Source organism: Haloferax sp. Atlit-12N, from assembly GCF_003383095.1.
Lineage (GTDB): Archaea > Halobacteriota > Halobacteria > Halobacteriales > Haloferacaceae > Haloferax.
Genome location: NZ_PSYW01000002.1, coordinates 653192 through 710862, shown reverse-complemented (window position 1 = coordinate 710862; position 57671 = coordinate 653192). Strand labels below are relative to the sequence as shown.

Genomic DNA, 57671 nt, shown 5'->3' with positions numbered 1-57671 from the left:
CGAGTTCTCGACCTCCTGTTCCGGGTCAAAGACCAGACGGACACCGCGCTCGTCGTCATCAGCCACGACCCCACGCTGTCCGACCAGTTCGAGGAGACGCACGTGCTGATAGACGGCTCGCTCCGCCGAAAATCGGACGAGCGCATCCCGCAATGAGCCGCCTCGGATAACATGCGCTATGCGACAGCGCTCCTTTCGAGGTGGTCGCGCCGCGAGTGGCTGAGCATCGCGGTCGTCGCCGTCACGACGGCGTTCCTCCTCGGAGCCGCGTTGCTGTTGCTCACCGCGGCCACCTACACCGGAACGCTCAGTTCCGACCTGTCGAGTTCGGCGACGGTGTCGTACGAGCAGTCGTACGACGACGCCGTCGCGACTGCGTCCGCTGACGAGGTCGTAATCGCGGTCACCACCGTTACGCTCCCCGACGGCGAGACCCGCCGCGTGGTCGGGATACCACCGGACGCGCCGCGGACGATTTCGGGCGCGTCGGTCGCGTGGCAAGCGGCGGCACTGCCGAGGGCACCGACAGACGGCGTCTCGGGGCCGGTATCGACGGTACAGCAGGTCGAGTTCGTCGGCCCTGACAACGCGGTTTCGACGACCGTCTCGCCGCACCGCGTCGACGAGACGCTGTTCCCCGACTCGTGGTACGTCGCGGACACCGACACCGCCCAGCGGCTGGGAACGAGCGGCGCGCTCGTGTTCGACACCGGGGAATCCGGACGCCCGGCGTCGGCGACGAGCGTCCCGCTCATCGCGGCGCTTCCGTTTCTGGCGGGCGGCATCACGCAGGTCGTCCGGACGCTCTCGGTCGCCGCGTTCGCCGGCGGGCTCCTGATTCTCGTCGTCGTGTACAACGTGACGAAGATGTCGATTCGGGACCGGACCCGCCTCATCGGCGTCGCCCGTGCGACCGGGGCGTCGCCGTGGCGCATCCTCGCGATTCTCCTCGGCCGCGTGCTGTCGCTCACGTTCGTCGGCGTCGCGTTGGGCTACGCGCTCGGCGTGGTCGTGACCAACGGCGCCGTCAACGCCGCGACGTACGCGGGCCTCCCGGTGTCGCTTCAGACGACCGTGACCGCCGACATCGCGGTTTCGCTCCTCGCCATCGCCGGGTTCCTCCTCGCGATGGGCCTCCTCGCCGGGTTCCTCGCGGCCCTCCCGGTCATCCGCGGCGACCCGAGATTCGACCAACCGCACCGGACCACCGGTCGATGGCCAGCGCCGATTCGGCGCCTACAGACGGTCACCTCACCGACGCTCGTCGATTGGCGGGCGTTTACCCCCACGGCGGCGACGCTCGCCGTCTTCATGCTCATCATCCTCTTGACGGGCTCTATCGGCGGCGCGCTCGCCCCCCTCGCGACCACGTCGAGCGGGACGGTCGTCGAGAGCGGTGCCGCACACCCCCTCAACAGCCGCATCGACGAGAACTACGCGACTGTCCTCCGGTCGTACGGTATCACGGCCAGCCCGGAGGTCATCTACGCGCAGACACGAGGCCGGACGCCGTACCTCGTTCGCGGGGCGAACTACACGGCGTTCAGCTCGGTCACCGACGCGTCGTTAGTCGCGGGCACAGCCCCACAGCGCGCCGACGAAGCCGTCGTCGGAACCGACCTCGCGCGGACGCTCGGGCTCGAAGTCGGCGAGACGGTGACGCTCGGCGGGAGCGTCACGCCCGGGGTCAGACGCGTCACAATCGTCGGGGCGTTCACCGGGAGCGGCGTGACGAACGACCAACTCGTCGTCCCGCTCGAAACGACACAGCCGCTGGCGACGGGTCCCGGAACGGTGCACCTGATTCGGACGAAAAACGCCTCGTCGAGGCTCGCGTCCCTGCAGAATCGGTCGTCGGGACTGCTCGTGACGAGCCTCTCGGGCCCGTCCGAGGTCCAGACGAACGCGACGTACCGCTTCGGCGCGACGGTCCGGAACCTCGGGTCCGCCGCGGCGACCGAGACGATCACGGTCCGCGTGGGGAACCAGACCCTCGAACGAGACGTGACGCTCGGGAGCGACGAGTCAACCCGGCTGTCGTTCGAGACGAGCTTCGAGACCGCGGGGACGTACGAACTCGCCACCGACGGCGTCACCCGCTCGGTGACGGTGTACCGGCCGAACACGCTCCAACTTCCGTCCGAGTACCCGACTCGCGCGCCGCCAGGGTCCACGCTCGTCGTGCCAGCGACGACGCCGAACGAGACCGTGGTCTCCGGCGTGACCGTCACGCTCGACGGTCGGAGTGCGACGACCAACGACCGAGGCGGCGTGCCGATGGGCGTTCCCAACGAACCGGGCACGTACACGCTGCGGCTCTCGAAAGACGGCTACGTCGCGGAAGAACACACACTCACCGTGGAACGCGGTGCACCGCAGCGACTCGGCGGGCGGCTGACGGTCTCGCCGTCCACCGGGTCGCGACTCACGAATCCGACGGTGACGGCGCGCGTCGCCAACCCGTGGGGTCGGTTCCTCGTCCGCAACCTCACGCTCGTCTCGCCGGGGGGCACGCAGACGCGGACCGTCGAACTGACCGGCGGGAACGTCTCGGAAATCGAACTGGCGGCGTCCGAGGTCGGACTGGGTGACGACCCGCCGCCGGGCACGTACGACCTCCGGCTGGTCGTCGACGGGTCGGTCATCTCGACGGCGACCTACCGCGTCACGGGCGACGAGCGCGTCGCGGCGACGCTCAGCAGCCGCGGCGAGTACACCGAGGGAACCGGTATCGGACGGGCCATCGAGAACGTCTTCGGGAACGTGCAGTTGCTGTTCGTCGTGCTCGTGTCGCTCGCCGGGTTGAGCACCATCGGCGGCACGACGGCGACGTTCGCGCAGGCGGTACACGCCAACCGTCGCGTCATCGGCATCTACCGCGCGACCGGCGCGAGCAGGCGGCGGATTCTCGCCCTTCTCGCGGCCGACGCCGTCCGCCTCGCGATTCCCGCGGCGGTCCTCTCGTTCGGCCTCGCGGCGGCGCTCCTGTGGGCGCTCGCGCGACTCGACGTGCTCGTGGTCTTCGGGATTCGACTCACCGTTCCGTTCACCCCGTTGCTGGTCGGCGTCTCCGCCCTCGGCGCGGTCTGTCTCGCGGTCTGTAGCGCCGTCATCGCGGCGACGCCCTTCGTTCGCTTCAACGTCGGGCGGTTGCTCCACCGCTGACTGTTCGGCTCGTCATGAAAATGCACTTACCACAGACGGGTGTAGGGTGCGCATATGCACTCGTCCCGTGCCCTCCTCTTGGCGCTCGTGTTAGTGTGTTCGGCGGTCGCCCCGTTGACGGCCGCACAGAGCGCCGACTACGACGTCGACATCGACGACGACCTCGATATCCCCGACCGAACGGTTTCGACTGAGTGGGGAGACCAGACTATCGAAGCCATCGGTAGCGCGTCCGAGGATGGAACGGTCTCTGTTTCGGCCGACGGGCCGTCCGGTGACTCGTACTCCATCCGTGTCGTCGATAGTCAACAGCGGTTCTACGACAGCAAATACGTCGGCGGCGGCGGCTCCGCCTCGGAGACGTTCTCGCTCGATGGATACAGTCCCGGCACGTACGCAATCGCGCTCACGAACGGTACTGAAACCGTCTACGCGGTCGAGCCGTTCGTCATCAACGGGTTCGACGTCGAACAGACCGCGGCCAACCGCGTCGAAGCCGACGACGAACTCCTCGTGGAAGTGAACCTCTCGAAGGTCAGTCGCGACGTTGAGTCGCCGCCGGCCGGCGTCGAGGTCGTTCTCGGGAACGAATCGACGTCTGTCCGCACGACTGCGACCCAACAGACGGGGCTGAACTACACGGCGACGGTCGATGTCGGGTCGCTTTCGACGGGCGACTATCGCCTCTATTCGGCCGCGCAGACCGACGACGAAGTGTTCGGTGAGAACGAGATGGTCGCCGTGAGCGGAACCCAGTCGGTGAGCGTCGTCGAAGCGGGGTCGCTCCAAGACTCGGACTCGTCGGGCGGGTCCGACGACACGACGACCACGGAGACGACCGAGACAACCACGACGACCGCAACCAACGAGTCGACCACATCGAATACGACGGCGGGGTCCTCCGGAGGGAGTTCGGCGGAGACGACTGACTCGCCGACGCCCACGAGCGATGCGGATGACGAGAACGACGCGGACGATTCGGACGATTCGGACGACGCCGACCAGTCGTCTTCGACGGCGGACTCCACCGACACGGACGGAACGGAGACGTCGACGCAGACCGCGGAGCCTTCGACGACGATGCAACCGACGACCGAAACCACGACTGAGACCGCCGTTCCTCTCTGGGGCTCGGTCGGCGTTGCGCTGGTCTGTATCGTCGGCCTCGTCGGTGTCAGTCTCCTCCGTCGGCGTTCGTAATCGAGACGACCGATTGCTCTCCTCGCGCGGTTTTCTTTACCTCCCTCTACGTACCATTCGACAATGGCTCCCTCCGCTATGCGTCGCCGCTTCATCGCTGCTGTCCCCTTCGTTACTCTCGGAGCAGGCTGTCTGGGTTCTCTCCCGCTTCGTGATGAACCAGCGTCGCCACGTGTCGGCCTCGGGAAGATCAGCGTGCTCAACGTCCGGGAGGCTCAGACTACTGCCGACATCACCGTTCTTAGAGACGGCCGCTCTGTGTACGAACAAGCGCACACGCTCAACAGCGCTGATATGGTTGAAGTCATTGAACCGTGGATGGGGCAACATGTCACCTACGAGATTACGGTGACTGCTCGGAATCCCCGAGTCGAGGTCACCTTCTCAACATCGGACGTGGAACAATTAGTCGATGACTGGGGCGAAAACGAGTGCTTTCAGGTACAGTTCGATATCGCTCGTGGGGAGATTCGAACGTTGTTCGGTGCGATGAATTCCTGTCAGCCACCATCCTCTCGTTCGGTGGAGTCGGGTGACAGACCGGCTCCGCGCAGGTAACCGGGGGAGTACTTGTTTGGTAAACTCGCGCCCGCTATTCACCACGAACGCAACAAACTAGCAGTACCTACGGATTTCAACAGCGCCGTGCGTGACTCTCTGATTCGGAAGCGAGTCGTCCGCACAGGTCGACCAAAAAAGAACCGAGAACGGTGACGCGAACTTATTCGCGTCGCACCGCGATGAGCGCGATTGCGACGAGCGCAATCAGCGCGGCGGTGACACCGAAGCCGGGGATGACCGAGTCAGTCGTCGTCGGCTCTCCGGTCGTCGTCTCGTCGTCGAAGCCGGGCGTGCCGTCGTCGGACGTGGTAGTGTCGTCACCATCGCCGTCGTCGGCCGTGGTGTCGTCACCACCGTCGTCCGCCGTCGTCGTCACGGCCTGCGTCGACGTCACGGCGAAGTACGAGAAGCCGGGCGTGTCGACTTCCAGCACGACCCGTCCGTCGCCCTCGTTCACGACGCGCGTGTCGAGGGTCTCCCACTCACCGCTTTCGTCGTTGTAGCGTTCGACCGCGAGGTCTTGCGCCGTGATTCCGAGTTCGTCGAGTCGGTCTTGTCTCACGCTCAGCGTGATGGTCGACGGCGAGTCGCGGAGGGAACTCGGGACGTCGATTTGGACGTACCCGATTGCCGCGTTCGACGGTCGACCGACGGTTCCGGGGAGGCTCGTCCGTTCGCGGACGATGACCTCGCCGGTTCCCTGGCTCCCGAACGCCAGGTCGACGTTCGTCACCGTGGAGCCACCGGGGAGCGATGCGCTGACTTCCGAACCGTAGAAGAGCCGGACGCTCTCGTAGGTTCCGCTGTCAGGGACACTGCCGCCACCGCCGCCGCCGCCACCACCGCCACCAGACGGTGCTTGGGTGGTCGTCGGCGTGGACGGCGTCGGCGTCGGCGTACTGCCGTCGATGTTGTTCACGTCGACGGTCGTCGTGTCGCCGCTGTGGGACAGGAGGTTCCCTCTCGTGTCCGTAATCGATTCGACGGTGACGTCGATGGACGCGGCGGTGTCGCTCCCGACGGACTGCGCGCTCACCGTCAGGTCCGCGAGCGAGACGTTTCCGGTCGAACCGGAGGTCTCACCCGTGTACCCGACGACGGTGAGCTTTCCGTTGCCGTGGTCGGTCGTCTCCACGTTGAACCGGGAGTTCCCGGCGACCGAGACGTCGACCAGGCTGTCGTCGTAGCTGATGTTCAGTTCGTACGACCCGATGCCGTCCGCGTCTTCGACGTTGTACGCGGTAAGCGTCGCCGCCGAGTCCGCGGAGCGCTCGTCGAGCGAGCCAACGGCGTCGACCGAGACGGTCTTGGCAGTCGCGGCACCGGCAGCGCCGACGGCGACCGTGCTGACGAGCATGGCGGTGCACATCACGACCGCGAGTAGCTGTTTCGTGTTCATGAGTTATGCACCCCCGATGGTGTAGTCGGTATCACGGTTGTTCTCGCTGTACTGCTGGACGAGCATCGCGTCGACCGCGTTGACCTGCCCGTCGCCGTTGACGTCGCCGTAGGCGGCGTCGGAACCGCTCGAAGCGGCTTGTGCGATGTCGGACGCGTCGTCCGCGTCGACGTCGCCGTCGAGGTCGACGTTACCGAGTTCGTAGCCTTCGAACTCCACGGAGACCTGCGTTCCGACGCCGGTCTGGTTGAGCTGAACTCGCGTCTCACCGTCGACCGTCGTCTGCTCGACGAGGTTCGCGTCGGTCGTCGCGACGCCGTTTCCGCGGAGCGGTTTGTCGCTCGGCGGTGCGATATCGTACACGACCGTGCCGTCACTCTTCGAGATGGTCACGGACACCGTCGTGTTGACGGGCGTCTTCGCGTCCCCGTCGGACTCCGACGTCGAGTCGCCGACGAGCGTCGGTTCCTCACCGACGTAGGCGACCGGCTGGATGCTGTCGTCACCGTCGACGAAGGTGACAGATGCCGTCTCGGAGATGCCGACGCCGACGGTGAACTCGGGGGCGTCCGTCAGGCTCGAGCCGACGGTGTGGTCGCCTTCGAGCACGGTCTCGCTGACCGAGTCGGCTTGGGTCTGCCCGTCGAGGACGACGGACGCGCCACTGACGGCGTTTCCGTCGTTGTCCACGACGCTCGCGTTGACCGTCCCGACGCCGCTCACGTCGAGTTGCTCGCTCGTGCGAACGTTGTTCGGCTCGTTGTACAGCGGGCGCACGTCAGCGGTCAGCGACGTGGTCCCCGCCGACGAGACGGTCACGTTGAAGTGGTAGGTCCGGGATTCGCCGGCCGGCACCACTTCGCCCGTGATGACCAGGGCGTCGCCGGTCGAAATCGTGCTCTGCTGGACGGCCGCGTCCCGCAGGTCCGACGTGTCGTTCACGTACACCGCGTCTTCGGCCCCGTTCGGGAGTCCGACCGGACTGCTAATCGGAACCTCCACGAGCGGGTTGAGGAGCGCGGTGCTGTCGTTGTTCGTAACCGTTACTGCAATCGTCTGGTTGCCGTTCGTGCTGAGGTCGTCCGGCGCGTCGATGGCGACGCTGAACGGGTCGTCCGCAGCGGACACAACACCCGGACCGACACCGAACGATATCGATGCCACGACCAGGAGGGCAGCCAGTGTCGTTGAGAGTTTTCGTGTCATCGTTCTCCTCAGTTGGCGTCCTCGTACTCTTGTTCGTTGACGAGCTGTTCGGATTCGGCACCGACAACGACTCGAGTCGAGTTATCGACGGTCAGCGTGATGTTACCGGTCTGACGAAGCGTTTCGAGTTCGTCAGTGGTGAAGGACACCGTGGCCGTCGGCGTGTTGCCGTCGACGGTGACGTCCTTCGTGACGGTCGAGTTGATTTCGACCGTCACCGTCTGCGCACCAGCGTTCCGCTGGTCCGCCGTGGTGAGGGCGTCGATTGCGACGCCGGTCGCACGCGTGTTACCGAAGGAGCCACCCTGCTGGTAGATTCCAACGAGGTAGCCGACACCGTCGGAGACGGTATCGTTGCCTGCTGCCGTGTAGCCCTCTGCGGCGTTCAACGCGAGAATCGCGTTGCCCGTCGCACGGGCCTTCTCACCGGTGTTGCTCCAGTACGGCGAGTTCGTGTAACCGGTCCACGAGCCGTCCGCCTGCTGGTTCGCAACGAGCCACTCGACACCGCTGTCGAGGGCCATCGACACGTTGCCCGAACTCAGTTCGCTGTTGACCTGCGTCCGGAGGGTGTCGCTGTCGTTGACTGCGGCGAGCGCCTGCACCGCGTACGCGGTCGCCTGCGCTTCTCTCGAACCGGCTTCCCAGCTACCGTCGCCGTTCTGCTGTTCGATGAGGTGGACCGCGGCGTCGACGCTGAACTCGTCGGCGGCCGTCTGTGCGGTCGCGTTGAGGTCGTCGCCAGCGCGGTCGATTGCGACCGTCGTGTAGGCGGTCGCGGAGGTTCTGTCGCGGAGGAAGTACCCGTTCGGACGGACACTTCCGTCGTTGCGCTGTTTGTCTGCCAGCCAGAGCACCGCACCGCTCTGGTTGATGTTCTTGAGACTGGCGTTCACGTCCGTGCGACTGCTCTGCACCGCGTCGTCGGAGACGGCGCTCACGCCCTGCAGGGCGTAGATGGTGTAGAACAGGTCACCGCGCGGGTTGTTGCCGTACATGCTCCATGCACCGTTGTCGTGCTGGGAGATGTTGACGAACGCACCGGGCGTGGGCTCGTCGGCGAGCTTGCTGATACCCGCGCTAATCGTGCTGTTCGCACGGTCGCGGTCGTAGTTGCTCGGGATGTCGCCGTCGCGGTAGTACTGGTCGGTCCGGAGCGCGGACATCATCTGGGTCGTCGTCTGTTCGACACACCAGTAGGGGTAGGAGAACAGGTATTCGAGACCCTGTAGCGTCCGCCCGTCCGTCCCGGCCTGCACGGTCACGTTGAGCGTGTGCTCGTAGGTCGTCGCGTCCGAGATGTTGAGCGCGAGCGACTGCGTCTCGCCCGCGGACTCGAGCGTCGTCGCGTTCGTCGTCGTGTAGCGAACCTTCGGCACCGTGACGTTGGTCGTCGCGGACGCCGTGTCGCTCTGGCCGAACGCTTCGACGGTGACGTCTATCTGCGCGTCGTCGATGTCTGCGGTCGTGTTGCCGCGGACCTTCCAGGCGGCCGACCCGCCGTTGCCTGTCGCGCGAACCTGTTTCTCAGCGTGCTGCCCGTCGACGAGTTCGAGCCCCGCGGGGAGCGAAACCGTCGCGTTGACGTCCGACGGGTAGTTCGTGTCGAACTCGGCGAGGACGGTGACAGTCGAGTTGTTCACGACCGTCGAGGGCACCGAGATGTCGTCGTTCTCGATGCTCAGCGTGTACGGCTTCACCGTGACGTTCTTCGTCGACTCGTTGTTGTCGAACGGGACGCCGTCGGAGACGCTCGCACGCACGACCTTGTCGCCACCCGACGCGAAGTTGTGGGTGACTCGGGTCGTGTTGGGCTGTTGGACACCGAGGTTTCCGATGGTGATGTTCTCCGTCGTGCCGTCGTCGTAGTCGACGGTCACGTTGAACTCACCGGTCGGCGCGGTACCGTTGTTCTTCGTGAACACGACGAGCGTCGCGCTCTGGCTCTGGAGCACCGTGCTCTGACCCTGGATACGGACGGTCGGGTCGGCGTAGACCACGCGCGTGGTGTTGACCGCCTGGTTGTTCGTCTCGTCCGTCTCGGGAATCTCGTTCGCCGGGTCGACCGTCGCGGTCACCCGCGCGTTGCCCTGTGCGAGGGTTCCGAGGAGTTCCTCGCTGGCGAACTCGGTCAGGTCGTAGCTGAGCGTCGTCTCGTTGTTCGGCGCGTCGGTGCTGTCGGAGAGGTTTCCGGTGTACTTCGTGTACGTCTCCGTCTCGCCGTTGGCGGCCTCGACCGTCAGGTTGACCGTCGCGTTCGAGACGTTGACGAGACCGTCGTTCGAGACGGTCACGGAGGCGTTCACGCCGTCGTTGAACCGCTGTCGCTGTTCGACGTCGAGTTCGGGCGAGAGGTCAGCACCCTCCGCGAGGCGGAAGGTGAGGTTCGCGCCGCTCGTGTCGACCGTGAGGTTCTGCCAGTACGTCCGGTTGACGAACCGGTCGTTCTCCGGCGGCGTGACACGGACTTCCATGTCGCCGCGGACCTCGATGCCGGTCTTGTCGCCTTCACCGGCCGGGAAGAGCCCGTCGGCGTTGGACTTGTACGCGACACCCGAACGCGTGCCGTCGTTGTTGTGGTGGACCGCAATCGTCGCGTTCTCCACCGGGTCACCGCCTTGGTCGACGACGGTGACGTTCAGCAGCCCCGCGTCGGGGAGCGTCGTGTTTCCGACGTTCAGGACCCGCTCGGTTCCCTTCGTCGTGTAGAGCGAGTAGATGTCCGGTGACCCGTCGCGCGGGTGGTCACCGCTCCAGCCGCTCGCTCCGTCCTGCGCGTACGCAATCGTCTGCGCGGTTCCGTTGACGACCGGCACGAGGAACCGACCGTTCTCGTCGGTGAACGTCTGGCCGACGAACCACGGCTCGTCGCCGGGGTTCGTGCGGCTCGTGTAGACGAGGTCGTCCACGGCGGCGCTCCCGTTGGGCAGCTTGACGTAGCCCTTCGCGAGCGGGCCGCCGGTGACGCGCGCGTCGACCTCGTTGTTCGTCTCGCTCGCCTCGGCGATTTCGTCATCCGGGTCCGCGACGACGCGAACGGAGTAGTTCCGCGCGTCCACGCGTGCGAGCGTGGTGTTGATAGCGACCGACTCGCCGGCGTTGAGGTCGACCGTCCGACTGGCGAGTTCTTCCCAGGACCCACCGCCGTCGGCTTTCGCCTCGACGATGGCGTCGACGCCCGTCGCCTCGACGTTACCACGGTTCTTCACCGTCGCGTTGACCGGCACGACGCCTTTCGTGACGTTCGTCTCGACCGAAAGCGTCGGCGTGATGTCCGGTGCCTTCACGGTCACCGTCTCTGGCGAGAGGTCACCGATACGGACCGTGTGCTCACCGAGAGCAAGGTCGGTGACGGTAAAGGAGACCGTCTTCGATTCGCCCCCGTCGAGCGTCACAGCCTTCGTCTGGGTGATTTCGTCGTCGACCGAGAGCGTCGCGGTGAACGTGTCCGACACGTCGCCGGTGTTCGTGACCGTCGCGCTCGCGTTGACATCGTCTTCGAGTCCGATTTCGGTCGCGTTGACCTGCAGGTTCGAGTACTCGAGGTTCGCCGGCGTGTCGACAGTCACGGTCTGGGCGGGAAGCCCGTCGATCGCGATCTGGTACGTGCCGGGGCCGAGGTCTTTCTCGAAGGTGACCGTCGTGGACGCGTCGGGCGCGAGTGTCCCGTTCATCCAGTCGACGGTCTGGCCGTCGATGACGAGCGACGCGTTGTACTCGCCAGCACCGGTTCCGTTGTTGCTGACATCGGCGCTGACGACGGTCGTGTCACCGGGCGAGACCTGGCTCGGAACCGTGAGGTTCGAGTAGACGATGTCCGGGACGCCGCTGACCTCGATGGCCGTCGGCGTCGCGTCGTTGACCGTGACATCGTACGTGCCCGGCGTGTCGAAGCTCAGTTCGAACTGCTCGACAACAGTCTCGCCTTCGCCGACGAACACCGTCTTCGACTCGACGGTCTGGCCGTCACGCTTGAGGTCGAGCGTGAAGTTCCCACCGAAGTAGTCGTTGTTCTCGACGGTCGCGTTGACCGTTACCGTCTCGTCCGTCGTCACCGAGGTAGACGAGACGTTGTAGTCGGTGAGTACGATTTCCGGCGTGATGACGTACAGGTCGACGCTCGACGAGATGTACGCGGTTCCGTCGGACGGGTCTTTCGTGGCCGTCGCGGTTCCGGACTCGACGGGCGTGAACGTCACCTGACCGTTCGAATCGGTCGTGAACGTCTTGCCGTTGTAGGTCACGTTCGCACCAGCGACGCGGTCGCCGGTGTCTGCCCGGGTGACGTTGAGCGTGACGCTGTCGCCCTGCTGGATTTCGACCGCGCTCGGCTCGATGTTGAGCTGGACGCCGTCGACGAGTTCGACGCTCGCCTTGTTGCTCAGCGTGGCCGTCCCGTTCTGTGCGGTCGCGAAGTGAACCACCGAGTAGTTACCCGGGGTGAAGTTCTCCGTCGTGCGAAGCGTGACCGTTTCCTTCGGTCCGCCGACGGTTCCGTTGATACTCGTGTAGATGACCGTGTCGTCGGTCTGCGTCACACTGTCTTCACCGGCGAGCCGCGAGAGCAGCGAGACGATGTTCGTGTTCCCGTTGTAGCGACTCGCGGGAAGCGTGCTCCCGGCGAAGTTCGTTCCGGGCTTCACGTCGGTCGCCCCTTCGATTCGGTCGATGGACGACTGAATCTCCTCGACTTCGCTCCCGTTGAGCTGAATCGTCTGTTGCTGGTCGCCGAGGACGGACTCGTTCAGGAGAATCGTCGTGTGCGAAACGTCGTTCGTTCCCAGGTTCGACGCGTCCACGTCGACCTCCACGTCGTTGCCGACTGCGGCGACTTCCGGCGGCGTCACGGTCGACCGACCGTCCTGCACGAGGAAGTGGTCGAAGCCGACGACCGTCACGTTCCCTTCGGCGGTGAGGTTACCGGGCGACGAGCCCTGCACCAGTCCCGGGTCGGTGCTGTTGTCGACGAGGACCGTCGCGAAGATGTACTGCCCGGACTTGTCGGGGGTGAATTTGAAGTTCTGCTCTCCGCTCTCCCCCGTGAACTCGCGAACGATCTCGGCGTTCGTGTCTTCACTCGTCGTGAGCAGTTTGCCGATGTCACTGATACCACCTGGTTGCTTTGCGCCCTCCTTCAGGTGGACAGCGACCAGTTGGACTTTCTCCCCGTCGACCACGCTACTCTTTCCGGCTTTGCCCGGATTGAAGGTCGCGGTAATCTCCGTCTTGTTGAAGACGTAGATTCGGTTTTTGTCCAAGCTGGTCTCCAGGTCACTCGTCCCGACGAAAATGTTCGTGTTCCGCATCTCGTGGCTGATGTACGGAACGTCGTCGAGTGTGACAAACTCGCTCGATGCCGCCGGGTTATTCGGCCGGAGTGTCAGTAGTGAATACTGCCACACGGAGACGTTCTCTCCGGCGTCTATTTTCAATTCGTCACTCACCGCGGGTGTTGTCGCTCCGTCTATCGGAGCGGAACCCCCTCCGCTGAGTGAGGCCGATGCGTCTGCTGAGGCGAGGGTGCTCGCGCTAACGGGCCCTACCACCATCGATAGAACCACAACCCCCGTCAGAACTAAACTCAAGAGTTTAGTCCTGTTGCTGGTCGTAGGCCTCATGGTATGTTCATCTGATACGAGCGATAAAATACTTCTGTATCACCCATGGATTTATTCAGAGTTGTATGCTTGAATAATACTGTCCAGCTGTATTGATACTCATTCAAACCGACAACACTTCGGCCGTTTCGCAGCCGTGGTCACATTAAAGAAGGCGGGTAGTCATGTGAGTAGCATATGCGAAGACGCCGGTTCCTTACTGCGCTCTCTGCGGTGGTCGTCGGAACTGCCGGCTGTGCACAGGAGTCCGAGACAGAGACGTCGACCCAAACACAAACGACACTCCCGACGAGAACGCCCTCCCCGTACGTCGAGCAGGCGGACGAGTTTCGGTCGTTCCTCCAACAAGAGGAGATTTCCATCGTCGAACTCCTCCCGCAACCGCCGGTGAACGCGGTGGAACTCACGTACGTCTCGAACGAAGACCAGTACGAGGAGGTCGGCGGGGAAATCGGCACGATTGCCGGCGGCTTCTTCAATCGGGTCGCAAGCGGCTGGGAGGCCGAGCGCCTGAACGCGGTGGTCATGGACAGCCCCGAGTCCCGCTTCGGGACGTGGTACGCGAAGTCGTCGTGGTTCGCCGAGTACCGAGACGGAGAGATCTCTTCGAACGAACTCTCGCTCAAAGTGTTGAACACGCTCTCGCGCGCGGAAGACGCGTGAGACCGACCGCTTTTAGTGAATCCTTGTCGCACCCATAGCCGATGACCTCCGACACGGACTGGCTGTCGCTCGTCCCGCGCTCGGTTCGCACCGCCCCTGCGGACCTGCTCGCGGTCGTGGTGGTGGCCGTCCTCACTTGCGGTGCAGTCACCCTTCCCGGCGTCCGCGACACCCCGCTTCGGGTCGTACTTGGCCTCCCGTTCGTGCTTTTCGTCCCCGGCTACGCAGTTATCGCCGCGCTGTTCCCGGAGTCGGGGCCGGCGGTCGCCGCGAGCGGAGACGCCGACGCGGCCGGCCGGACGGGAATCGACGGCCTCGAACGGGTCGCGCTCTCGTTCGGGACGAGCGTCGCCCTCGTCTCGGCGCTCGGACTGCTCCTCAACTTCACGCCGTGGGGGCTTCGACTCGTTCCGATCGTCGTCGCCATCGGGCTACTCACGGTCGCGGCCGCGGTCGTCGGGTCGCGTCGGCGGGCCGCCCTCCCCGAGGGCGAACGTTTCGGCGTCCCGGTCCGGTCCAGTCTCCCAAATGACCCGAACCCCTTCTCGTCCGGGTCGCGGACCGACGCGGCGTTCGCCGTCGTGTTGGTGCTCTGCCTCGCGCTCGCCGTCGGGGTGGGCGGATACATGGTCGCCGCTCCTGGGTCCGGGGAGTCCTTCTCCGAGATATACGTGCTGACGGGGAACCAGTCCGGGGACCTCGCCGCGGAAGACTATCCGACGGAACTCACTGCGGGGGAGCCCACGTCGCTCACCGTCGCCGTCGGCAACCACGAGGGGACGGCCACCGACTACGTCGTCGTCTCGCAACTCCAGCGCGTCCGGGTCGCCAATAACACGACGACGGTCCTCGAACGCGAGGCGCTCACCCGGTACCGACCGTCGGTCGAGGCCAACGCGACGTGGCGGACCGAACACGCGGTCACGCCGACGATGACCGGCGACCGACTCCGACTCACCTACCTCCTGTACGAGGGGTCGGCACCCGCGGAGCCGACGGCTGCAAACGCCTATCAGTCGGTCCACCTCTGGGTGAACGTGACGGCTCCGGACTCCGCCTCCTCCTGACCGACGCCGCTATTACGCCCGGATTTCCGCGAACAGCGCCTGCACGTCCACGACGTTGACGCGGCCGTTTCCGGAGAAGTCGAACGCCTCCGGAGTGCCTTCGACCGTCTCGGCGTTGCGGTTGGCGAACAGCGCCTGCGCGTCCGCGAGCGTCACGTTTCCGTCTCCGTTGACGTCCTCGTAGCGGCCGTCACCGTCGGGGTCACTCGGCGGTGCTGCGTCGGTCGTCACGGCGCGCGGCAGTTCGGCCGTCTCGTTGACCGCGCTCCACGTGTCGAGCATCCCCGCGCCGACGGCTGGTTCCGTCTGTGGGAGCGGTTGCGCCGTCGACCGGAGGACTCGCGTCACGTCGGCGCGGGTCGCGTTCGGGTTCGCGTCGAGGAGGAGCGCGACCGTGCCGCTCACGTGCGGGGCGGCCATCGACGTCCCGTCGAGCGTGACGTACGGTTCGGCCTCGTCGCGCTGTGACGTCGAGTACGCCGACGTGACGTTTTCTCCCGGAGCGATGAGGGCGATGCCGGGCCGCCGGTCGTCTCCAAACCCGACCGGGCCGCGACTCGAAAACGAGGTCACGCCGGACGTCGTCTGCCGCGCCGCACCGACCGTAATCGCGCCCTCCGACGCGCCGGGACTCGCCACCGAGCGGTTCCCGAGCAACCCGGCGTTGCCGGCCGAGATGACCGCGACCGTGTCCGTCGTCGTCACGAGCGAGTCGACGTACCGGGAGAACTGGTCGCTCCCGTTCGACGGGTAGTACGCCGTCGCCCGGTACCGATACGACACCGACTCGGGGTGGTCGCTCTCGACGGCGAGCGACCAGTTCCCGGGGGTTTCGATTGCCGTCTCGTTCCGAGGGCTGAACCGCTGGTACGCGATTGCTTCCGGTACGCGGCCGTCCTCGAACCACCAGCCCGCGTCGACGCCCCTGAGCGGGGTTTCGCCCGCGGGGTCTCGAAGCGTCACCGAGAGGTTCCGCATGACTTCGGCCCGTCGCTCGTCGCTTTGAATCCGCTCGCCGCCGACCTGCGTCGGTTCGACGAGTACGTAGACGTACGCCGGTTTGAACCCGTCGTACCGCGCGCTGGCTTGGTACACGCCGGAGCCGTTCGCGTAGAGTTCGATGTCGCTCGCTTCAGTCCCGTTCGGCCGGACCGCCCGCTCACCGCGGTATTCGAGCGGGAACGGACTGGCACCGAGGCTCGCGGAGACCACGTCCGCGCGGTTCTCGGCGCTCCACTCCATCGCCGCCATCACGTCTGACATACTGCCCTGTCCGTCCTCGTCGAGGGCGCGCGCGCCGAACAGCCGTGCTTCGGGTGCGACACCGACCGATTTGTTCGCGTCTGCCCGCCCGGCGACCGTCCCCGCGACGTGCGTGCCGTGGCCCCACGGGTCGAACGGCTGGGAGGTGTCGCCCACGAAGTCCGTCCACCGGACGACCTGCCCGCGGAGCGCCGGGTGGCTGTCGTCGATACCGCTGTCGATGACGCTGACGTTCACGCCCGCGCCGGAGATTCCACGGTTCCGTACGTGGTCGGCACCAATCGATTCGAGGTTCCACGATTCCGTTCCGCTCGCCGCGACCCGCGCGCTGTCCGGTCGGACCGTCTCGCCGTACGCGGACAGCGAGTCCAGATACGCGGAGACGCTCGGCGACACCGACCCCGTCGCGTAAATCGGCCGGTCGTAGTGAATCGCGGAGACGTTCGGCATCCCGCCGAGCGTTCGCACGACCCCGGACGTCGCCTCGACAGCGAGCGCGTTCCGCGTCCAGAACGGCGTCACGTCTGTGACGTTGCCGCTTTCCCGCCGCGCTTCGAGGAACTCGCGCACGTCGGACTGCGTTCGGTTGGTCGTCGCTCTGAGTCGGGCGCGCGTCGTCTCAGACTCGTCGGGCGCGTCGGCCGACTCGCGCGAGGGGTCGTCGAAGACGAGGATGACCGGGACCAGTTCGTCCGACGCCGCGCGCGACAGTTGATACGCCGCCGCGCCCGAGAGAACGCCGTCCTCGGTCGTCTCGTCGTCGGGCGCAGTCGTGTTGTTAGTCGTCTCGTCGTCTGGTGCAGTCGTGTTGTTGGTCGTCGCGAGGTCGGCGACGGTCGCTGTGGGTGCGCCCCGCTCGGACCCTCCCAACTCGACATCGGGCGGGCGCGTCGCTTCGGAGACCGGTGCGAGCGTCGCGCTCAGGAGCAGACAGAACACGATGCCGACGACGGCGACCCGCGTCCCTCGTTGCGTTCGAATCATCTCTTCGGGAGGCGTCTTCGCAAGCGCGCGGCTGTGACGGCGAGCATCTTACTCGAGGGGTAGTGGCCATCGCAACTACAGACCTAAAACATCCACCGGTCGCGCCGACGGCAGACGAACTGGTAAAACACACATATTCACGTTATACCTTGGGTCGGGAGGTACGGTCTGTGGTCCGGCGTCCGCAGGTCCCGGAACAAAAAAGTAGTCCGACTCTTAACAGGTCGGATACCGAACCCCGAATGTCTACCAGACAGGCGCTCGTCGTCCCGCTCGGACTCCTCGTGCTCGTCAGCTTCGGCCTCGCCGCCGCCCCTGTCGGAGGAGTGACAGCACAGAACGACGTGTCGGTCGCCGTGACACCGGCGTCCCAAGACGCGGCAGTCGGGTCGACGACGACCTACGACCTCGTCGTCCGCGACCTCGACGGTGGCGGCGTCGGCGCGGTCGACGTGACGGTCCGAGTCGACGAGTCGGTCGCCACCGTCTCTAACGCGTCGTTCGTTCCCGACCCCGGACTGAACGAGGTCACGTACGACGACAGGCGGTCGCAAGTTCGCCTCTACGGGGCACTCATCGACACGTCGCAGTCGGGGCCTATCACTATCGCGACCGTCACGGTCGAGAGCAGCGCGAACGGGACGACCCCAATTGGGGTGGACGTGACTGACGTCGGGAGCGAAGCCGGTGTCAGCTATCGAATCACCGCCGTCGAGAACGGGAGTCTCGTCGTTGGTGCGGGGAGTTCGAACACGACGACTGCGGCAGAACGCACGACTAGTGAGGGTTCGTCGTCACAGGACGGCGGCGACGGAGCCGATTCCGACCCCGAATCGACCGCCGGCGAATTGACGGTCTCGGCGATGGGCGGCGCTGATGCGGACGCGAACGACACGAGTTCGCCCGTCGCGTCGTCGTCACCGACGGCGAGCGCTACGACGGATGGACGGAACGAAACCGCAGCGTCCACCACCGAACCCGCCGCGCCACCGACGGAGACGGCCGCTCCCGGCCCGTCGATACTTCTCACCGTGTGCTCTCTCCTCGTCGCCGGGCTGTACTTCTCGGTGCGAAACCGCTCCGATTGAAGGGTGAGCGCGGAGTCGTTCCCGTCTCTCGTCACCGGCCGCACCGACTCCCCCACCGACCGTGCCGGGTCGGTCCCCGCAAGCGATAGTTTAGTTATCCCGCACCGTCCACGACCGTACATGGCAACGGCACGACGCGAGCGATTCATCCGCGCCCAGCTCGCTTGGATGCTCGGCGCGACGCTCGTCTTGGTCCTCCTCGACTCGCTTTCGTACGAGTTGGTCTTCGTCGTGTCCCTCATCGGTTTCCTCGTCGTCGTCGAACTCACCGCGCCGGTCGCGGTGACGCCCGCGTGGCGGCGACGGCTCCTATGGCTCATCGGCGGCGGCCTCGTCGCCTTCGGCTACATCGTGGTCAGACGCATTCTCGACATCCTCCCGCCGGGGGTGTTCTGAGTGCGCGTCGGCTCGCGCGAGGTCGGCTACCCGCACCTCTTGGCCGCGGCGCTCCTCGTCACGATGCTCCTCGGCGTCGGCGTCGGCGCGGGCACTTCGTCGTCCACCTACGGCGCGTTCAACGCCGCGTGGGACGGCGGCTCCGGAATCCGCGGGGTCGCGTCCGACGCGGGTACCGAGACCGAGGTCGTCTACAACACCACCGAGTACAGCGAGGTCGACCCGGCGGGCACCGTCGCGTTCGTCATCTCGCCGGAGCGGGGTTACACCGACGCCGAGGCCGACCGCATCGAAGCGTTCGTTCGGGCCGGCGGCACCGTCGTCGTCGCCGACGACTTCAGGCCGCACGCCAACGACTTGCTCGCCCGATTGGGCGCGTCGGCGCGCATCAACCAGACGCCGCTCCGCGACGACCGCCACCAGTACAAATCCGGCGCGCTCCCGGTGGCGACGCGCGTCGCCGCGGACCCGCTGACCCGCGACGTGTCGCAACTCACGCTGAACCACCCGGCGACGGTGACCGAAAACGAAAGCACCGTTCTCGTCCGCTCGTCGAACTTCTCGTATCTCGACCGCGACGACGACGGCGAACTCGACGAGAGCGAGACGCTCCAATCGCACCCGGTCGCGACCACGGAGCGCCTCGGCGCGGGCGACGTGGTCGTCGTGAGCGACCCGAGCGTGTTCATCAACGCGATGCTCGAACGGCCGGACAACCGGGCGTTCGCCGAGGCGCTCGTCGCCGACCGGACGACCGTCGTGTTGGACTTCTCGCACGCCGAGGAGCGCCCGCCGCTTCAAGTCGCGCTCCGGGCGCTCCGGGGCTCCGGCGGACTCCAACTCCTGTTCGGCGGGGTCGTCGTCGGCGCAGTCGCGCTCGTCGCCCGCCGCGGCCGGCTCTCGTAGTTCTGTCGCTGCGGGCGTCCGGCTCTGTCGACCCGCTCGTTCGGCCCGTTCGCTCGCCGGGGCACCGAGACCGCAGTTATATGTGGTCGCCGTCCCGAATGTCTCGTATATGAGTGCTCCCGAAGAGGTCTACGAGGCCATCCTGGACGAGACGTCGCAACTCCTCGTCGGGAACGAAGACGCGATAGAGGCGCTCACCATCGCGTTGCTGACGAACGGGCACGTCCTCCTCGAAGGGGTCCCCGGCGTGGCCAAGACGACGATCGCCAACCTGTTCGCCCACGCCGCGAACCTTGACTACCAGCGGATTCAGATGACGCCCGACGTGCTGCCGGCGGACATCACGGGAACCCACATCTACCGCGAGAACCTCGGCGAGTTCGAACTCCAGCGGGGACCGGTCTTCTCGAACGTCGTCCTCGCCGACGAGATCAACCGGGCGACGCCGAAGACGCAGTCCGCCCTCCTCGAAGCGATGGAAGAGGGACAGGTGACCATCGAGGGCGAGACGCTCAAACTCCCCTATCCGTTCATGGTCGTCGCCACGCAGAACCCCATCGAGTACGAGGGGACGTTCAACCTCCCGGAGGCCCAGCGCGACCGCTTCCAGTTCAAGGTCGTCGTCGAAATCCCCGAGCGGGCCGACGAGCGGGAGATTCTCGAACGCTTCGACCGCTCGCCGTCGCTCAAACCCTCGGACATCTCGAACGTCATCGACGACGCCGACATCGGGAAGGCCCGGCAGGTCGTCACGGGCGTGCACGTCGACGACAAGGTGTTCGATTACATCCTCGACCTCGTCGGCGCGACGCGGACGCACACCGCGGTCGACTTCGGCGCGTCGCCCCGCGCGTCGCTTGCGTTCCTCCGGGCCGGCAAGGCCGCCGCGGCGATTCGCGGCCGCGACTACGTGATTCCGGACGACGTGAAGCGACTCGCACCCATCATCATGTCGCACCGCCTCGTCCTTGGGACCGAGGCGGACATCAGCGGACGCGACCCCCGAGAGGTCGTCGAGGAGGTCGTCGACACCGTTCCGACGCCCGAAGTCGACCTCAACGAGTCGGCGACGCCGTCCGTCGCCGGCGACGACGACTGAGGGCGGTCGGCTATCGCTCGTCGGCTTCTGTTTCTGTTTCTGCTTCTTCGGCCTCGCGCTCGACCGCTGACGCCGCGTCCGCGGACGACTCGACTTCCTCGTCGTCTTCGACGTCCCACCGGCAGGTGACGGCGAAGTCCATCTCCTCGCCGGCGGCGACCTCGGCGACGACCGGCGCGTCGAGGCCGCGGGCGACGGCGACGGCGACGAACGACGCGACGGGCGTGTCGAACGTCTCGGCCGACCCGAACCGGCAGTCCTCGACGCGGACCGTCAAGCGACCGTCGGCGGCGTCCGTCTCGGCGGTCGCGGTCTCGGCGAGTTCGAACAGTTCCACGAGGGCGTCGGTCGTCTGTCGGGCGAGCGTCTCGGGGTCGTCGCCGAGCGGGCCGTCGAGGCTCCGCTCGAACTCGTCGAACAGGCCGCCGCCGCTGGGATTGAAGGCGACGCCGCGCGCCAGTTCGTCGTCGGTGACGACGAAGGTGTCGCGGAGCGCCTCGGCGTCGGGAAGCGCGTAGCCGCGGTGTTCCGGGACGAACAGCCGAACGGCGTCGCGGTCGGCGTCGGGGACGTAGACGGTCACGTCCTGCAGGCCGAGTTCGTCGACGACGGCGGCGTGGTTGCTCGCGTGCGCGCCGAACACCGACGACCCGACGCCGACGGGGATGAACCGCTCGGGGCTCAGATACCGCGTCACCGCGGCGGCGAACAGCCCGATAGCGCCGAGGACGACGAGCGTCTCCCTGACGGGCGGAAACAGCGCCCCCCCGAGCAGACCGGCGACGCCGAGTGCGGCCAGCGCGACGGCGGTCTGTCGGTACCGACCTCGACGGAGCGCCTCGTAGCGCTGTCTGAGGCGGGCGTTCTCGCGCCGGAGGTCGGCGACTTCGGCGCGGCCGGGCGTCGACTCGTCGGTGTCGCCCCGACCGGCGTCGCCGTCGCCTCGGGTCGCGGCCGAAACGATGGAACGGGTCTCGCCGTTCGCCAACTCGCGGTCGGGTCGGTCCGCGGGGCTGTCCGCGCTCATCGCCCCGCCCCCGTGTCCGACGTGCTTACGAGGCCAAGCGCGACGCGTTCGTAGCGGTGGAGTCCGTAGGCGACGAGCGCCGCGAGGACGACGGCGACCAGCGTGGCCTGCCACGCCCACCGGAGTGTCGCCCAGAGCGCCCACGCCGCCCCGAGCGCGACGACGTACCCCGCCGCCAGCCGAGCGAGTCGCGACCGGTCCGGCGGCCACGCGCACGCCGCGCTCGCGAGGAGCGGGAACGCCGCGAGCTGCGCGCCACCGAGCGCGACGAGGCTCGCGTCTCCGAAAAACGAGACGGCGGTCAGTTGGGCGACGACGAACGCGAGCGGTCCCGTCGTCGCCGTCGCCGCGGCGAGGACGAGGACGCCGGCGGCGACGCCCCACAGCCCGCTCGTCAGCCCCGCCACGAGCGTGACACAGAGGACGCCGACCACGTCCATCGGGGTGAGTTCGTTCGCGTCCAACACGGTTCGAATCGTCCGTTCGCTCTGGTTCACAGGTGTCTCCATCGGTGTTCACTCCGCTGTGGTGGCGCGGTCAGTCGCCAGGTCCATGGCGCTCTTTGGGGCTATCTCGTAGGCGGTGACGTTCGGGAGCCGTTCGAGGCGCTTTCGGAACTCCTCGAAGGAGACGACTCCGGCCGTGTCGCCCGCGCTCCCGGCGGCGTCGTCGAAGAACGTCGTCGGCGTGAGGAAGACGCTCGTCTGGCTGCTCCGCTTGGACGCGACGACGACCGCCTCGTAGGTCTCGACTCTCGCCGAGTCGTCGGTGACGAGCACGAGGTGGTCCTGCCGGTCGGACCGCGAGCACACGGACTTCACCGCGTCGAAAATCGGCCGGTCGCTGACCCGCGAGACGTAGCTCTCGCCGTCGCGGAGGTACGGGCGAAGCGTCGTCGCGAACGCCGAGTCGTCACCCTCGAGGAGGCGACTCCGCTCGCGGGCGTCTTCGGGGGCGACCGGCCGAGACGTGCCGACCGGACGACGCGAGCGCGCGGTCGGTTCTATCGAGAGCAGTCGCCGCCGAATCGTCTGGTAGGCGTTCGAGGACGACGAGGGGCCGAACTCCCAGGTCGTCCCGGCGTCGCCGACGAACTGCGCCGAAACGGGGTCGCTGTGGGAGTCGGCGGCGTCGATGAGGCCGAGCGCGACCTCGCGCGCGTACGAAAGCATTGTTCGCCCGGTCGGACCGCGGTTCATGTTCGAACCGCAGTCGACCACGAGCGACAGCAGATAATCCGATTCGGACTCGAACTCGCGGATGTACGGGTGGTCCATGCGCGCGGTGGTCTTCCAGTCGATCTGCGACAGCGTGTCGCCGGGGAGGTACTGCCGCGTCTCGTGGGGGACGAGTCCCGGTCCGGTCTGGTCGCTGGAGTGGTCGCCGAAGGACGCGCCGACGAGTTCGCCGCCGCGACCGACGTGGATGCCGTCGGGGGCCGGCGGTTCGACCAGGCAGCGGGCGTCGGCGTCGAGCGCCAGCGTCTCGGTGAAGAAGCCGGCACGGTCCTCGATGTCGACTTCGACCTCGTCGAACGCGATTCGCCCGGCGACGGGGAACTCGACACTGCACGTGACCGACCCGGCGGTCTCTCCGGGGTCGAACGCGACCGTCCGACGCGCCCGCTCGGGCGCGTTCACGCTCGGCGGCGCGACGAGTTCGACCTCGACGGGCGCGTCGACGGCCTCGGACAGCGACGCCGTCAGCGTCACCGCGGCGCGGTCGTCGACGTACACCGACGTCGGCTCGACCGAGACGCTCGCCGAGAGGTCGCGGTCGACCGCGCGAATCGTCCCGACGGCGTCGACCTGCGCGACGACGAGCCACGCGGCGAGGCCGCTGGCTGCGAAAAGCGGCGTCGGCTCGTCGAGGACGACCGCGTAGACGGCGAGGAAGCAGGCGACGCCTGCGAGCGCGGCCCATCGGCGGGTCGGAAGCATCGTGGATTCGATTCGTGCCGCCCAAGTTGAATGTTTGTGTTGAAGCGGGCCGCAGTCGGCCGCGCTGACCCGGGGATTTGCGGCGCGTTCGCGGTCTGACCGGGGCGTTAAACCCGGCGTTAACGCATCGCAGTCTGCGAATCACGCGTCCGGGACCGCCGGAGCAAGTCGGCGAATGCCAAAACCCATTAGGTCCCCCCGTCTGGCTACGGGTAGTGCGTGGTGAATCGGGCGGCCCGGTGCGGTTGCTCTGGATGATGTTGGTCGTCGGCTGTCTCGTTGCGACAGCGCCGGTAGCGGCGGTCTCTGCGGGAGCGGCCGCCGACGCGCCCGTCCCGAGCACGGACGCGCCGGCGTCTCTCGGGGCGGTTGACCGAGTATCGGCGTTCGGACCGACCACGGGTCCGCTGCAGCAGACCGCGAACGCGACGAACAACAACAGCACTGGTGTCCTCCACGAGAATCCTGACGAGGTCGACGACGAGAACGAACTCGACCGATTGCTGTCGTACCTCTCGGGCGAACTCAACGGTGACATCGGAGCGAGTACCCTGCAACTCAGTCAGGGCGAGTACGCGGCCGCGAAGGCGGCGCTCGGCGACGACTACGACGACTCGCTCGGCAAGTACGTCGACGTCGAGGGCGAGGTCGGCGGCGACGGCGCGAGCGAGGAGTACCAGTCAGTCGGCGAGACGCAGCGGGAGTACGTCGACACCGTCAGCGAGTTCCGCGAGACGCGCCGCGAGTACGAGGCGGCGAGGCGGGCCGGCAACGACGAGCGCGCCCGCGAACTCGCCCGCGAACTGACGCGACTCGCCGAGGACGGTGAGACCCAGTCAGAGCGGCTGTTGGAGGCGTTCGACGTCATCTCGAACCGGACCGACGGCGACCTCGCGGAGAGTAGCGCCCAAATCGCGGACGTACAGGCGAACGTCTCCGAGCAGCGCGACGAAATCGTCTCCCGCGAGTTCGTCGCCACCAACCTCACCGTCGCCGACTACGACCGGAACATCTCCTTTACCGACCCGCTCGTCCTCTCGGGGGCGCTCGTCGCCGACAACGGCACGCCGGTCGAGACGGCGACCGCCCGCTTTGCAGTCGGCGGGCGGACGGTTCAGACCGCGGTCGCCCCCGACGGCTCGTTCGAACTGACCTACCGGCCGGCGCGGATTCCGACCAGTACCTCGTCGCTCACGGTCCGGTACCTGCCCGATGACGCGTCGATGTATCAGGCGACGGAGCGGGTCGTCCCTGTCGCCGTCTCGCAGGTGAACGCGACCGCAAGCCTGTCGGAGCCGTCTGCGCCGGCCTACGGCTACGCCGACGCCGTCTCGGTTCGCGCGACGGTCAGCGTGAACGGGACGCCGGTGTCGAACTACCCGGTCTCGGCGAGCTTCGCCGGGTCGTCGGCGACCGCGCCGGCGACAAACGAAAGCGGCGCGTCGGCCGTCTCGGCGACCGTCCCCGCGACCGCGACAGACGCGGCGTCGATTCGAATCGCGCCCGACGGCGACGGCAGGGCGGTCGCGTTCGCCCCGGCGACGGTCGCGGTCCCGCTCGAAACCGAGGGGACAGCGCTCGACGTGCGCGCCCGCGAGACGACCGCCCAAACGGTCGTCGTCGAAGGTCGTCTCGAAACCGACGAGGGCGAGGCCGTGAGCGGCCAGTCGGTCGCCGTCAGCGTCAACGAGCGCGAAGTCGCGTCGGCGACGACCGGCGAGTCGGGCGCGTACCGGACGACTATCGACCTTCCGAGCGGCGTGGCCGCCGAGAACGCGACCGTCTCGGCCGCGTTCGACGGCGAGAAGACGAACCTCGAATCGTCCGACGCGACGGCGAGCATCCGGCTCTCGAACGGTGCCACCGGGGGCGAGGCCGGAAACGGCGCTTCTGGCGGGCTCCCGTTCGACCCGCTCGCCCTCGCGTGGGTCATCGCCGGGACCGCAGTTGTCGGCCTTGTCGCCGCCGTTCTCCTCCGGCGGAACGGCGCTGGCGAGTCCGCGGCGACGCCGACAGCCGACGAGTCCGCCGCCTCGGGCTCCGACGACTCGACCGCGCCGGAACCGTCGGCGACCGAGGCTTCGGCGCTGGACTCGGCGGCCGACGCGCTTGACGCGGGGCGACCGAACGACGCGGTGGTCGTCGCCTACGCGGGCGTTCGACAATCGCTTTCGGCCGCCGCAGACGTCGACGACGCCGCGACGCACTGGGAGTTCTGCGACCGGTGTGTCGACGCCGGCGTCGCGCCCGCCGACGCCCTCGAATCGCTCACCGCGGGCTACGAGCGCGCGGCCTACAGCGGACTCTCAGTGAGTGACGCGGACGCCGCCGAACTGGTCGAGACGGCCCGCTCTGTCGTCGCCCGGGAGGAGACCGGCGCGCTCGACTCGCCCGAGTCGGGCGACGGTGCGGACGCGTCGGAGCCGGTCGGCCCGGTCGAGTAGCGCGGCTGCGGGCCCCGGCGGCTGACAAATGATTTTTGTGCTCGTGTTTCCCACTTCGGGTAGATGTCGCAGCGCCAAGACTGGCGGTTGTTCCTCCCCGAGCCGCTCCGCACGCTCCCGGCCGACCTCGCGGTCGTCGTCGCGGGCGTCGCGCTCACGCTCGTCGCGACGCTCACGCCCGGGCTGGAGGGGACGCCGCTCCGAGTCGTCGTCGGCCTGCCGTTCGTGCTTTTCATCCCCGGCTACGCCCTCATCGCGGCGCTGTTCCCCGAGCGCGGTCCGCCGATAGACGCCCCGGAGGACCACGACCGGATGGGTGGTATCGACGGCATCGAGCGGGTCGCGCTCTCGTTCGGGACGAGCATCGCGGTCGTCCCCCTGCTCGGACTCGTCCTCAACTTCACGCCGTGGGGGATTCGACTCGTGCCCATCCTCGTCGCCGTGAGCGGCTTCACGCTCGTCGCCACGGCGTTCGCGGCGGCCCGCCGGTCGGCGCTCCCCGAAGAAGAACGGCTGGAAGTCCCCTACCAGCGCTGGTTCGCCGCCGCGCGCGACGAACTGTTCAACCCGGCGTCGGGGACCGACGCGATGCTGAACGTCGTCCTCGTGGCGAGCGTGGTCCTCGCGACCGCCAGCGTCGGCTACGCGGTGGCGGTGCCGAAAGACGGCGAGTCGTTCACCGAACTGTACCTCCTGACCGAAGACGGCGACGACGAACTCACCGCCGACAACTACCCCGAGGAACTCGTCCGCGGCGAACCCGCGTCGCTCGTCCTCGGCGTCGGCAACCAGGAGCACCGGACGGTGAACTACACCGTCGTCACCGTGCTCCAGCGCGTCGAGGTGTCGAACAACTCGACGACCGTACTGGAGTCCGAGCAACTTCGGACGTTCACGCCCCGACTCGAACACAACGAGACGTGGCACGAACCGCACGAGGTCCGCCCGACGATGACGGGCGAGCGCCTGCGGCTGACGTACCTCCTCTACGAGGGCGCGCCGCCGGCGTCGCCGACGGTTGATAACGCTTACCGGGAGGTCCACCTCTGGGTGACCGTTCGTGAGGAATAATGACAAAAACCGACCGCCGTCTCGCGGTGGGTAGTTCTCTAGTTTACTGATATCTCTCATTTATTCCCCGGAATCCGTAAGAACGTCGGCGTATGTCGTGTAACTCGTTTGTGTTCTAGTTTTATCATCTCTGATAATCCATAAGTAACGTTTAGGGTACTGCACGCTAAGGTCCGGGTAACGAGGTCACAATGCGAGATTCTGGAAGCACGGTTTCCCGCCGCGGCGGCCGAGGTCCGAAGATAGAGCGCATCGCAGACCGGTACGGTCTCGATGGCCTCGGTGACGACCTCGTCGATGCGTGGCTCGGCGAGGGTCGCGAGCAACGGAGCCTCCGCGAACTCGAAGGGGACGTGAACAAGCGACTCATCCGGGCCGCGCTGGACCAGGCCGGCGCGCACGTCCTCGACGGGGAGGCGGAGAACTTCTACCGACTCCTGACCAGCGACGACGTGACTGCGGGGAGTCGCACCGACGCGCGGAACACGCTCCGCGAGCGCGGCGTCGACATCGACCAGTTGGAGTCGGATATCATCTCCTACTAGTCGGTGTATAACTACCTCAAGCGACACCGAAACGTCGAACGTGAAGACGACGACGAAGACGGACAGAGCGCGACCGAGTCGGGACTCGCGACGATTCGGAAGCTCCGATCCCGACTGCGGACGGTGACTATCGATGTTATCGACCGTTTAGTGAAGGCCGAAGCGGTCTTCATCGGCACCTACGAGGTCGAAGTAGACATCCGTGTCACCTGCACAGACTGTGACACTCGAATGACCCCGACGACGCTGCTCAACTCCGGGCACTGCGACTGCGAACAGGAGAGAAACGAGTAGCGATTCGGGCTCACCAACACACCACATCCGAAACATGAACGATTCAGAGGCACTTCAGACGGCGACTGTCCGTATACGAAACATCGGTGGTATCGACGAACGAACCGTCGGGCTCGAACCCGGCGTCACCGTTCTGACCGGGCGCAACGCGACGAACCGAACGTCATTCCTGCGCGCGCTTATGGGCGCGTTCGGGAGCGACGCGGCCAGTCTCAAGGGAGACGCCGACGAGGGGTCGGTCGAACTCGAACTGGACGGCCGGACGTACACCCGCGTCTTCTCCCGTGAGAACGGGTCGGTCACGACCGACGGCACGCCGTACCTCCGGGATACGACGACTGCGGACCGCTTTGCGTTCCTCCTCGGGTCGAACGAGGCGCGCCGGGCCGTCGTCTCGGAGCGCGACCTCCACGACGTCATCATGGCACCGGTCGACACCGACGCCATCGAGGCAGAAATCGAGCGCCTCCAGACCCGACGGACGCAGGTAGAAACACAACTCGACTCGCTCGACTCGCTCGAGGCCGACCGCCGGTCGCTCGAATCGAAGCGCGACGATCTCGAAGCCGAAATCGAGGACCTCGAAGCCGAGCGCGACGATCTCGAAGCCGAAATCGAGGCCGAAGACCAGACGGTCGAATCGCAACGCGAGAACCAAGCCGCGTTAGACGAGGTGCTGTCGGACCTGCAGTCGGCGCGGTCGGACCTCGAAACGGTCCGCTTCCGCCTCCAGAGCGAGCGCGAGAGCGTCGAATCGCTCCGCGAGGAGCGCTCCGAACTCCAGTCGGAACTCGATTCGTTCGAGGCCGAGGAGGTCGACCGCGGCGAGGCGAACGACCGCATCGAGTCGATTCGGTCGCGCATCGAGTCGCTCAACTCGACGATTTCGGAGCTTCAGACCATCGTCCAGTACACGGAGGACGTGCTCGAAGGCAAGGCCGACCTCGTCGAGGACTCGCTGGGCGCGGTCGGCGGCGGTTCGGTGACGGACCAACTCGTCTCCTCGGAGACCATCACCTGCTGGACCTGCGGCACCGAGGTCGACCGCGACCAGATTCGGGGGACGACCGACCGCCTCCGCGAGGTCAGAGACGAACAGCGCGAGGAACGCGCCGAACTTCGCCGCGAACTCGACGAACTCGAACGCTCGATGCGGGCGGCGGAACAGGCCCAGCGCGACCGCCGGAAGCTCCGGGATAAGCTCCAGCGCCTCGAAGACGAACTCGACCGCCGGACCGGGCAAATCGACTCGCTGACCGACCAGCGCGAGGAGCTCGCCGAACGGGTCGAATCGCTCGAAGCCGACGCGTCGGACCTCCGCGGGCAGGCTGAGAGCGACCTCATCGAACTCCACAAGGAGCTCAACGAGGTCGAGTTCACGCTCGACCGGACGCGCGACGATCTCGCGTCGGTTCACGACGACCTCGACGCGCTCGACGACCGGTTCGACGAGCGCGAGGAACTCGAACTCGAGCGCGAACAGGTGACGGAGGAACTCGAGGATGCGCGAACCCGAATTCGGTCGCTGACGACCGCGGCCGTCGAGGCGTTCAACGAGGAGATGGAGACGGTCCTCGACCTCCTCGGCTACGACAACATCGAGCGCGTCTGGCTGGAGCAGGTCGAACGCCGGGTCCGAGAGGGCCGCCGCAAGGTCGAAAAGACCCAGTTCGAACTCCACATCGTCCGCGCGTCCGACTCCGGCGCGGTGTACGAGGACTCCATCGACCACCTCAGCGAGAGCGAGCGCGAGGTCGTCGGCCTCGTGTTCGCCCTCGCGGGCTACCTCGTCCACGAGGTGTACGAGGAGGTCCCGTTCATGCTGCTCGACTCCGTCGAGGCTATCGACGCCGAGCGCATCGCTGCGCTGGTCGACCACTTCGAGCAGTATCCGACGTTCCTCGTCGCGGCCCTCCTCCCCGAGGACGCGCAGGCCCTCGACGAGTCGTACCGGCGCGTCACGTGGGGGACCGACGTGGCACCCGCGGCCTGACCGGGCCAGTCCGCGCGGTGTCGAGACAGCGGTCGCGTTCCCGTCTGCTCCGCTCTCGTCTGTTCTGTTCTCTCCCTCTTTTGTCCCTCTCGCGCTGACTCGATGTTCCGATAGCTCGCCGCTCCCGGTCCTGTTTAGCGGTCAGTTCTCAACCCAATATTGCATTGTATAAACACTATCAAAGGGACATACCGTTAGTACGCAAGAAATATAACACGTCGAACCAACGTATCGAACAGACGATACTGGGGGGACGAAACCATCATCACATCAGACACGCAGGTACGAGACGAGTTCGAACCGACACGAGTTTGGTACGACTGCGAGCGTACCGAGCCGATCTCTGAGGCGGTTGCCGCGGCTGTGAACCAACACACGCGCCGCGACCCGACGGAGCTACCGCCACTCACAGAGCACGTAGACACCGACGCCCTCGACGCCCTGTTCGGCCGCGACGCGCCCGGAGCACCGCGCGTGACGGGTGCGTCGCTCGAATTCGACTACGCCGATTTAGTCGTCACCGTCGAGTCCGTCGGTCGTATCGAAGTCCGCGACGCGGGACGGTAATCGGCCGGGTCGTTCGACACTAATTGGGGATGATTCGACCGTTGTCGAACGGTTCGCACCGACCGCAGTTATCCGGCCCGCGCGGGTCGGTATCGAAGCCGCTTGGAATGTCCCGTCGAGCGAGACGTTTCGACGCTCTTTCTACTTAATTGGTTGAGATCTTTCAGGCGATAATCTTGCAGTTTATTTGAATTAGTGACTCCGATAAGTCCGGCCAACCGTTCGCTGTGGCCGCCCGCGACGTACCTTTTTGTCTCGTGGACGCCGACAAGGGGTATGGAACTCGAATTGCGCTTCTTCGCGACGTTTCGGGAGGTGGTGGGCCAGAAGTCCATCTACTGGCGGGTCGACGACGACGCGACCGTCGGAGACGTCCTCGAGTCGCTGGAAGCGGAGTACGACGGTCTCGCCGGCCGACTCATCGAAGACGGCGAGGTCAAGCCGCACGTGAACGTGCTGAAAAACGGGCGCGAAGTGGTCCACCTCGACGGGATGGCCACGACGCTCGACGATGGGGACGCCGTGAGCGTCTTCCCGCCGGTCGCGGGGGGCTGACGTGGCGCGTCGACAGCGAGCGTTCCGCGGTATCTCGCCCCGCCTCGCGATTCAGTACCTCGAAGGACTCGGCGGCGAGGCCGACGGCGATGGCCGCGTGGTCGGCCCCGACTGGGCCGTCGACATCGAGACCGAGGTGGTCACGATAACGAGCAGTATCCAACTCACCGAGGTGCAGCTCGCGTTCGAGGGCGACGAGGAGACGCTCGACGACCTCGTCGAGCGATTCGCCCGCAAGGCGATGCGCGCGGGGGGATGACCGTGGGTGCCGACGGTGACCGGCGGCCGGGGCGCGAACGACTCAGCGAGCGCCTCGCGCCGGACGGCGACGACGGCGCGCCCCGCGGCGGTGCCATCGACGGTACGGCAATCATGCTTGCGGCCGCGAAGGCGAGCGTCCCCGCAAGCAGCCTCCCACTGTTGCTCGACCGGGCGCAGGCGTACCTCGACGGCCGGGCGACCGAGTACGCACAGGGGTTCGAATGCGTCCACGAGGACGACGAGACGGCGGTGTTTCTCGTCCCGCTGGGCCACTGGGACACGAAGGGACTCGACCTAGACTTCTCGCACCGCGAGGTCGACGCGGTCCGCCGGGCACACGCCGAACACCTCCGACGTGTCGGCGCGGACGCCGACCGCCGCGACGAGTTCGAGACGGCGCTCGAAATCCGTGAGGTCGCCGTCGTCAGGCGGTAGGCCGAAAAGCCGGCAAACTGCCCGACGATAGACGGCTATTTCGGGGGCGGCGACCTGCTACCGACAGATGCCAACCGTTTCTTCCGACCTCCTCGACGGCGTCCGGGCCGCGGGGCCGCTCCAACTCGGCATCGCGCCGTTCGGCCTCGTCGCGGGCGTCGCGGCCGTCGAACAGGGGCTGTCGGTCGCGCACGCCCTCGGCTTCTCCAGTCTCGTCTTCGCGGGCGCGTCGCAGCTCGCCATGATAGAACTCCTCGGCGCAGACGCGCCGCTGGCAATCGTCGTCGGCACGGCCGTCGTCATCAACCTCCGGACGATGATGTACTCGGCCTCTATCGCGCCCTACTTCCGCGACCTGACCGCCCGGTCGAAGGCGCTCGCGTCGTACCTCCTGACCGACCAGGCGTACGCGGTCTCTATCGCCCGCTACGGCCGCGACGGCGAGACCGACCGCTTCGCGTACTACGTCGGCGCGGGCGCGTCGCTGTGGCTCGTCTGGCAGGTGACGACCGTCGCCGGCGCGCTCCTCGGCTCCGGGCTCCCGCCCGAGTGGGGTTTCGACTTCGCCGCGCCCCTCGTCTTTCTCGCCCTGCTCGTCCCCACGCTGAAGGACCGTGCGTCCGGCGCGTCGTGTCTCGTCGGCGGCCTCGTCGCCACCGGCGTCGTCGTCGCGGGCGTCCCGTTCCACCTCGACATCATCGTCGCGGCCGTCGTCGGCGTCCTCGCCGGTCTCGCGGTCGAATCGCTCGGAGGCGACGCCTGAATGCCGACCGGCTACGACTCGGCGACCGTCTGGCTCGTCATCGCTCTCGCGGGCGTCCTCACCTTCGCCATCCGCGGGTCGTTCATCTACCTGTTCGGCCGCATCGACGACGTGCCGCCGGCGGCCGAATCGGCGCTGGAGTACGTCCCTGCGGCCGTGTTCGCGGCGCTCGTCTTCCCCGCGCTCCTCGCCCCATCCGGTGACCTCGCGGTCTCCGTCGGCAACGACAAACTCGTCGCCGGCGCGCTGGCCGCGCTCGCCGCGTGGTACACCGAACGCGTGCTCGCCACCATCCTCGTCGGCATGGGCGCGCTCTGGGTCCTCCGGTTCGTCGTCTGAGCCGCCGTCAGCCCCGTTCGGTGACCCGTCGCCTCCCCCAAGATACTCGTTTCGCGGGCGACCACGGTCGCACGCATGCCCTCCCCACCTCCGCGCCTCTACTCGCTCCCCCGCGACGGCGAGGGTCGCGCCCTTCTCCCGACCGGGTTCGTCGCCGGCGTCGCCGCGTTCGTCGTCGGCACGCTCGCGGTCGCCGGCTGGCTCGCCCTCGCCACCGACGGCTCGTTTTCCACGCTCGACGCCGCGACCGAGATGACCGCCGGGAAACCCGTCCCGTCCGTGTTCGTCCCCGTCTGGACGTTCGGCGGCGCGATGGGCCTGCCCGTTCGACTCGTCGAGACGACCGGCCCCGGTCGCGCGGTCGTCCTCCGAAACCTCGTCGACGGGTTCGACGGCGCGGCCGACTCGTGGTACTGGCTGGGCGCGCTGCCGCCCGCCTGCCTCTTTCTCGCCGGCGTCGTCACGGCGCGCCTCACGGCGTGGTCCCGACGCCCCGCCGAGGGGTTCGTCACGGGGTCGTCGGTCGCGCTCGGCTTCGCCGCCACCGTCGCCGTCGCCGCGCTCGTCGCTCGCGTCGGCCTCGGCGACGTGCCCCCGAACGCGGACGGGTTCGTCCGCATCGGTTCGACCGGGTTCCACCCGACCGACCTCGACGGCGACTCGGTCGGCCTCCCGCTTTGGGGGGCGTTCTCTGGACTGGTGTTCGGCGTCGTCTTCGGCGGCCTCGGTGGGGCCGCCGCGGCGCTCGTCGGCGGACTCACCACTACGGGTCGCAATCGGTCGGAAAAAGCGTGATTCGGGTGGGTATCGGCCGCGACCGGGTCGGGCCGGGTGGTCGGTCCAGCCGTCGGTTCAGTCGTCGGCGGGTGCCGGCGAGTCGCCGCGGGAGACGCCCGTGCCGGGGCCGATGTCGATGCCGAGTTCGTCGAGACGCTCGTCGGGGACGACGCCGTCGACCCACTGGCGGCGGGCGTAGTACTCTTCTTTCATCTCGTCGAGTTCGCACAACTGGCCCTCGGACGCGCCCTGTCCGGGCATCGCCTCGTCGCCTTCGACGAAGCGTCCCGGCAGCGAGTCGTCGGCACCGTCGAAGCCGGCGAGGTTGTTGTAGTACCGCTCGAGGGTGTAGATGCGGTCACCGGTTTCGAGCAGTTCCTCTTCGGTCACGTCGCGGCCGGTCATGCCGTTGTACTGCAGGACGTACTCCTCGATGCCCTCCGCGAACGCGTTGAACTTGCAGATGTCGAACGAGTCTGAGATGGCGTGCATGTCCTGGAACAGCGCCACGAGTTCGCCCTTCCCGCGCCACTCGTGGGGGTCGTGCTTCTCCGGGATGCCGAGAATCTCGGCGGACGGCGTGTAGCCGCGGAGGTGGCACGCACCGCGGTTCGAGGTGGCGTAGCCGATGCCCATGCCCTTCATGCAGCGCGGGTCGTACGCCGGGATGGTCTGGCCCTTGACGGCCAGCGAGTTGTCGTGGGCGTCGAAGCGCTCGGCGAGGCCGTTTGCGCCCTCGGCGAGGGCGTCTGCGAGGTCGCCCTCACGGTTCGCGACCTCGGTGATGAGGTCGATCATGCGCTCGGTGTCGCCCCAGTCGAGCTGTTCGCTCAGCCCGTCGAGCTTGCCCTGCTCGGACATCTCCATCGCCATCGCCATCATGTTGCCCATCTCGATGGTGTCGACGCCCATGTCGTTACACCGGTCGATCATGACGGCGATTTCGTCGCGCTCGGTGTGTCCGGAGTTCGGGCCCAGCGCGTACGCGGACTCGTACTCGTAGGACTCGCCACGGACGTTCATCTCCTCGCCTTTGTGCATCACCGACACCTCGACTTCCTTCTTACAGGCGACCGGGCAGGAGTGACACGTCGGCTCGTCGACGAGGATGTTCTCGCGGACGTTCTCGCCGGAGACGCGCTCGGAGTCGATGTCCGCGCCCTCGGCGTCTCGCATCGCCGCGGTCGAGGTGTACTTCCCGTTTTTCGTCGGGAGACCGTCGAGTTCCTCGCCCGCGTTCATCAGGACGTTCGTCCCGTACAGCGACAGGCCGCCCTCGTTGGGCGCGGTGACCTCGGACTCGCGGATGAGCTGCATCGCCTGCTGGTAGCCCTGCTTGAACGTGTCGGCGTCGGCCGGCTTCGGCATCCGCGTGCCGGACTTCACGACGATTGCCTTGAGGTTCTTCGAGCCCATGACCGCGCCCGTGCCGCCGCGGCCGGACGCGCGGTCGTCCTCGTTGACGATACAGCCGTACTTGACCTCGTTCTCGCCGCCGGGGCCGATAGCCATTATCGAGAGGTTCTTGCCGAGGCTCCCTTCGACCTCGCCTTCGAGCTCCTCGATTGTGTCGTGGACGCCCCAGCCCCAGATGTGCTCCGCGTCGTGGAGCGTCAGTTCGCCGTCTTCGACGACCGCGTAGACCGGGTGTTCGGACTTGCCCGTGAACAGCAGGCCGTCGAAGCCGGACCACTTGAGTCGCGCGCCGCTCCAGCCGCCGTGGTGCGAGTCGGTGACGGTCCCCGTGAGCGGGGATTTCGTCACGACCGCGATGCGACCGCTCATCACGGTCTGCGTGCCGGTGAGCGGCCCCGTCATGAACGCGAGGAGGTTGTCCGGTCCGAGCGGGTCCACGTCCGGTCCCTGGTCGAAGACGTACTTCACGCCGAGGCCGCGGGCCCCGATGTACTTTCGCGCGTCCTCGTCGTCGATACCCTCGTACGCGATGTCGCCGGATGACAGGTCCACCCGAGCGACCCTGTCGTGATAACCACCGAGTTCAGTCATTGTAATCCTCGTTGATTATATACGGTCGCTGTCGGGTTAGTGATTCCCACCTCGACGTAACCGTTCGAGGTTACCCCGTCGTGGACCAACGCCGGTCCGTCACGGGATTGCGGCAATCCGTGCGACTCATCCCGGTTGCGGGCCGGCGACCCGCAACGAGACGGTTCCGGTGGCGTCGACGACGACGCTCGCGGGGCCGCGCGGCGGGCACGACCACCACGTCCCCGAGACCGCCGCCCCGGTTTCGAGGCTCGCCGACAGGGCGTGCGCCCCGGAGGTCGTCACGGGGACGAGTTCGCGGACCTCACCGGGGTCGAGGGCGAGCGTGCGGTCGAACGGCTCGCCGTCACCCTCGGGGGTAACCTGAAGCGAGAGCCGATGGGGTTCGTCGTCGCGGTTGGCGACCGTGAGCGTCGTGTTCGCCGGACCACAGCCCGTCGCTCCGCTCGACACGTCGATATACTTCGTCGGCTGGTCGGGCACCGGCCACGCCGACTCGACGCGTCGCTCGTCGGTCTCGACTTCGACGCGGTAGTCCCCGCTTCGGTACGTCACCGGAATCGATAGCCGCGCCCCCGACGGAACGCGGTACGCCTGGTCGACGAGCACCGTGTCTCCGAGGTCGATGCGGAGCCGAGCGGTCGTCTCGGGGCCGGGGTTCTCCACGACGACGCCCGCCGGTGCGTACCATCGCGCGGAGCCGTCGCCGACGAGCGGGAGGTCGATTCTCGGCCCGTCGTCGGGGGTCGCCGCCGCGAGCGAGCACTCTCCCCGGGCGTCGCACGAGACGGTCCGCCAGAACTCCGCGCCGTCCCGACCGAGGACGACCTCCAGCCCCTCGAACGCCGCGTCGACGACCCATCCCGACCGGGCCCGCAGGCCGGTGTCCGTCTCGACGAGCACCGCCGTCTCCCCGGTCGGGACCGCGACCGACAGCGCGGTCCGTTCGCCGGGAAGCAGGTCGCGGTTCTCGAAGAACACGTCGCGGTCGCCGCGGACGCCGACGACGGTCGTGAACACCGGGTCCGGCGTCGGGTTCCAGAGCGTCAGCGACCGCTCCACGCGCGCTTCGGTCGTCGGCGTCTCGGTCGGCGGGTCGGTCCCCTCCTCGGGGGTCGGCGTCTCCGTCTCGCCTTCGGGCGTTCCGCACCCGGCGAGTCCGGCCACGCCGCCCGCGAGAAGCGAGAGGAGCGTGCGGCGCTCCATGGGCCACCTACGGGCGCGACGCATATGAACGTCTGTCGCTGCGGTGCCGCGTTCGACCATCATCTCCGTCCCCGTCGCCGCGTCGCGGCTCCGACCTCCAAAACAGCTATTTCGTCGGGGGTCAGTCGTTTCCACGAACCAGATGGGACTCGACAGTTTTCTCGGTGCGATCGACGCCGCGAGTCGGTCGCTGTCGGTGGTCAATCGCTCGGCTCCCGACCCCGTCCAGCGGATGCTCGAAACCACGTTCGCCGACCAGCCGGTCGATGTCGACGAACTGTCCAACGACACCCGCGGCGACGACGTGGTCGTGCTCACCGAGCAGACGCCCGAGGGGCGCGAGGTCGTCGCGACCTCGCCGCTGGAGGTGGTGATGAACACCGTCCTCCTCGTGAACTCGGACCTCTACAAGACGGGGCAGGCGAACCTCGCCGCGTTCGAACTCCCGTCGGTCCTCACGCGACTCGACGACGTGCCGTTTTCCCTCCGCGGCTATCCCGAATCCGACAAGGAGAAACTGCTGCTCGTGGCGATTTCGCGGTACATCGAGCGCCACGCGTGGCGCGCTGGCGACGGGAGACTCCGGTCGTCGTTCCAGCGGCTGTCCCGAATCAAAGACGAGCGCGGGACGCGAGCGGTCTACCAGAAGGTCGCGTCGACCGACGTGCAGACCCACGTCTACGGGATTCCGGACTGGACCCCGTCGTCTAACTCCGACCTCCTGACCCACGGCGGTTACACCGAGGACTTCTACGACTCGTGGTTCGTCGTCTACACGCCGCCGGAGGGCGGGCCGGTCGGAGCGGTCGAGTCGGACGGCGGGACCGACGAGGGAACCCCGAGCGACGAGCGAGCTATCGACGGTGTGAGTCCGGGCCAACCCGTCGCTCTCCTCGCGCTCGAGACCGAACCGAAGCGCTGGGAGGGCTACTGGACGTTCCGCCCGTCGCTCGTCGCCGACATCGACCGGTACATCTCACGGAACATGTGAGGGTCGGCGGCCGCCGCCGCCCGCCGCCGCCCGCCGCCGACCGAAGCCAGACGAAGCCGCTTTACGCACCCGTCCGATACGGGTATCCAATGAGTAAGCCGAGCCCCGAGGTCTACGAGCGGGGACGCGGGATGGACGCGCACAACAAGGTGATGCGCGACATCCGTTCGCGGAAGCAGAAGACCTACGACCCCCACGAGCCCACTCGGGTGTGGATAGACGAGGACAACACGCCCGACGGCGTCTACGACTCGCTGACGATTATTCTCAACACCGGCGGCTGCCGGTGGGCGCGCGCCGGCGGCTGTACGATGTGCGGCTACGTCGCCGAGTCCGTCGAAGGCGGCACCGTCGCCCACGAGGCGCTGATGGACCAGATTCAGGTCTGTCTCGACCACGAGGCCGAGGAGATGGACGACGGCGAGAAAGCGGGCCTCATCAAGATTTACACCTCCGGCTCGTTCCTCGACGAGCGCGAGGTACCCGCCGAGACCCGTGACGCCATCGCCGAGACGTTCGCCGACCGCGACCGCATGGTCGTCGAGTCGCTGCCGGACTTCGTCACGCGCGAGAAACTCGCGGACTTCACCGACCGCGGCCTCGAAACCGACGTGGCAATCGGTCTCGAAACCGCCACCGACCGCGTCCGCCACGACTGCGTGAACAAGTACTTCGACTTCGCCGACTTCGAGGACGCCTGCGAGGAGGCCGCCGCGGCCGGCGGCGGCGTCAAGGCGTACCTCCTGATGAAGCCGCCGTTCCTCTCGGAGCCCGAGGCGCTCGAGGACATGAAGTCCTCTATCCGCCGGTGTGCGGCGGTCGACAACTGCCACACCGTCTCGATGAACCCGACGAACGTCCAGCGCTACACGATGGTCGACGAACTGTTCTTCAACGGCGGCTACCGCCCGCCGTGGCTCTGGTCGGTCGCCGACGCGCTCCGCGAGACGGTCGGCGTGGACGCCATCGTCGTCTCCGACCCCGTCGGCGGCGGCCAAGAGCGCGGCGCGCACAACTGCGGCGACTGTGACGAACTCGTGTTCAAAGCGGTCAAGGACTTCAACCTCCGGCAGGACCCGAGCGTCTTCGACCAGGTGTCCTGCGACTGCGAGGCGACGTGGGAGTTCGTCCTCGACAACGAGACGAGCTACAACATGCCGCTGGTCAAGTAGGCCGGCGCGTTCCGTCGCACCACCCGGGCTCACGTCGCTCGCGCGGACGAACGACCCTCGTCTCGGACCGGACCGTCTCCCGCCGGCATCTCCGACCGTTCGTCCAGTATCTCGGCTCGTTTTCTCCGATTCGACCGCGTTAGGGAGTGCTATCCGAAAGTAACAGGCACCTAACCGTTGGATAGGATATTCGTATCAAAGAGGGTGTGAGTCGTTGTCATATTCGGTGGTTCGGACGTGTCCATCCGAGCCGCCCGCCATCATGACGAAACACACGTACAAGACCGTCTACTACGCGGATGGGTGGTTCGAGATTCGCGAAGAGGAGAACGCCGAGGCGTGGATCGCCACGGACGCTCCCTGCGCTCTCGCCCCATAGCACGCGGTACGCGGGTCGGAAACCTCGACACTCCAACATCGCTCATCGTGTATGCCGCTACGTTCGCCAACCGACCCCGTGCCGCCCGCCACCGCGGCGGACGGTCTTTTTATACCCTACCCCTCGAAGCCCGCCAGCACGCCCCGACCGTCGGTGTTACCGAGCTGCGGTAGCGACGCCCGCTCGGGGTGCGGCATCAGCACCGCGACGGACTCGCTGTCGCCGAGGACGCCCGCGACGTTCCCGAGCGAGCCGTTGGGGTTCGCCTCGTCGGTGACGTTGCCGTCCTCGTCGCAGTAGCGGAACAGAATCCGGTCGTCGGCTTCGAGTTCCTCGTAGCGCTCGTCGTCGAGTTCGAAGCGACCCTCGCCGTGGGCGATGGGGAGTTCGATGACCTCGCCTTCCTCGTACGCCGCGGTCCAGCGCGTGTCGGCGTTCTCGACGCGGAGGTAGACGTGTTCGCACTGGAAGCGGGCGCTCGCGTTCGTCGTGAACGCGCCGGGGGTGAGTCCGGACTCGCAGCCAATCTGCGCGCCGTTGCAGACGCCGAGGACGGGGACGCCCTCTTCGGCCGCCTCGCGGACCGACTTCATGATGGGCGAGCGGGCGGCCATCGCGCCGCCGCGGAGGTAGTCGCCGTACGAGAAGCCGCCGGGGAGCACGATGCCCGTCGCTTCCTCGGGGAGCGGGTCTTCGTGCCAGACGCGCTCGGCCTCGAAGCCGAGGTCGGAGAGCGCGCGCACGGCGTCGCGGTCGCAGTTCGAGCCGCCGAACTGCACGACTGCGATCATCTCAGGCCTCGGCGACCGCGACCTCGTAGTCGTGGATGGTCGGGTTCGCCAGCAAGCGTTCGGCCATCTCGTCGGCGCGGGCTTCGGCCTCGTCGGCGTCGGCCGCGTCGAGGTCGACTTCGTACCGTTCGGTAAAGCGCAACGCATCGAGTTCGAACCCGAGTCGTTCCAGCGCGCGCTTCGTGGTCTCCGCCTCGGGGTCGAGCACGCCACGCTTGAGGCGCACCGTCACCGTCGCGGTGTAGGTGGTCATCAGGTGGCGATGCGTGGTGATGTGCAAAAACGGTTTTGGGTCGTGTTTGATATACACGGATATGCTTATGTGCCTGCGGGGCGGCGGCTACGGGGCTGGAGAGCGTTCTACGCCGTGTACTTCGAGTCCCTCGTCGACGGTGAAGGGAGCGTCTCGTCGGCGAGAAGTGAAAAGACGTCCTCCGCGTCGTCGTCTGGGTCGGCGGCGAGGGGAGAATCGAAACCGGACATGTCCGGTCGTCCGACACCGGCCGAATAACTGAGTCGTCCGAGGGTGCGCGTCTGACCCGGATTTGAGGGACCGATTGTTCGATTATTCATAATAATTACTTCATAAATAGTACAAATAATAATTACACATATGATATATGATAATCATTTTTATAGCATGAGTGAGACAGCATCTCACGCATGGCAATCGAATTCGCACAGAGTCCGCTCTTGACGTTCGTCATCGGACTCGCGTTGGTCGTGTTGCTACTGGTCGTGTTAGACCTCCCTGCGTTCGTCGGCTTGGCGATAGCCGCGTTCGCAGTCGGCCTCGTCAACGCGGCGTTCGTCCCCGACTTCGCGCTCGCCGACGCGGCGACGCGGACGGCCACGGCGTTCGGCAACGGGATGGCCGGCATCGGGATTCCCATCCTGATGGCCGCCATCATCGGGAAGTCGATGCTCGAAAGCGGCTCCGCCCAGCGCATCGTCCGCTCCTTCCAGTCGCTCGTCGGGAGGGAAAACAGCGACATCGCGCTGTGGGGAAGCAGTACGGTGCTCGCCATCCCCGTGTTCTTCGACAGCGTGTTCTACCTCATGGCTCCCCTCGCGCGGTCGATGCGGGCGCGGATGGGCGACAACTACGCGCTCTACCTCGTCGTCGTCGGGGCCGGCGCGGCGACGGCCCACGTGTTCATCCCGCCGACGCCCGGCCCGCTCGCCGTCGCCAGCGAAATCGGGGCCGACATCGGTACCACGATGCTCATCGGCGTCACCGTCGCCGTCCCGTCGGCCACCATGGGCGGCCTCGTCTACGGCCGCTGGATTAACCGTCATCTCGACATCCCCCTCCGCGACGCGATGGGAACGACCACGGACGAACTGCAGGAGCGCGCTCAGCGCGACGTGTCGTCCCTGCCGAGTTTCCTCGAATCCACCGCGCCCATCATCATCGCCGTCGCGCTCGTCGGCTCGCTCACCGTCGTCAACGCCCTCCAAGGCGTGACGCCGGTGGTCGAGCAGGTCAGGCCGTTCGTCGCGTTCATCGGCGACAAGAACGTCGCGCTCACGGTCGCCGCGCTCGCCGCGGCCTACACGTACTACCGCTGGTCCGACCTCTCGCGGTCCGACTGGGAGGACGAACTCACCGAGGCGCTGAAAAGCGGCGGCAACATTGCGGCCATCACCGCGATGGGTGGCGCGTTCGGCGCGCTCCTCGCGGCCTCCGGAATCGGCTCGTACCTCGCAAACGGCCTCGAAGGGTTCGGCATCCCACTTCTCGTGACCGCGTGGCTCATCGCCGCCATCGTCCGCATCGCGCAGGGCTCTGCGACCGCGGCGATGCTCACGGCCGCCGGCATCATGGCCCCACTCACCGGCCAGCTTCCGGTCCACACCGCGTATCTGGTGATGGTCATCGGCGCGGGCGGCAACATCTGTTCGTGGTACAACGACTCCGGCTTCTGGCTCGTCAAGGAAATCGGCGGCCTCACGCAGGCGGAGACGCTGAAGACGTGGACGGCGCTGACGACGATTATCTCCGTGACCGGTCTCGTCGTCGTCCTTATCGTCTCGTCGGTGCTCCCACTGGCGTAGACGGCCGCGCGCGCACGCCGGCTATTTCCTTTTCACGGGTGATTCACGGTCGTTCCCGAGGGATTCGCTTGCGGAGAACGACAGCGGTTTACCGCTCGCCGACGCAGGACGGTGTATGTTCAGCTTCGAACAGCTGGAGGTGACGGTATGACTCGCGAACTCACCGAAATCACGGTCATCGGAGGAGACAAGACCGGACTCATCGCGAACGTGACCACCCTGCTGTTCGAGCGCGGAATCAACGTCGAGGACTTGGACCAAGCGGTCCGCGAGGGAATCTTCCGGATGACCCTCCACGCCGACACGGCGGAGATGACCTGCACCCGCGACGAGCTACGGGCGGCGCTGTCCGACCTCGGCGACGACCTCGGCGTCGACGTGCAGGTCCGATTCCCCTCGGACCGCGAGACCCGCGAAATCGCCGTTCTCGTCACGAAGGAGTCCCACTGCCTCGAAGCGTTGTTCGAGGCGTGGGCCAACGACGACCTCGGCGCGGAGATTTCGGTCGTCATCGGCAACCACGACACGCTCGAACCGCTGGCGAGCCACTACGACGTCCCCTTCCACGACATCGGCGACCAGAAGGGCACCGCCAACGAAGAGCGCCTGCTCGACCTCCTCGAACAGTACGACGTGGACCTCATCGTCCTCGCGCGCTACATGCGCATCCTCGGCCCGAACGTCGTCTTCCGCTACGAGGACCGCATCATCAACATCCACCCGTCGCTGCTCCCGGCGTTCCCTGGCGCGGCCGCCTACCGACAGGCGAAAGAAGAGGGCGTCCGCATCGCGGGTGTCACCGCCCACTACGTGACGACCGACCTCGACCAAGGGCCGATCATCACCCAGCGCGCCTTCGACGTGCCGGACGACGCCACCATCGACGAAATCAAAGAGCGCGGCCAGCCGCTGGAGGCCGACGCGCTCCTCGAAGCCGTGAAGCTTCACCTCAACAACGACGTCTCGGTCCACCGCGGCCGCACCAGCCTCCGCGAGAGCGCCGACCCCGAGCGCTACCAACTCGGCCTCACCCGCGAGGCGCAGGCGTCGAACCCCGACCGCCCGGTCGACGGCATCATCGACGCCCTCGGCGAGCGCGAGGCGCTCGCGCCAGAGCCGTCCGAGGACTGAGTCGACGCTGAGCGGGGCGACTCCCACCAGACCTATTTTGCCGCCGCCGCGACTCGGAGGCGTGCCCGTCTCCCTCCGCTATCGCGTCGCGCTCGGGTGCTACGTGCTGTGGCTCGTGGCGACTGTCCTCCTCATCGCGCACGAACTCGGTCTCATCCCGCTCTTCCCCGGCGTCGAACCGGGCGTCGTGACCGGTGCGACGGTCTTTTTCGCGCTCGGCGTCGTCCAACTCTCCCGCCGCGGCTGGCGGTTCCTCGTCGGTGACGACGACGGACAGTAAGAACAGAACGACACAGAACAGACGAATCCCGAATTTCCCGACCCGTGTCCGACTACAGGTCCCGAACGCGAGCCACGGCGTCCTCGATGGCCGGCGCGTCGAACCAGTCGTGGTCGACGTAGGCGTTGGTGCCGGCGCAGTAGAGGTCCGACAGGGCCTCCACGATGTCGGCGGGCAGGTGGTCGGGTTCGACCGCGCAGTTCTCGCGCCAGTTCGGCTCGCCCGTCTCGATGGCCTCGGCCTTCGCGTCTTTCACGGCCTCGACCCACTCGGGCTGGACGCGCTTGTAGTACTGGCGGACGACCTCTTTCGAGACCTGCTGGCCGCCGTAGGAAAACCGGTTCTCGTCGAAGGTGCCGACCACGTCGCCGACCTTGACGGTGCCGTCGTGGTAGAGACACTCGATTTTGCCGTCCTCGTGGTCGAAGCCGGCTTTCTCGGCTCGCTCCGTCAGCACGTGGTTCACGGCGAGCGCCAGTTCTTCGAGGCGGTCGAGGTCGACTTTCCCGGCGATGTCGTCGGCCTCCTCGCGGGAGAGATAGCGGTCCTGTTCTTCGTACTTCGTGGAGAACTCCACGACCGGCTCGGGGAGGGAGACGGCCTCGTCGGGCCACTCGTCGGCGTCGAGGCCGTAGTCTGCGGGCTCGCCGCGCCGCCGGAGGCTCGACCCCACCGGGACGGTGTTGCGGAAGACGATTTCCAGCGGGATGAGGTAGTTGTCGCCGGCGGCCTCGTGGTAGGCGTCGTAGTCGTACGCGCCGTCCTCGTGGGGGAGGTCGGGCACCTGCGTGAGTTCGATGGCCATCTCCGTCGGCGGCGACTCGCACTCGCCGAGTTCCTTGACCTCGCCGTCTTCGACGACCCCGAGGTAGTGGGTCGGGACGTGGTTCACGTCGAGCAGTTCGAAGTTGTACGCGCCCATGAGACAGAGGCTCGCGCCCTTGTTCGGGACGTGGTCGGGCATCTCGCCCCAGTCGAACACGGAGTAGCGGTCCGAGAAGACGAAGCGGCCCCGCCCGAGGTCGGTCGCCGTCGGCTCCTCCTCGACGCGGAAGTCCTTCACGCTGGTCATGGTCGTCCTCTGGACTCATCCCACTAAGAACCTTCCACTTCCGTGCGTATCTCGGTCGGCGACGAGTCGAATTTATGCACGAACGCGCGCACCGGGCGAATCGTATCGCTTTTTCGCGGCTGTACCCTCCGTTCGGCTATGGACGCTGCCCTCGAATCAGACGCCGCGTGGGTCGCCCGACGACTCTGCGAGGCCGACACCGCCGTCGCCTTCACCGGCGCGGGGATGAGCACGGCTTCGGGCATCCCCGACTTCCGCGGCGACGACGGTATCTGGGAGACCGAGTTCGACCCGGTGTCGTTCCACCGCGACCGCTTCGTCAACGACCCCGCGGGCTTCTGGCGCGACCGCGTCCGCCTCCAAGAGCGCATGTTCCCCGACGGCGTCGAACCGAACCCCGGCCACGACGCGCTTTCGACCCTCGAATCGCGCGGCGTCCTCGACGCGGTCGTGACGCAGAACACCGACGGACTCCACCGCGAGGCCGGCTCCGACCGCGTCGTCGAACTCCACGGCAACGCCGCGGAGGTCGTCTGCGAGGACTGCGGCGCGCGAACCGGCGCCGACCCTGCGTTCGAGACGGTCCGCGCCGGCGACGCGCCGCCGACGTGCGACGACTGCGGCGGCCTGCTCAAGCCCGGCGTTGTCCTGTTCGGCGAGCGCCTTCCCCGCGTCGCCTACAGCGAGGCGAACCGCCTCGCCGGCGACGCCGACGTGTTTCTGTCGCTCGGGTCGTCGCTGACGGTTCACCCCGCGGCTGGCCTCGCCGGTCGGGCCGCCGAGGCCGGCTCGCTGGTCGTCGTCAACTTCGACGCGACGCAGTACGACGACCGCGCCGACCGGGTCGTCCGCGGGGACCTCGCGGCGTTCCTCCCCGAAGTCGAAAAACGAGTCAAACGAGTCTGAACGCGACCGCGTTGCCGCCCCGTCAGGAGTCGAACGGCTCGTCGTCGCGGTGGTTGTCGACGTTCTCCGTCTCGGCCGCTTCCTGTTCTCTCATCTCGTCTTCGGCGTCCGGTTCCTCGGCATCGTCCGGTCGCTCGGCGTCGACCTCCTCGGACTCCTCTGGCGACGACGCGCCGGCGTCGCCGCCGCCGTCGACCGTGACGCCGTGTCCGTCGTCGTCTTCGACGCTCGGTTCGCGGTCGGTCACGTCCGCTTCGGTGTCGTCGGACATCGGGCCGCTAGCTCACGTCGCCCGCGGCAAATAGGTGGTGGCCAAGCGCTACGAACCCCCGGTCACACTCACCAATCAATTGATGCTCTCTCCCCGTCATGTCGGTGCATGACTCGGTCTCCCTCGCCGGGGGCGTCGGCGGGGACGGCACCGTCCGTTCTCTTCGTCGCACCCGACCGCACACGGGCGGACGCCGTCGCGGCCGCGCTCGACCGCCACGACGTGTCCGTCACCGTCGAGTTCGACCTCGGTGCCGCGCTCGCCCGCATCGACGACCGGACGGTCGACTGCCTCTTGGTCCCGCGGCAGTTCGGCCAGCACACCGCCGCCGACGTCGTCGCGCTCGTCCGCGACCACCACCCCGACGTCCCGGTCGTCCTCCTCGGCCCCAGCGGGACCGACGACGGCGACACCGACCCGTTCGCCGCCGACCCGACGGTCCACCGCGTTTCTGATGACGTCGACGCTATCTCCTACGACCGCCTCGCGGACCGCGTCCGGGCGGCGGTCGCCCGCTACCGTAGCTCGCAGGCCCAGCGCACCGAGCGCGACATCGTCTCTCGGCTCGAACACCGGATTCAGCGCACCGAGCGGAAGATAACGTCGCTCCACGGCGTCGCCATGCGACTCGCGTCGGCCTCCGACGCCGACGACATCTACGAGGAGACCGTCGAGGCGGCGGAGCGCATCCTGAACCTCGACATCTGTTTCGCCTTCGAGGCCGAGACGGACTGGTTCGTCCCGCGGGCGCAGTCCTCGACGCCGACCGACCGCGAACTCCGACCCGTCCCGAAGGACGCGGGCGCGATGGGCGAGACGTTCCGCACCGGCGAGTCCCACCGCGCGGTCGACATGGAACTCCACGCGTTCGGCCGCCCCGAGTTCGGCGACTATCGCTCCGGGCTCAGCGTCGCCATCGGCTCGTTCGGCGTGTTTCAGGCGGTCTCCGAACAGACCGGCGCGTTCGACGAAATCGACCTCGAACTCGCGGAACTGCTCGTCGCCCACACGAACGCGGCGCTCCAGCGGCTCAGCTTCGAGCGTCGGCTTCGGGTCGAACGCGACCAGTACGCCGCCCTGTTCGAGAACAGCGCCGACTGCATCATCGACTCGGAGTTCGTCGACGGTGAGTCCGTCATCCGCGCGGTCAACCCGGCGTTCGAGGCCACGTTCGGCTACGACGAATCCGAGGTCGTCGGCCGCGCCATCGACGACGTGGTCGCGCCTGACGACCGTCTCGACGAGGCCGCGAAGCTCACGGAGATGGTCCGCGCCGGCGATTTCGTCCAGACGGAGGTACGCAGGCGGACCGCCGACGGCGAGAAGGACTTCCTCCTCCGGTCGGTTCCAGTCGGCGAGAACACCATATACGCGGTCTACACGGACATCACGGCGCGTCGGGACGTCGAACGCGAGGTCGAAGCCCAGAACCGCCGGCTCGACGAGTTCACGAGCGTCGTCTCGCACGACCTCCGCAACCCCCTTTCGGTCGCCACGGGCCACCTCGACCTCGCCCGTGAGGAAGTCGATAACGACCACCTCGCGGCGGTGGCGCGGGCGCACGACCGGATGAACGCGCTGACCGAGGAACTGCTCGTCCTCGCGCGGCAGGGAACCGACGCGTTCGCCACGACGCCCGTGTCCCTCGCGGAGACTGCAGAGCGGTGCTGGGAGCACGTCGAAACCGGAGACGCGACGCTCGTCGTCGCGTCCAACCGGACCGTGGTCGCCGACGCGGGCCGGCTCCACCAACTGTTCGAGAACCTGATTCGGAACTCCGTAGAACACGGCTCGCCGGAAGCATCCGAACCGACCGATGGCGGCGACGCCCGCGTCACCGTCACCGTCGGCGCGCTCGACGACGGCTTCTACGTGGAAGACGACGGCGCGGGCGTTCCGCCCGAACTCCGCTCGCGCATCTTCGACAGCGGCTTTTCGACCGGCACCGCCGGCATCGGCTTCGGACTGACAATCGTCTCGAACGTCGCCGACGCGCACGACTGGACGGTCTCGGTGACTGAAAGCACGGCTGGCGGCGCTCGCTTCGAGTTCACCGGCGTCGAAGCTGAGCCCTGAGTTCAGGCGAACTCCTCGTGGAGGTACGCGCCGAGGTAGCCGCCGAGCGCGCCGAGGCCGACGGTGTAGACGAGGAGCAAGGCGAGGCCCAACAGCGCGACGATAGCGATGCCGAGGATGCCGAGACCGAACCCGCGCGGGCCGACGCCGATGGCGAAGATGCTGAAGAAGCCGAAGACGACGATACCGAGGACGACGCCGACGAGGCTGACGAACAGCCCCGAGACCGCGCCGGACTTCACGCCGAGTTCGCGGTCGCTCCCGGTCAGGTAGCCGGCGACCGCGCCGCCGAGGACGGTCGACCCTGGAAGCGGCGAGAGGACGACGCTGGCGACCGCGCCGACGAGCGCCGAAAACAGCAGGCTCTCGCGGTCGTCGCCGAGGGAGGATTCGGTCTCCGAAGACGGGGAGTGTTCCATGTCCGACACAACACGGCGGGAGGGCCTAATGCTTTCTCCGCCGCGGCGTCCCGCGGTCGGTGTTCCGGTACCGCCCCGTTTTTAGGACCGTGGCGCGTTTCAACCGAGCATGACCGGTGCCGCCCACGACGACTTCGGGTTCGAACACGTCCCGGAGACAGACCAGTCGTTCGAGAACGCCTTGGCGAAGGCGCGAGCGGGCGAGCGCCTCACAGTCGATGACGGCGTCGAACTCATCACGACGGGCACCGACCGCGAGGGAATCGACCCCGAACGCAAGGAACTCGTGCTTGAAGCCGCCGACCGGCGGCGCGCCGAGATGGTCGGCGACGACGTGACGTTCGTCGCCAACCTCAACAACAACGTGACGACGGCCTGCAACACCGGCTGTCTGTTCTGTAACTTCAAGAACACCGCCCACCTGTTCGAGTCCGACTCCGACGCCGACCACGGCGGCTTCACGAAGACGCCCGCCGAGTCCCGCGACATCGTCGCCGACGCGGTCGAGATGGGCATCTACGAGGTCACGTCCGTCTCCGGCCTCCACCCCGCGCTCGTGCTCGACGAGGAACACCGCGAGATTCTCGAATCCTACGACAACCCCGCCGCCGAGGTGAACTACAAGCCGCCCGAGGCGTACGACATCGACCCCGCGAGCTACGCCGAACAGCTCTCGGCGATGTCGGTCGACGGCGCGCACGTCCACTCGATGACGCCCGAAGAGGCCTACCACGCCAAGCGCGGCACCGACTGGAGCTACGAGGAGGTCTACCGCCGCCTCGCCGACGCGGGTCTCGACAGCGCGCCCGGAACCGCCGCCGAGATTCTCGTCCCCGAGGTGCGCGAGGTCATCTGCCCCGGGAAAATCGGCACCAACGAGTGGGTCGCCGGGATGGAGGGCGCGATGGAAGCCGGCCTCGACGTGACGGCGACCATCATGTACGGCCACGTCGAGACCGAGAAGCATCGCGTGCTCCACCTCGACGTGATTCGCGACCTGCAGGACCGCTACGGCGGCATCACCGAGTTCGTCCCGCTGTCGTTCATCCACCAGAACACGCCGCTGTACGACCGCGGCCTCGTGACCGGCGGCGCGTCCGACGACGAGGACGAACTGATGGTCGCCGTCGCGCGACTCTACCTCGACAACGTCGACCACATCCAGTCGTCGTGGGTAAAGTTCGGGAACGCGAAGGCGCTGAAGCTCCTCAACTGCGGCGCGGACGACCTCATGGGCACCATTCTCTCCGAGGAGATAACGAAGCGCGCCGGCGGCGGCTTCGGCGAGTTCCGCTCGTTCGACGACTACGTCGACATGATAACCGCCATCGGCCGCCGGCCGGTCGAACGCTCGACCGACTACCGGACCCGCCGACCCATCGACCCCGACGACGGCCCCCACGGCCCGATGCTCGGCCCCCGCGCGGACGGGACGCCCCTGCTCGACGGCCGCCGCGACCCGGCGACTGCCGACGACTGAGATGATGGCGACAACCCACGCGGCCGTGGGGCTGACCCTCGCCGCGCCCCTGGTCTGGGTCGCTCCCGAACTCGCGACCGCGGCGGCCGTCGGCGCGCTCGTCGGCGGCGTCTTCCCCGACGTCGACCTCTTCGTCGGCGTCCACCGCAAGACGCTACACTTCCCCGTCTACTACAGCGTTGCCGCCGCCGTCTTCGGAGCCGTCGCCGTCGCCTCGCCCTCGACGCTCACCGTCGGGGTCGCCTTTTTCTTCCTCTCGGCGGGGCTTCACTCCGCGTCCGACTGGTTCGGCGCGGGCGACGAACTCCGGCCGTGGGACCGAACCTCCGACCGCGCGGTGTACGTCCACCCCGCGAAGCGTTGGCTCCGGCCCCGCTATCTCGTCCGCTACGACGGCGCGCCCGAAGACCTCGCGCTGACGCTCCTGTTCGCCGTCCCCGGCTTCCTCGCTTTCTCCGGCGGCGTCCGGGTCGCCGTCGCGGTCGGCGTCGCCGTCGCACTGTTCTACACGGGCTTCAGAAAGCGGATGCCCGAGTGGTTCGGCATCTGAGGCGCGGTGTCCGCGAGGACGAGCGCGCCCGCGGACGTTCGGTTCAACCACGAAACTCATACGTCTCGGTCGCCGAGTAGGCGAAGCGATGACGACTCGACGGCTTCGACCGGTTCGGAGGGTGTTCGCCCCGTGATGGCCCCGACGCACGTGGCGATGAGCCTCGCGCTCGCCGCCGCCGTCGTGGTCGTCGCCCCCGCGGCCGCGCCCCTCGTCGTCACGGCGGCGCTCGTCGGGGGCGTCTTCCCCGACCTCGACATGGTCGTCGGCGTCCACCGCAAGACGCTCCATCAGGTCGAGGCGTTCGTCGTTGGCTCGCTCGGGTTCGGCGCGGTCGCACTCGTCACGGGCGAGCCGCTGGCCGCGGCCGCGGCGACCGGGTTCGTCGCGGCGGCGCTCCACTGCGCGGCCGACTACCTCGGCGGCAGCAGCGAGGCTCGCCCGTGGGAGGCGCGGACCGACCGCGGCGTCTACGTCCGCAGTCTCGGCGGCTGGGTCGAACCCCGCCGTCTCGCCGCCTACGACGGCTCTCCCGGCGACCTCGCGCTCGCCGCGGCGCTCTCGGTGCCTGGGTTCCTGACGCTCGGCGGCGGCCCGCGGGGGATTCTCCTCGCCAGCCTCGCCGTCGGCGTCGGTTACACGCTCGTCAGAAAACGCGTGCCACAGCTCTCGGGCCGCGCACCCGCGGTGACCGCCGCGCTCGTCGCACTCTACTCTGTTCTCGCCCGGCGTCGGTAGCAAACGACACCAAACGGTCGGCCGACGGCCGCGCCGCTCTCACCGCGGAATCGACAGCGGACCGTCGCCGCGAGCGACGTTCCGGAACCGCCGCCCGTGAACGTCGTCGGCGCTGAGCCGGTCGGTAATCGGCTCGCGGAGCCACTCGCGGTCCGGCACAGTCCCGCGTGAGTCCCCGCTTTCGTCCGTCGAGCCGCGGCCCTCGTCGGAGAGGAACCGCTCGTAAACCGGCAGTCGCTCGCGGAGCGGGACGCCCGCCTCGTCGGCGATATCGACGAGTTCCCGGAGCGCCGGCCACTCGTAGTCGGGGTTGACGTAGTCGTCGGTGACCGGCGAGACGCCGCCGAGGTCGTCGACGCCGCAGGGGACGAGGTCGGCCGCCGCCGAGAGGTTCGGCGGCACCTGCACCGACACCTCCTCGGGGAGTGCGACCCGCGCCATCGCGACGACCCGGCGCATCGTGTCGAGCGAGGGGCGCTCGTAGTCCGACCGCTCGTTGGGAACGACGTTCTGGACGATGACCTCCTGCACGTGACCGTAGCGCTCGTGGAGCGCACGGATGGCGAGCAGACTCTCGGCCCGGTCGCGCCACGTCTCGCCGATGCCGACGAGGATGCCCGTCGTGAAGGGGACGCCCACCTCGCCCGCGGCACGGATGGTGTTGAGCCGCTGGCCCGGCGTCTTCCGCCGATTGCCCGAGTGGGCGGCCACGTCGGCGGTCGTCTCCAGCATCACGCCCATGCTGGCGTTCAGCGGCGCGAGGTCGGCGAACTCCTCGCGGGTGAGGTCGCCGGGGTTCGAGTGCGGCAGGAGGCCCTCGTCGAGCGCGACCTCGCAGGCCGCCGCGAGGTAGTCGAGGATATCGTCGTAGCCCCACTCGTCGAGCTGGCGGTGAATCTCTGTGTAGCGCTCGTCGGGGGCGTCGCCGAAGGTAAACAGCGCCTCCGTACAGCCCGCGTCAGCGCCCGTGCGGACCGTCTCACGGACCTCGTCGAGGGACATGAGCGTCGCCTCGCCGGGCACGTCGTAGTAGGTACAGTAGGTGCAGGTGTACCGGCAGGCGGTCGTTAGCGGGATGAACACGTTCCGAGAGAACGAAAGCGACGCCGGCGCGTCGGCGTCGTCGGGGGTGACGGCGAGCAGTCGCTCCACGTCGGCGTCGTCGATAGTCAGGTCGACTCCGTACTCGTCGGCACCCGGGAACATACCTCTCGGTGTGTGACGAGCCATTAAAAGCGTGTCACTCGCGGCCGATACGGCAGCGGGTCGGGTCGCACGTAGAGACAGGAAAACGGAAGTCGAGCTCGGGGCCGGATAGTTGGTGCCAGACACGTCTCCGGCCCGTCCGAGGCGCCGTCAGGCGCTCGCCCCGAGTTGGTTGCGAGTGTGACTCGCGTCGTCGTCGCGACGTTCGGACTCCACTTCGACTTCCACGTCGTCTTCGCGACGCGGAAGCGCGCGGCGCACGTTGCCTCAGTTCCCGCCGGGCAGACGGACAACCGCGCCAGTCAATGTTTATCGTGGACCATTAAGGTCTTATCGGCGCTCGCGGACGGCCTCGACTCTGCCCGACCCGCGTTCGAGTCGGACGCCGGCGTCGACCAGCCACTCGCGGGCGCGGCCCTCGCCGTGGACGAGCACTTCGACGAGGTCGGACGGCTCGTCCACGTCGACGGCGAGTCGCATCGAATCCACCTCCGCGAACGAACAGCCGGCGTCGCGGGCGATTCGCCGGTGGTCGAGGATGGACGCGCCGTGGTAGTCGACCGAGAAGTCGGGGTGGCGGACGACGAGCGCGTTCGTTCCGCCGCCGAGGCCGGACGCGGCGACCACGTCGCCGTCGGTCTCGAACAGCCGCGCGAGCGCGGCGGGTGTCGCGAGCGCGAGATCGGCCATGACGACCGCGACCGGGTCGCCGCCGAGTTCATCGAGTTTGTCGCCCACGACGTCGGTGAGCGGCCGGTCGTCTACGGTGACTGGCGCATCGACCGACACGGGCGCGTCAGCGACGACGCTCGGGTCACCGTCGGCCGCGCGGACCGCGTCGAGCACGTCGCGGAGCATCGAGACGGCGAACTCGCGTCGCTCGTCGGCGTCGAAAAACGGGGCGAGTCGGGTCTTCGGCGTTCGTCCCCCGAAGGGAACGACGACTCGCACGGAGAATCAGCCCAGTTTGTCGTAGGTCGTCTGCTGGGACCGCCAGTAGAGGAATCCACCGGCGATGAGCGCGACGACGAGCAGGCCGCCCGCGGCGTAGATGAGCAGTTGGGTCGTCTGACTCGACTGCTGTGCCTGGTTCGCGCTGGTCTCGGCCTCGTTGGCGAGGTTCGTCGCGAGGTTGAACTCTTCGCCGTTGAACGCTTCGACAGCGTTGTTGAACGTCTGCTGGGCTTGTTGCGTGTTGGCCCCACTCGCACTCTGAATCGCGGCCTGCGCGCTGTCGAGTTCGGCGCGCGCGGCGGCGCTGTCTTCGGTGTAGTGGTGGGCCGTCCACGTGTCGATATCGTTACTGGAGCCACCTTCGCGGGTCTGGTCGAGCGAGATGAGCGTGAACGTCTGCGCGGGGTCGTAGGAGTACGCCTCGACCTCGGGGACGGTCCCCGTCACGGAGATTTCCACTTCGCTCGTGCCGTCGCCAGCGGCGACTTGCGCGCCGCTGAAATTCTGCCCGTCGAAGGACTGCTGGTCGACTTTCGCACCCGTCTGGTCGTAGTACGTGACGGTCCACGTCACGTCTTCTAGGTCGGTCTCGCCCGCGAGCGTCCACGATTCGAGTTGCGGGTTCCTGTACAGTTCATCGAGGGTGGCCGCCGCGGTCACCTGTGAACCGACCTGCGCCTCGTTGGGAACGTCCTCGGACGCGACGCTCACCGCCCCCGCCGGGCCCGCGAGGGCCGACAGGAGCACGACGAGCGCGAGCGCCAGCTTAGAAAAGCGACTCCAGTTCGTCTTCGTCATCGTTTATGAGGTTCTCCAGATTCGAATCGCTCTCTTGACGGATCTCTTCGATGTTATCCTGCGCTTCGATGGCGACCTGCTGTAGCTCCTTGATGCGCGGGACGTTCGTCACGCCCGACAGGAGGATGACACTCGCCACCTTCCCCGCGCCCGGAATCGGGTAGTCGCCGCCGCGAACTTCCATGGAACCGGTCTGCTCCTCGATCCACTTCCGCCCGCGCTCTATGCCTTTCCGGTTCAGATGCTCCGGCGGACCAGCGAGGACGAGCAGCGCGCGCTCCGCGCCTTCGATCTCACACGGGAGCGTGAGTCGACCGAGCGCAGCCTTGCGAACGAGGCTCGTGATTCGGTTGGTCGTGTGTGCGGTGTCGAGGTTGTCGTCGGGCTCGTCGCCGCCTGTCAGCCGGGACAGGAGGCCGCCGCCCTTGTTCTTCCGCGGTTCGACGCCCTCGGAGGCGTAGCCGACGGTCGAGACGCCGCCGCCGGCGAGCGTGTTGATAATCTCCGATGAGTCGACGACGGACTCCGCGACCTCCTGTCCGTCTTTGACCTCGCCGGCGCCGAACAGCACGCCGAATCGGTTGACGATCTCCTCGTTGATCTCGTCGTACCCCCCCTGTACCGACTCGCCGGTCTTCCGCCAGGCGTCGTTGTCGAACACGAGGAGGTTGTCGACCTCGCGGACGAACGTCTGGAAGGAGCGCGCGGCGTTGAGCGTGTAGATACCACCCTCGTCGGACCCCGGCAGGATGCCGATGCCGTAGACGGGTTCGGTGTAGATGCGCTTGAGGTGTTTCGCGAGGACCGGCGCGCCGCCGGAGCCGGTGCCGCCACCGAGCCCGGACACGACGAGGAAGGCGTCGACTTCGTGGACAGGGATGCTGTCGATGGCACCCTGCACCTCGTCGATGTCCTCCTCGGCGATTTCGGCACCGAGTTCGTTGTCCGCACCGACGCCGTGTCCCTTCACGCGGGACTGGCCGATGAGGACGCGCTGGTCCTTCGGGATGTTCTTCAATCCGAGCAAGTCAGCTTTCGCGGAGTTTACAGCGACCGCAGCGCGGACGATTCCAGCGTTGCGTTCACGGTCGTACTCGACGAACTTGTCGACTACTTTTCCCCCGGCTTGCCCGAATCCGATCATTGCGAGCTTCATAGGTTCGGTCCCCTCGCCATTGCGTGAATTGCAGTACGAACGCAGACATAAGCGTTGTGATGGGGAAGTGTATTCCCAGCGTCAGATTATCGCCGAAAAACGGCGACTCGGAACAGGTGTTAATCAGTCATTATAGCGTGGTAGGCCCTGATACCGGCGAAATGAGCCGAGGTTCATAACTTCCTAATCTCGATTAACGGTTAAATTTCCGTCAGTTTCGGTCGGCGAGGTAGCGTTCGAACGTTTTCATCGACGACGTGTCGACGCCGAAGGCCTCCGCATCGTTGTCTCGGACCGTGCTGTCAATTTTGAGCGACCGATACTGGTCTGCGCCCATCGGGAACCCCGGGACCGCCCCGAGAACGGTGAGTCCGACTTGGGCCAGCGGCATCGGGAGTGGGACGATGGTGATGGACTTGTCCTCCGACTCGTAGACCATCTCGGTCAGCTCGCGGAGCGTAATCACCTCCGGGCCGCCGATTTCGTAGGTCTCTCCGATGTGCTCGTCGTCTTCGAGCGCCCGTTCGAACATCGGCGTCAGGTCGTCGATCCAGATGGGTTGGAAGCGCGTCTTCCCGTTCCCCGGAAGCGGATACAGGGGGACGCCGGGCGCGAACATCCCCTTGAGCCGCTTCGTGAACGAGATAATCTCCGCGCCGTCGCCGAAGATAATCGACGGTCGGAAAATCGTCCAATCCAGCGACGACGACTTCACCGCGTTCTCGGCCTTGCCTTTCGAGCGGATGTACGCCGTATCGGCGTCGGGGTCCGCGTCGAGGGCGCTCATCTGGACGAGTCGCGACACGCCGTGCGATTCGGCGGCCTTTACGACGTTTTCGGTGCCCTGCCAGTTGACGATATCGTGCATCCGGTAGCCGCCGTCCGGTTTGAAAAGCGGCGAGAGCGCGACGAGGTTCACGACAGCGTCTTTCCCCTCGAACGCGCCCGCGATGGAGTCGTAATCCGTCACGTCCCCCATCGCCTTCTCGACGCCGTCGGGGAGGTCCTCGCTGTTCGGACTCCGCGACATCGCGGTCACGCTGTGTCCCCGCGACTGCAGTTCGCGGCAGAGGTTGGTACCGACGAAGCCGGTTCCGCCGAGGACAAGGACTTTCATGGCGTAATATTCGGCGGAATGAGGGTAAAGCTAACGGGGAATAGAGGTCGATTTCGCCGGGGAACGCTCCGATGGGAACGACGCTCCTCGAAGGACGCGTTCGACTTTCCGGCCCGCGGCGACGGTTTCCGCGCGGACCCGCTCAGAAGAGAACCGAGGGCGCGACCGAGCCGTCGGTGCGCTTTACCATCCGACCGACTTGGTCGTAGACGACGAGTTCTTCGGCCGCCTCGAGGCACTCGTCGGGCGCGTCGCTCGGGTGGTCGACCTCGGACTGCTTCGTCGCGAACGACGTGTCAGTCGGGGGGACGCTCTCGTCGAAGCGGACGACGCTGTACGGCTTTTCCCTCGGCAAGAGGTCGTTCCACCACTCTCGGGTGGATGTCACAGTCTCACGTATCGGTTTGCGTTGACATTATCGTTGCGGCGGCTCGCTTCGGCGCGCTTTTTCCGGAGCGCCGAGTTGGTAGGGTATGCTCGTCACGCTCGAAGGGCTCGACGGGAGCGGGAAGACGACCGTTTGGGAGGCGCTCCACGACGCGTACCCCGACGCCGTCTTCACGCGCGAGCCCACGTCGGACTCGTGGTACGGAGAGGCCGTCAACCGCGCTATCGCCGACGACGACGCCGACCCGCTCGCTACGCTGTTCCTCTTTACCGCCGACCACGCGGACCACCTCTCGCGGGTCGTCCGGCCCGCCCTCGCCGACGGCGACCTCGTCATCTCCGACCGCTACTCCGACTCGCGGTACGCCTATCAGGCCGCCTCGCTCCGCGACAGCGACCTCAGACGCCCGATGGAATACATCAGAGGCATCCACACGGCGTTCACTCGGCCGCCGGACAAGACCATCTACCTCGACGTGGACCCCGAGACGGCCGCCGCGCGCAGCGGCGCGACGAACAAGTTCGAACAGGCGGCGTACCTCGCGGACGTGCGCGCCAACTACGAGCGACTCATCGAGGCCGAACCGGAGCGGTTCGTCCGCGTCGACGCGACGCAGTCGCCCGAGGACGTGCTCGACGCGGTGGAGGCAGCGCTCGAAGAGATTCTCGCGGAATAACCGCCACCCGATTCGCGACTCACCGCGAGTTCGGGAGGTTCTCGTACTCCTCCGGCGGCGGGACGTAGAGCGTGTCGATAGTGAACCCGAGCGCCAGCGGCATCCCTATCATGACGCCGAGTGCCGCGGTGGGGCTGCCGAGGTCAACGCCGATGCCGAACACGCCGGAGAACACCAGCGTCGAGACGAACAGCACGAGCGGAATCAGAAACAGGGCGTACAG

52 protein-coding genes and 1 pseudogene (2 of these 53 running past the window's edge) are annotated in these 57671 nt (G+C 67.1%); 31 read left to right on the top strand and 22 right to left on the bottom strand.

Features of this window, described 5'->3' with window-relative positions; genetic code table 11:
- The 3 genes in view from C5B90_RS11910 to C5B90_RS11900 are tightly spaced (at most 54 nt apart) and all read left to right on the top strand, a layout consistent with a single transcriptional unit that may run on beyond the window.
- Positions 1-156, top strand: partial view of an ABC transporter ATP-binding protein gene (locus C5B90_RS11910; RefSeq protein WP_058566549.1) — the 3' portion only. The gene continues 525 nt to the left of window position 1, outside the view; the window shows 156 of its 681 coding nt (coding positions 526-681); the start codon falls outside the window, past its left edge; it ends in the stop codon at positions 154-156.
- Positions 157-171: 15 nt separating this feature from the next.
- Positions 172-3165: an FtsX-like permease family protein gene (locus C5B90_RS11905; RefSeq protein WP_115881705.1), complete on the top strand. Its 2994-nt coding sequence runs from the start codon at positions 172-174 to the stop codon at positions 3163-3165.
- A 54-nt stretch (positions 3166-3219) separates the two neighbouring features.
- Complete coding sequence (locus tag C5B90_RS11900; protein ID WP_115881703.1) at positions 3220-4365, top strand: heme exporter protein CcmD; 1146 nt, start codon at positions 3220-3222, stop codon at positions 4363-4365.
- 721 nt (positions 4366-5086) lie between these two features.
- Here the strand turns inward: C5B90_RS11900 and C5B90_RS11890 are convergent.
- The 3 genes from C5B90_RS11890 to C5B90_RS11880 form a co-directional block, all read right to left on the bottom strand.
- Positions 5087-6325, bottom strand: a complete 1239-nt coding sequence (locus C5B90_RS11890) for a PGF-pre-PGF domain-containing protein (protein ID WP_233511977.1) — start codon at positions 6323-6325, stop codon at positions 5087-5089.
- 3 nt (positions 6326-6328) lie between these two features.
- A complete protein-coding gene (locus C5B90_RS11885) occupies positions 6329-7453 on the bottom strand; it encodes a dockerin type I domain-containing protein (protein WP_233511976.1) in 1125 nt (374 codons plus the stop codon).
- 86 nt (positions 7454-7539) lie between these two features.
- Positions 7540-12789, bottom strand: a complete 5250-nt coding sequence (locus C5B90_RS11880; protein ID WP_233511974.1) for a CARDB domain-containing protein — start codon at positions 12787-12789, stop codon at positions 7540-7542.
- Positions 12790-13326: 537 nt separating this feature from the next.
- Here C5B90_RS11880 and C5B90_RS11875 point away from each other — a divergent pair.
- The gene (locus C5B90_RS11875) at positions 13327-13812 is read left to right on the top strand and encodes a hypothetical protein (RefSeq protein ID WP_233511972.1); all 486 of its coding nucleotides are present in this window, start codon (positions 13327-13329) and stop codon (positions 13810-13812) included.
- Between the two features lie 41 nt (positions 13813-13853).
- Entirely contained in the window at positions 13854-14879 is a 1026-nt protein-coding gene (locus C5B90_RS11870) for a DUF1616 domain-containing protein (protein ID WP_115881695.1), read from the top strand.
- Between the two features lie 12 nt (positions 14880-14891).
- On the opposite strand, the gene C5B90_RS11865 is transcribed toward C5B90_RS11870, so the two are convergent.
- On the bottom strand, positions 14892-17126 hold the full coding sequence (locus C5B90_RS11865) for a S8 family serine peptidase (RefSeq protein ID WP_115881693.1): 2235 nt from the start codon (positions 17124-17126) through the stop codon (positions 14892-14894).
- A 242-nt stretch (positions 17127-17368) separates the two neighbouring features.
- Here C5B90_RS11865 and C5B90_RS11860 point away from each other — a divergent pair, with 242 nt between their 5' ends.
- The 4 genes from C5B90_RS11860 to C5B90_RS11845 all read left to right on the top strand — a co-directional run bounded on the left by C5B90_RS11860 (position 17369) and on the right by C5B90_RS11845 (position 20615).
- Entirely contained in the window at positions 17369-18214 is an 846-nt protein-coding gene (locus C5B90_RS11860; RefSeq protein WP_115881691.1) for a hypothetical protein, read from the top strand.
- Positions 18215-18334: 120 nt separating this feature from the next.
- Positions 18335-18610, top strand: a complete 276-nt coding sequence (locus C5B90_RS11855) for a hypothetical protein (RefSeq protein WP_004042058.1) — start codon at positions 18335-18337, stop codon at positions 18608-18610.
- Positions 18611-19516 carry a DUF4350 domain-containing protein gene (locus C5B90_RS11850; RefSeq protein ID WP_115881689.1) on the top strand — a complete coding sequence of 302 codons (906 nt, stop codon included), beginning with the start codon at positions 18611-18613 and terminating at the stop codon, positions 19514-19516.
- Between the two features lie 109 nt (positions 19517-19625).
- Positions 19626-20615, top strand: coding sequence for a MoxR family ATPase (locus tag C5B90_RS11845; protein WP_115881687.1), 990 nt, complete (start codon positions 19626-19628; stop codon positions 20613-20615).
- A 10-nt stretch (positions 20616-20625) separates the two neighbouring features.
- Here the strand turns inward: C5B90_RS11845 and C5B90_RS11840 are convergent, their stop codons facing one another.
- The 3 genes from C5B90_RS11840 to C5B90_RS11830 are packed head-to-tail and all read right to left on the bottom strand — an operon-like array spanning position 20626 to position 23582.
- Complete coding sequence (locus tag C5B90_RS11840) at positions 20626-21642, bottom strand: hypothetical protein (RefSeq protein ID WP_115881685.1); 1017 nt, start codon at positions 21640-21642, stop codon at positions 20626-20628.
- Entirely contained in the window at positions 21639-22139 is a 501-nt protein-coding gene (locus C5B90_RS11835; protein WP_115881683.1) for a hypothetical protein, read from the bottom strand. Before C5B90_RS11835 ends, C5B90_RS11840 begins: the two co-directional genes overlap by 4 nt.
- A gap of 18 nt (positions 22140-22157) precedes the next feature.
- On the bottom strand, positions 22158-23582 hold the full coding sequence (locus tag C5B90_RS11830) for a DUF58 domain-containing protein (protein WP_115881681.1): 1425 nt from the start codon (positions 23580-23582) through the stop codon (positions 22158-22160).
- A 257-nt stretch (positions 23583-23839) separates the two neighbouring features.
- Here C5B90_RS11830 and C5B90_RS11825 point away from each other — a divergent pair, with 257 nt between their 5' ends.
- From C5B90_RS11825 to C5B90_RS11775, 11 genes and pseudogenes are all read left to right on the top strand, one after another.
- Positions 23840-26026 carry a DUF4129 domain-containing protein gene (locus tag C5B90_RS11825; RefSeq protein ID WP_115882497.1) on the top strand — a complete coding sequence of 729 codons (2187 nt, stop codon included), beginning with the start codon at positions 23840-23842 and terminating at the stop codon, positions 26024-26026.
- Between the two features lie 63 nt (positions 26027-26089).
- Entirely contained in the window at positions 26090-27097 is a 1008-nt protein-coding gene (locus tag C5B90_RS11820; protein WP_115881679.1) for a DUF1616 domain-containing protein, read from the top strand.
- Positions 27098-27288: 191 nt separating this feature from the next.
- Positions 27289-27936: pseudogene (gene rdfA, locus C5B90_RS11815) on the top strand (rod-determining factor RdfA).
- A 34-nt stretch (positions 27937-27970) separates the two neighbouring features.
- Positions 27971-29929: an archaea-specific SMC-related protein gene (locus C5B90_RS11810; protein WP_115881677.1), complete on the top strand. Its 1959-nt coding sequence runs from the start codon at positions 27971-27973 to the stop codon at positions 29927-29929.
- A 339-nt stretch (positions 29930-30268) separates the two neighbouring features.
- The gene (locus C5B90_RS11805) at positions 30269-30496 is read left to right on the top strand and encodes a HalOD1 output domain-containing protein (protein ID WP_158547231.1); all 228 of its coding nucleotides are present in this window, start codon (positions 30269-30271) and stop codon (positions 30494-30496) included.
- Between the two features lie 276 nt (positions 30497-30772).
- Positions 30773-31051 (top strand): ubiquitin-like modifier protein SAMP3, encoded by a 279-nt coding sequence (gene samp3, locus C5B90_RS11800; protein WP_115881673.1) that lies wholly within the window; start codon positions 30773-30775, stop codon positions 31049-31051.
- A 1-nt stretch (position 31052) separates the two neighbouring features.
- Positions 31053-31310 carry a hypothetical protein gene (locus tag C5B90_RS11795; RefSeq protein ID WP_115881671.1) on the top strand — a complete coding sequence of 86 codons (258 nt, stop codon included), beginning with the start codon at positions 31053-31055 and terminating at the stop codon, positions 31308-31310.
- Positions 31307-31747: a hypothetical protein gene (locus tag C5B90_RS11790; RefSeq protein WP_115881669.1), complete on the top strand. Its 441-nt coding sequence runs from the start codon at positions 31307-31309 to the stop codon at positions 31745-31747. The genes C5B90_RS11795 and C5B90_RS11790 overlap by 4 nt, the downstream gene beginning before the upstream one ends.
- Before the next feature lie 67 nt (positions 31748-31814).
- Positions 31815-32510: an AzlC family ABC transporter permease gene (locus C5B90_RS11785; protein ID WP_115881667.1), complete on the top strand. Its 696-nt coding sequence runs from the start codon at positions 31815-31817 to the stop codon at positions 32508-32510.
- On the top strand, positions 32511-32849 hold the full coding sequence (locus C5B90_RS11780) for an AzlD domain-containing protein (RefSeq protein ID WP_115819611.1): 339 nt from the start codon (positions 32511-32513) through the stop codon (positions 32847-32849).
- 75 nt (positions 32850-32924) lie between these two features.
- Positions 32925-33644 (top strand): hypothetical protein, encoded by a 720-nt coding sequence (locus C5B90_RS11775; protein WP_115881665.1) that lies wholly within the window; start codon positions 32925-32927, stop codon positions 33642-33644.
- A gap of 57 nt (positions 33645-33701) precedes the next feature.
- Here the strand turns inward: C5B90_RS11775 and C5B90_RS11770 are convergent, their stop codons facing one another.
- Positions 33702-35633 (bottom strand): aldehyde ferredoxin oxidoreductase family protein, encoded by a 1932-nt coding sequence (locus C5B90_RS11770; RefSeq protein ID WP_115881663.1) that lies wholly within the window; start codon positions 35631-35633, stop codon positions 33702-33704.
- A gap of 126 nt (positions 35634-35759) precedes the next feature.
- Complete coding sequence (locus C5B90_RS11765) at positions 35760-36839, bottom strand: hypothetical protein (RefSeq protein WP_115881661.1); 1080 nt, start codon at positions 36837-36839, stop codon at positions 35760-35762.
- A gap of 142 nt (positions 36840-36981) precedes the next feature.
- Here C5B90_RS11765 and C5B90_RS11760 point away from each other — a divergent pair, with 142 nt between their 5' ends.
- Together C5B90_RS11760 and C5B90_RS11755 are read left to right on the top strand one after the other, a co-directional pair.
- Positions 36982-37830, top strand: a complete 849-nt coding sequence (locus C5B90_RS11760) for a DICT sensory domain-containing protein (protein WP_115881659.1) — start codon at positions 36982-36984, stop codon at positions 37828-37830.
- Between the two features lie 89 nt (positions 37831-37919).
- A complete protein-coding gene (locus C5B90_RS11755) occupies positions 37920-39002 on the top strand; it encodes an archaeosine biosynthesis radical SAM protein RaSEA (protein ID WP_115881657.1) in 1083 nt (360 codons plus the stop codon).
- Between the two features lie 495 nt (positions 39003-39497).
- Here the strand turns inward: C5B90_RS11755 and purQ are convergent, their stop codons facing one another.
- The 3 genes from purQ to C5B90_RS21220 all read right to left on the bottom strand — a co-directional run bounded on the left by purQ (position 39498) and on the right by C5B90_RS21220 (position 40655).
- Complete coding sequence (gene purQ / locus C5B90_RS11750; protein WP_115881655.1) at positions 39498-40172, bottom strand: phosphoribosylformylglycinamidine synthase I; 675 nt, start codon at positions 40170-40172, stop codon at positions 39498-39500.
- A gap of 1 nt (position 40173) precedes the next feature.
- On the bottom strand, positions 40174-40425 hold the full coding sequence (gene purS / locus C5B90_RS11745) for a phosphoribosylformylglycinamidine synthase subunit PurS (protein WP_004969187.1): 252 nt from the start codon (positions 40423-40425) through the stop codon (positions 40174-40176).
- Positions 40426-40532: 107 nt separating this feature from the next.
- Positions 40533-40655, bottom strand: coding sequence for a hypothetical protein (locus C5B90_RS21220; protein ID WP_255566828.1), 123 nt, complete (start codon positions 40653-40655; stop codon positions 40533-40535).
- Between the two features lie 180 nt (positions 40656-40835).
- Here C5B90_RS21220 and C5B90_RS11740 point away from each other — a divergent pair, with 180 nt between their 5' ends.
- The 3 genes from C5B90_RS11740 (at position 40836) to C5B90_RS11730 (ending at position 43641) form a co-directional block, all read left to right on the top strand.
- Complete coding sequence (locus tag C5B90_RS11740) at positions 40836-42230, top strand: GntP family permease (protein ID WP_115881653.1); 1395 nt, start codon at positions 40836-40838, stop codon at positions 42228-42230.
- A gap of 147 nt (positions 42231-42377) precedes the next feature.
- Positions 42378-43361 carry a formyltetrahydrofolate deformylase gene (locus tag C5B90_RS11735; protein WP_115881651.1) on the top strand — a complete coding sequence of 328 codons (984 nt, stop codon included), beginning with the start codon at positions 42378-42380 and terminating at the stop codon, positions 43359-43361.
- Between the two features lie 61 nt (positions 43362-43422).
- Positions 43423-43641: a hypothetical protein gene (locus C5B90_RS11730; protein WP_115881649.1), complete on the top strand. Its 219-nt coding sequence runs from the start codon at positions 43423-43425 to the stop codon at positions 43639-43641.
- 52 nt (positions 43642-43693) lie between these two features.
- Here the strand turns inward: C5B90_RS11730 and C5B90_RS11725 are convergent, their stop codons facing one another.
- Positions 43694-44713 (bottom strand): phosphoribosylaminoimidazolesuccinocarboxamide synthase, encoded by a 1020-nt coding sequence (locus tag C5B90_RS11725; RefSeq protein WP_115881647.1) that lies wholly within the window; start codon positions 44711-44713, stop codon positions 43694-43696.
- A 138-nt stretch (positions 44714-44851) separates the two neighbouring features.
- On the opposite strand from C5B90_RS11725, the gene C5B90_RS11720 reads away from it, so the two are divergent.
- A complete protein-coding gene (locus tag C5B90_RS11720; protein ID WP_115881645.1) occupies positions 44852-45619 on the top strand; it encodes a Sir2 family NAD-dependent protein deacetylase in 768 nt (255 codons plus the stop codon).
- 22 nt (positions 45620-45641) lie between these two features.
- On the opposite strand, the gene C5B90_RS11715 is transcribed toward C5B90_RS11720, so the two are convergent.
- Entirely contained in the window at positions 45642-45890 is a 249-nt protein-coding gene (locus C5B90_RS11715; protein ID WP_058826070.1) for a hypothetical protein, read from the bottom strand.
- Positions 45891-45998: 108 nt separating this feature from the next.
- Between C5B90_RS11715 and C5B90_RS11710 the strand changes: the two genes are divergently transcribed.
- Positions 45999-47966 carry an ATP-binding protein gene (locus C5B90_RS11710; protein WP_115881643.1) on the top strand — a complete coding sequence of 656 codons (1968 nt, stop codon included), beginning with the start codon at positions 45999-46001 and terminating at the stop codon, positions 47964-47966.
- A gap of 2 nt (positions 47967-47968) precedes the next feature.
- On the opposite strand, the gene C5B90_RS11705 is transcribed toward C5B90_RS11710, so the two are convergent.
- Positions 47969-48385: a DUF5518 domain-containing protein gene (locus tag C5B90_RS11705; protein ID WP_115881641.1), complete on the bottom strand. Its 417-nt coding sequence runs from the start codon at positions 48383-48385 to the stop codon at positions 47969-47971.
- 109 nt (positions 48386-48494) lie between these two features.
- Here C5B90_RS11705 and cofH point away from each other — a divergent pair, with 109 nt between their 5' ends.
- From cofH to C5B90_RS11690, 3 genes are all read left to right on the top strand, one after another.
- Positions 48495-49865, top strand: coding sequence for a 7,8-didemethyl-8-hydroxy-5-deazariboflavin synthase subunit CofH (cofH, locus tag C5B90_RS11700; RefSeq protein ID WP_115881639.1), 1371 nt, complete (start codon positions 48495-48497; stop codon positions 49863-49865).
- A 1-nt stretch (position 49866) separates the two neighbouring features.
- Positions 49867-50415 carry a metal-dependent hydrolase gene (locus tag C5B90_RS11695; protein WP_115881637.1) on the top strand — a complete coding sequence of 183 codons (549 nt, stop codon included), beginning with the start codon at positions 49867-49869 and terminating at the stop codon, positions 50413-50415.
- A gap of 135 nt (positions 50416-50550) precedes the next feature.
- Positions 50551-51153, top strand: a complete 603-nt coding sequence (locus C5B90_RS11690; RefSeq protein ID WP_115881635.1) for a hypothetical protein — start codon at positions 50551-50553, stop codon at positions 51151-51153.
- A 39-nt stretch (positions 51154-51192) separates the two neighbouring features.
- Here C5B90_RS11690 and cofG read toward each other — a convergent pair whose 3' ends face one another.
- The 6 genes from cofG to C5B90_RS11660 all read right to left on the bottom strand — a co-directional run bounded on the left by cofG (position 51193) and on the right by C5B90_RS11660 (position 56772).
- On the bottom strand, positions 51193-52359 hold the full coding sequence (cofG, locus tag C5B90_RS11685; RefSeq protein WP_115881633.1) for a 7,8-didemethyl-8-hydroxy-5-deazariboflavin synthase subunit CofG: 1167 nt from the start codon (positions 52357-52359) through the stop codon (positions 51193-51195).
- A gap of 330 nt (positions 52360-52689) precedes the next feature.
- Positions 52690-53310: a 2-phospho-L-lactate guanylyltransferase gene (gene cofC, locus C5B90_RS11680; RefSeq protein ID WP_115881631.1), complete on the bottom strand. Its 621-nt coding sequence runs from the start codon at positions 53308-53310 to the stop codon at positions 52690-52692.
- A gap of 6 nt (positions 53311-53316) precedes the next feature.
- On the bottom strand, positions 53317-54111 hold the full coding sequence (locus C5B90_RS11675; protein ID WP_058826062.1) for a hypothetical protein: 795 nt from the start codon (positions 54109-54111) through the stop codon (positions 53317-53319).
- Positions 54080-55267: a tubulin/FtsZ family protein gene (locus C5B90_RS11670; protein WP_172795742.1), complete on the bottom strand. Its 1188-nt coding sequence runs from the start codon at positions 55265-55267 to the stop codon at positions 54080-54082. Before C5B90_RS11670 ends, C5B90_RS11675 begins: the two co-directional genes overlap by 32 nt.
- Before the next feature lie 211 nt (positions 55268-55478).
- Positions 55479-56384 carry a complex I NDUFA9 subunit family protein gene (locus C5B90_RS11665; RefSeq protein WP_115881629.1) on the bottom strand — a complete coding sequence of 302 codons (906 nt, stop codon included), beginning with the start codon at positions 56382-56384 and terminating at the stop codon, positions 55479-55481.
- Positions 56385-56526: 142 nt separating this feature from the next.
- Positions 56527-56772, bottom strand: a complete 246-nt coding sequence (locus C5B90_RS11660; RefSeq protein WP_115881627.1) for a hypothetical protein — start codon at positions 56770-56772, stop codon at positions 56527-56529.
- An 85-nt stretch (positions 56773-56857) separates the two neighbouring features.
- Between C5B90_RS11660 and tmk the strand changes: the two genes are divergently transcribed.
- A complete protein-coding gene (tmk, locus tag C5B90_RS11655; protein ID WP_115881625.1) occupies positions 56858-57448 on the top strand; it encodes a dTMP kinase in 591 nt (196 codons plus the stop codon).
- 19 nt (positions 57449-57467) lie between these two features.
- Here tmk and C5B90_RS11650 read toward each other — a convergent pair whose 3' ends face one another.
- Positions 57468-57671, bottom strand: partial view of a hypothetical protein gene (locus C5B90_RS11650; protein WP_115881623.1) — the 3' portion only. It continues 117 nt past the right edge of the window; the window shows 204 of its 321 coding nt (coding positions 118-321); its start codon lies beyond the right edge, outside the window; the stop codon is at positions 57468-57470.

Bases quoted from the DNA above. Each gene is read 5' to 3' on its own strand.
- C5B90_RS11715 (WP_058826070.1), bottom strand. From the start codon at position 45,890: ATGTCCGACGACACCGAAGCGGACGTGACCGACCGCGAACCGAGCGTC.
- C5B90_RS11860 (WP_115881691.1), top strand. From the start codon at position 17,369: ATGTCTACCAGACAGGCGCTCGTCGTCCCGCTCGGACTCCTCGTGCTC.
- C5B90_RS11740 (WP_115881653.1), top strand. From the start codon at position 40,836: ATGGCAATCGAATTCGCACAGAGTCCGCTCTTGACGTTCGTCATCGGA.
- C5B90_RS11790 (WP_115881669.1), top strand. From the start codon at position 31,307: ATGACCGTGGGTGCCGACGGTGACCGGCGGCCGGGGCGCGAACGACTC.
- C5B90_RS21220 (WP_255566828.1), bottom strand. From the start codon at position 40,655: ATGTCCGGTTTCGATTCTCCCCTCGCCGCCGACCCAGACGACGACGCG.
- C5B90_RS11875 (WP_233511972.1), top strand. From the start codon at position 13,327: ATGCGAAGACGCCGGTTCCTTACTGCGCTCTCTGCGGTGGTCGTCGGA.
- C5B90_RS11810 (WP_115881677.1), top strand. From the start codon at position 27,971: ATGAACGATTCAGAGGCACTTCAGACGGCGACTGTCCGTATACGAAAC.
- C5B90_RS11705 (WP_115881641.1), bottom strand. From the start codon at position 48,385: ATGGAACACTCCCCGTCTTCGGAGACCGAATCCTCCCTCGGCGACGAC.
- C5B90_RS11710 (WP_115881643.1), top strand. From the start codon at position 45,999: ATGACTCGGTCTCCCTCGCCGGGGGCGTCGGCGGGGACGGCACCGTCC.
- C5B90_RS11865 (WP_115881693.1), bottom strand. From the start codon at position 17,126: ATGATTCGAACGCAACGAGGGACGCGGGTCGCCGTCGTCGGCATCGTG.
- C5B90_RS11735 (WP_115881651.1), top strand. From the start codon at position 42,378: ATGACTCGCGAACTCACCGAAATCACGGTCATCGGAGGAGACAAGACC.
- C5B90_RS11665 (WP_115881629.1), bottom strand. From the start codon at position 56,384: ATGAAAGTCCTTGTCCTCGGCGGAACCGGCTTCGTCGGTACCAACCTC.
- purQ (WP_115881655.1), bottom strand. From the start codon at position 40,172: ATGATCGCAGTCGTGCAGTTCGGCGGCTCGAACTGCGACCGCGACGCC.
- C5B90_RS11720 (WP_115881645.1), top strand. From the start codon at position 44,852: ATGGACGCTGCCCTCGAATCAGACGCCGCGTGGGTCGCCCGACGACTC.
- C5B90_RS11670 (WP_172795742.1), bottom strand. From the start codon at position 55,267: ATGAAGCTCGCAATGATCGGATTCGGGCAAGCCGGGGGAAAAGTAGTC.
- C5B90_RS11830 (WP_115881681.1), bottom strand. From the start codon at position 23,582: ATGCTTCCGACCCGCCGATGGGCCGCGCTCGCAGGCGTCGCCTGCTTC.
- C5B90_RS11905 (WP_115881705.1), top strand. From the start codon at position 172: ATGCGCTATGCGACAGCGCTCCTTTCGAGGTGGTCGCGCCGCGAGTGG.
- cofG (WP_115881633.1), bottom strand. From the start codon at position 52,359: ATGTTCCCGGGTGCCGACGAGTACGGAGTCGACCTGACTATCGACGAC.
- C5B90_RS11770 (WP_115881663.1), bottom strand. From the start codon at position 35,633: ATGACTGAACTCGGTGGTTATCACGACAGGGTCGCTCGGGTGGACCTG.
- cofH (WP_115881639.1), top strand. From the start codon at position 48,495: ATGACCGGTGCCGCCCACGACGACTTCGGGTTCGAACACGTCCCGGAG.
- C5B90_RS11890 (WP_233511977.1), bottom strand. From the start codon at position 6,325: ATGAACACGAAACAGCTACTCGCGGTCGTGATGTGCACCGCCATGCTC.
- C5B90_RS11675 (WP_058826062.1), bottom strand. From the start codon at position 54,111: ATGACGAAGACGAACTGGAGTCGCTTTTCTAAGCTGGCGCTCGCGCTC.
- C5B90_RS11695 (WP_115881637.1), top strand. From the start codon at position 49,867: ATGATGGCGACAACCCACGCGGCCGTGGGGCTGACCCTCGCCGCGCCC.
- C5B90_RS11845 (WP_115881687.1), top strand. From the start codon at position 19,626: ATGAGTGCTCCCGAAGAGGTCTACGAGGCCATCCTGGACGAGACGTCG.
- tmk (WP_115881625.1), top strand. From the start codon at position 56,858: ATGCTCGTCACGCTCGAAGGGCTCGACGGGAGCGGGAAGACGACCGTT.
- C5B90_RS11820 (WP_115881679.1), top strand. From the start codon at position 26,090: ATGTCGCAGCGCCAAGACTGGCGGTTGTTCCTCCCCGAGCCGCTCCGC.
- C5B90_RS11775 (WP_115881665.1), top strand. From the start codon at position 32,925: ATGCCCTCCCCACCTCCGCGCCTCTACTCGCTCCCCCGCGACGGCGAG.
- purS (WP_004969187.1), bottom strand. From the start codon at position 40,425: ATGACCACCTACACCGCGACGGTGACGGTGCGCCTCAAGCGTGGCGTG.
- C5B90_RS11855 (WP_004042058.1), top strand. From the start codon at position 18,335: ATGGCAACGGCACGACGCGAGCGATTCATCCGCGCCCAGCTCGCTTGG.
- C5B90_RS11870 (WP_115881695.1), top strand. From the start codon at position 13,854: ATGACCTCCGACACGGACTGGCTGTCGCTCGTCCCGCGCTCGGTTCGC.
- C5B90_RS11900 (WP_115881703.1), top strand. From the start codon at position 3,220: ATGCACTCGTCCCGTGCCCTCCTCTTGGCGCTCGTGTTAGTGTGTTCG.
- C5B90_RS11785 (WP_115881667.1), top strand. From the start codon at position 31,815: ATGCCAACCGTTTCTTCCGACCTCCTCGACGGCGTCCGGGCCGCGGGG.
- C5B90_RS11725 (WP_115881647.1), bottom strand. From the start codon at position 44,713: ATGACCAGCGTGAAGGACTTCCGCGTCGAGGAGGAGCCGACGGCGACC.
- C5B90_RS11755 (WP_115881657.1), top strand. From the start codon at position 37,920: ATGAGTAAGCCGAGCCCCGAGGTCTACGAGCGGGGACGCGGGATGGAC.
- C5B90_RS11780 (WP_115819611.1), top strand. From the start codon at position 32,511: ATGCCGACCGGCTACGACTCGGCGACCGTCTGGCTCGTCATCGCTCTC.
- C5B90_RS11765 (WP_115881661.1), bottom strand. From the start codon at position 36,839: ATGGAGCGCCGCACGCTCCTCTCGCTTCTCGCGGGCGGCGTGGCCGGA.
- C5B90_RS11840 (WP_115881685.1), bottom strand. From the start codon at position 21,642: ATGAGCGCGGACAGCCCCGCGGACCGACCCGACCGCGAGTTGGCGAAC.
- samp3 (WP_115881673.1), top strand. From the start codon at position 30,773: ATGGAACTCGAATTGCGCTTCTTCGCGACGTTTCGGGAGGTGGTGGGC.
- C5B90_RS11690 (WP_115881635.1), top strand. From the start codon at position 50,551: ATGGCCCCGACGCACGTGGCGATGAGCCTCGCGCTCGCCGCCGCCGTC.
- C5B90_RS11825 (WP_115882497.1), top strand. From the start codon at position 23,840: ATGTTGGTCGTCGGCTGTCTCGTTGCGACAGCGCCGGTAGCGGCGGTC.
- C5B90_RS11760 (WP_115881659.1), top strand. From the start codon at position 36,982: ATGGGACTCGACAGTTTTCTCGGTGCGATCGACGCCGCGAGTCGGTCG.